Origin of the sequence: Enterobacter sp. 237C8 (assembly GCF_034106865.1) — a bacterium.
GTDB classification, from domain to species: Bacteria; Pseudomonadota; Gammaproteobacteria; order Enterobacterales; family Enterobacteriaceae; genus Enterobacter; species Enterobacter asburiae_B.
The window spans coordinates 57,672-113,684 of sequence record NZ_JAWNDF010000008.1 but is presented as its reverse complement, the minus strand read 5'-3'; the positions used below and the strand labels follow the sequence as shown (position 1 = coordinate 113,684).

Here is a 56,013-nt window from a genome sequence, read left to right as displayed (position 1 = left end):
AACTCGGTCGGCGCCATTAGCGCCACCTGTTTACCGTTAGCAATCGCGCGCAGGGCCGCCAGGGCGGCAACCAGCGTTTTACCGGAGCCCACGTCGCCCTGAACCAGGCGCATCATCGGCACGTCGAGCGCCATATCGCGTTCAATCTCGGCGGTGACGCGCGCCTGCGCGCCGGTGGGTTTAAACGGCAGCGAGGCCAGCAGCTTATCTTTGAGCGCATCGTTCTGGCTTAACGGCTGAGCGTGGAAACGCTGCGCGCCCGCGCGAAGCGCCAGCATGCTCAGGTTATGGGCCAGCAATTCCTCAAGGATAAGACGCTGTTGTGCGGGGTGTTTGCCGCTTTCTAAATCGCTGAGCTGCAGCGTTGGCGGCGGGCGATGCAGGGTGCGCAGCGCCTCGGGCAGGCTCATCATGCCCTGCGCCAGCTCGGGCGGCAGCAGCTCGGTAATGGCGCAGGTATCCAGCAGCTCCAGCGCCTGATCGGTGAGCTTGCGCAGCGTCGCCTGCTTGATGCCTTCGGTCGTCGGGTAAACCGGAGTGAGCGTCTCCTGCATTTCCGGCGTGCTGAGATCGCCCTGCACGCGGTACTCCGGGTGGATCATCTCTGCGCCGTATTTCCCGTGTTTGGCTTCGCCATAGGCCAGCACCCTGCGGCCCGTCGCCAGGCTGTTTTTCATCGCCGCGCTGAAGTTGAAAAAACGCATGGTGAGAATGCCGGTACCGTCGCTGATCTGGCAGGTCATCATCCGGCGTCCGCCGAAGGTGATGTTGCAGTTCAGGACTTCGCCTTCAACGGTGGCGTAAATGGCGGGAAGAAGATCGCCAATCTTGTAGAGCTGGGTGCGGTCTTCGTAACGCAGGGGGAGGTGAAGCAGGAGATCCTGAACGGTGTGCAGGCCAATTTTTGCCAGCTTATTACTTTGCGCCGCGCCCACGCCCGTCAGGCTGTTAAGCGGGATAGCATCCAGCAGGCGGCCTTTCATCGCTTACCCGGCGTACTGCATGGTGGCCCACCACTCGGCATCGGCTACAATTTCGCCCTGCGCGTTGACGTGGGGGTAAGGCAATTTTTTCTGCTTCGCAACGCGAGCCAGCACCGGATAACCACCTTCAAACAGCAGGCGCTGCTGCTCATCTTCCGGCAGCATGCTGTTGCTGCGCTCGTACATCCCGGCGTTCTGACGCTGGCGCTGCGCTTCATACAGAATGAGCGCGGACGCCACGGAGACGTTCAAAGACTGCACCATGCCGATCATCGGAATGATGATGTCACGATCCGCCAGATCCAGCGCTTCCCGGGAGATCCCGGTTTTCTCCTGACCCATCAAAATGCAGGTCGGGCGGGTGTAGTCGATCTCGCGGAAATCTACGGCTTTAGCGGACAGGTTAGTGGCGAGGATCTGCATCCCGCGCCCTTTCAGGTGCGATACGGCTTCGCCAATGGTGTGATGATTTTTGACAGACACCCAGCTGTTGCTGCCTGCCGCCGCCGAGACCGTATTGCGCATACGGCCGTCCGGCCAGACGGCGTGCACTTCATGCACACCGACGGCATCTGCGGTACGGACGATAGCAGAGACGTTATGAGGTTTATGCACCTGCTCCATGCAGACCGTCAGGTCAGGCTGACGCCTGGCGAGCATTTCGCAGATACGTGCATAACGTTGTGAATTCATAAACCTAGTTTCGGTTTCGGGTGACTTTAATCACGTCCGGCATGACGCGGATTTTGCGCATAATATTCGCCAGATGCACGCGGTCGCGGGCGGTCAGACGAATAAAGGCGCTGTACACGCGGCCATCTTTTTCTTCCGTATTCAGGCTCTGAATGTTGGATGAAGCCGTGTTGATCGCTGCCGTCAGGTTCGCCAGGGCACCCTGATGGTTGAACATATCCACCTTAATTTCGGTGATAAATTCCTGCGCGGTCTCTTTATCCCACTCGACCGCCATAAACTTCTCGGCTTCTTTCTGGTAGCCGCGAATGTTACGACAGGACTCGTGGTGGATAACCAGCCCTTTACCCGGGCTGACATGCGCAATAATCGGGTCGCCAGGAATTGGACGACAGCATTTTGCGAAGGTGATCAGCACCCCGTCTGCGCCTTTAATCGGCAGGTGTCCGTGGCTTTGCGTGGTTGCAGGCACCGCTGTCGTGTCGCCTTGCTGCAGATTCTTCGCCACCACCACGCTCATGGCGTTGCCGAGGCCAATCTCTGCCAGCAGGTCGTCAAGCGACGCAAGCTTCATGCGCTCCAGCTCACGCTGTACGTTCTCCTGCGGAATTTCAGCCAGCTTACGGCTACCGCCCAACGCGTGGTTGAGCAGGCGACGCCCCAGGCTGACGGAATCATCGCGCTTGAGGTTTTTCAGCAGCTGGCGAATTTTGGCGCGTGCCTTGGAGCTCACGACAAAGTTCAGCCAGGCCGCGTTCGGACGTGCGCCCGGCGCGGTAATAATTTCTACCGTCTGGCCGCTGGAGAGCGGCTGAGACAGCGGATAAGGCTGTCTGTCGACGCGCGCGCCGACGCAGGCATGCCCGATATCGGTGTGCACGGCGTAGGCGAAGTCGACCGGCGTTGCGCCCGCAGGCAGTTCGACAATGCGACCTTCTGGGGTGAAAACGTAAATCTCATCCGGGAAGAGATCGGATTTAACGCTCTCGATAAATTCAAACGAGCTACCCGCACTCTGCTGAAGCTCCAGCAGGCTTTGCATCCAGCGCTGGGCGCGGATTTGTGCGGTCGTGCTGCTTTCGCCACCGTGCTCTTTATACGCCCAGTGTGCGGCAACACCCATCTCTGCCATCTGGTCCATGTCTTCGGTGCGAATTTGCACCTCAACAGGTACGCCATGTGGCCCGATCATCGAGGTGTGCAAAGATTGATAGCCGTTCGCTTTTGGAATGGCGATGTAATCTTTCATGCGGCCCGGACGCGGTTTGTAGAGGCTGTGCATCTGCCCCAGCACGCGATAGCAGGTGTCCGAGTCGTGGACAATTACGCGGAAGGCGTAGATATCCATGATCGAGTGAAAACGCTGCTCTTTGAGCACCATTTTGCAGTAGATGGAGTACAAATGTTTTTCGCGACCGCTGACGCGGCACGGAATTCCCGCTTCCTGTAAGCGCCCTTCAATTTCCGAGAGGATTTTTTGAATCATCTCTTTACGGTTACCGCGTGCGGCTTTCACCACCTCTTTAATCACGCGATAGCGGTTCGGGTACAACGCTTCAAAACCCAACTCTTCCAGCTCGGTTTTAATGTGATGAATACCTAAACGGTGCGCCAGCGGACTGTAGATTTCGAGGGTTTCACGGGCAATGCGGCGACGTTTATCCGGGCGAAGTGAGCCCAGCGTGCGCATGTTGTGGGTACGGTCAGCGAGTTTGATGAGAATGACGCGGATATCCTGCACCATCGCCATAATCATCTTGCGGAAGTTTTCGGCTTGCGCCTCTTTCTTGTCGCGGAAATTCAGCTTATCAAGCTTAGAGACCCCTTCCACCAGTTCGGCAACGCTTTTGCCAAACAGCTGTTCCATGTCCTGATAAGTGGCAGGGGTATCTTCGATCACGTCATGCAGCAGAGCGGCCATCAGCGTTTCGTAGTCGAGTTTCATCTCGGCCAGAATACAGGCCACCGCTACCGGGTGCGTGATATAGGGTTCACCGCTTGAACGTGTCTGGCCCTCGTGAGCGTCACGTGCAACGAGATACGCCTGCTGAAGACGCTTAATCTGGTCTTCAGGCAGGTAGGTTTGAATCAGTTGATTCAGGCTTTCAAACAGATACAAGGGCGACCCGCAGGTTTAATTAACGACGACCTTCAGCAATAGCGGTTACGGCCTGCAGTTCTGCGGCTTCCTGCTCTTGCTGCTCCTGGCGCTCACGCACGTCGAGGATCTGGTTGTTGATCAGACCTTCTTCGATTTCGCGAAGTGCAATAACGGTGGTTTTATCGTTTTCTTCCGGTACCAGCGGATCTTTACCGCCTACCTGCATCTGACGAGCGCGACGCGCGGCGACCAGCACCAGGTCAAAACGGTTACCAATTTTCTCTACAGCGTCCTGAACAGTTACGCGTGCCATACTTAAAATGCTCCACAGGTGAAGAAATGACTGGGCATGATACTGAAAGTGGGTTCAGTCTGCCAACAGTTTGGTGATTAATGCGTCATGTCGCTGCTTCTGGCGGCTCATACGCAGACGTTCTGCACGAAGAATGGTTTTGAGATCGCTCAGTGCGGCATCAAAATCATCATTCACAATAAGGTAATCATATTCCGCGTAATGGCTCATTTCTGCAACAGCCTGTTCCATACGCTTTGCGATCACTTCTTCGCTGTCCTGACCGCGGCCACGCAGGCGGCGATCCAGCTCATCTTTCGATGGCGGTAAAATAAAGATACTGCGCGAATCAGGCATTTTCTTACGAATTTGCTGTGCGCCCTGCCAGTCGATATCCAGGAACACATTCACGCCCGTGGCCAGAACCTGCTCAATGGTTTCACGCGAGGTACCGTAGTAATTACCAAATACTTCAGCGTGTTCAAGAAACGCGTCTCTGCCGATCATCGCTCTGAATTCGTCGTGATCCACAAAGAAATAGTGTTCACCGTGCACTTCACCCGGACGCGGCGCTCGCGTGGTGTGAGAAACAGAAACCTGTGTGTCGTACAACGGTTGGGTTTTTAACAGTGCCTGAATAAGGCTGGATTTACCCGCGCCACTAGGGGCAGAAACAATATAAAGCGTGCCTTGAGCCATGAGAGTCTTTTGTATGTGTTAACGAAGAAGTCCTACATACGGGCTTATTATACACGTCGGCGCACCGTGACGTAGCCTTTGTCACACTTTTTCCCCTGGATTATTGAATTTTGCGTGCCGTTTTCAGGTTTTATCTGTGGTTTTCAGCAACCAAAAGAAACACCGGATAGCGTCTCGCATTGTGAAACGTTGTCGTTAGCGTTGTTTCAGGCATCCGGGTATACCTCCTGCAATGCAAAGGAGGGGTAGCGATGTGGCGATGGATAAGCGGGTTAATGCTGTTGTGGTGTGGCTATGGCGCGGCGGTGTGTCCGGTGTGGTCGCAGGCAAAAGCAGAAAAAGAGATGGTGTCGTTAAGCGCCCAAATCAAAGGCTGGGATGAGGCTTACTGGAAGCAGGGCGTGAGTGAGATCAGCGACGAGGCTTACGACCAACTTCACGGGCGGTTAACGCAGTGGCAGCGCTGTTTTGGCAGTGAGCCTTCAGAAGAGAAACTCCCGGCGCTGACGGGGAGTGTAAAACATCCCGTTGCCCACACGGGTGTGCATAAGGTGACCAGCAAAGAGGAGTTGAGACAGTGGATGCGTGTCCGACAGCATCTGTGGCTGCAGCCCAAAGTTGACGGTGTGGCGGTGACGCTGGTCTATCGCAACGGAAAGTTAGTCCAGGCCATCAGTCGCGGTGATGGCCTCAAAGGTGAAGACTGGACCGATAAGGTGCGTTTAATCCCGTCGGTTCCGCAAAAGCTCACCGGCGCGCTGGCGAATAGCGTCTTACAGGGCGAGCTTTACTGGTTACGCGACAACCACATTCAGAACCAGATGGGCGGAATGAACGCTCGCGCCAAGGTGGCGGGGGCGATGATGCGGCAAAAGGATAACGCGCTATTGAGCAAGATCGGCGTATTCATCTGGGCCTGGCCGGACGGACCGAAAGATATGCGGACATCTTTAGCTGAACTGTCTCAGGCCGGTTTTCCGTTGTCGGCACGGTACACGCTACCCGCCGATTCTGTCGATGCCGTTGAGAAGCAGCGCGCGGCCTGGCACGTGACCGCATTACCTTTTGCCACGGATGGCATTGTGGTGCGTTCGGAGGATGAACCTGCGGGCGAAGAGTGGTTACCGGGAGAAGGCCACTGGGTTGTCGCGTGGAAATATCCTCCCGCAGCCCAGGTCGCTGAGGTGAGCGATATTCATTTTTCCGTGGGGCGCACGGGCAAAATTTCCGTTGTAGCAGCGCTGGAACCCGTGCAACTGGATGATAAACAGGTGCAGCGGGTGAGTCTGGGCTCGGTTGGGCGCTGGCAGAATATGGATATTGCTCCAGGGGATCAGATACAGATCAGCCTGGCCGGGCAGGGTATCCCCCGGTTTGATAAGGTGCTCTGGCGCGGGACTGACAGACATAAACCAGAGCCACCGGCCTCACGCTATCATGCTCTTAGCTGTTTCTATGCTTCGCCGGAGTGTATGGAGCAGTTCTTTGCCCGGCTGACCTGGCTCAGTTCAAAGCAGGTACTTGATATTGAAGGATTAGGTGAGTCAGGCTGGCGGACCCTCTGGCAGGCACATCGTTTTGAACATCTCTTTTCATGGCTGTTATTAACGCAGGCGCAGCTGCAGGCTACACCGGGGTTTTCATCAGCACGCGGGCTGGCGCTCTGGCACCGATTTAATCTGGTGCGCGAGAAGCCGTTTATCCGCTGGCTCATGGCAATGGGTGTGCCATTGACCCAGGCTTCGCTGAAGGCGATGGGAGACATATCGTGGCAGAAGATGAGCGGGCGCAACGCAAAGGACTGGCAGACCCTGCCGGGAACGGGAGAGGAGAAAGCGCGACAAATCGTTAACTGGATTCACGCGCCTCAGATTGATGTGCTGGCGAAATGGCTCGCTGAACAGCACATCAACGGGTTCTGAAGCTAGTGGGCGCTGTGTTTGTAATGAAAAACGGGCAGCCCGAGCTTCAGACGCAGCGCCAGCATGCGGGCCGTAAAGCCAAACAGCAGCGTTGAGATGACCACCACATCATGGTTTGAAACGTAATGCTGCAGGGCGATATAGAGCACCGCTGCCGCAAAGGAGATGCCGGCATACAGCTCTTTTTGAAAGACCAGGGGGATGCGTTTGCAGAACATATCGCGCAGCACACCGCCGAATACGCCCGTGACCACGGCAGCAATGGTGGCGATAACCGGTCCTTCCCCCATATCGAGCGCGATTTGCGCACCGATTATCGAAAAGACGATCAGCCCCAGCGCATCAAGCACCAGGAACAGGCGGCGAAGATGGGGCATAACGGGCGCCACGATGGTGGTTAACACGGCGGCCGTCGCAACAATAATCACATACTCAGGGTGTTTAACCCAGCCGAGCGGGTAATGGCCAAGCAGAATATCGCGCACGGAACCGCCGCCCAGCGCGGTCGCCGTAGCAATAATGATCACGCCGAAGGTATCCATACGACGACGTCCGGCGGCAAGCGCGCCGGTCATGGCTTCTGCGGTGATGCCAATGAGATAAAGGATGTGAAGCAGCATATACCCTCCGGTGTGAACGCGGGGGAGGTTAGCGATTTGTGCGCAAGATCACGATTGAGATTTTCTAAGGCGAGCCAGTTTGCCCTATAAATTTTTATCAAGTTCTATAGAGAAAGCTTGATGAAAGGCGGTAAAGCGACAAAATTGGCGTTAAGATGGATTAGAAATAGTAATGGGTGGTGCTGTCGACACCACCCGAAAAGCATTACTCGATGTTCTGGATCTGCTCGCGCATCTGTTCAATCAGCACTTTCAGCTCAATCGCTGAATTCGTCACTTCTGCATTGATCGACTTAGACGCCAGGGTGTTCGACTCGCGGTTGAACTCCTGCATCATAAAGTCCAGACGGCGGCCCACAGCTTCTTTTTTCTTCAGAATGTTGTAGGTTTCTTTAACGTGCGCTTCCAGACGGTCCAGCTCTTCAGCGACATCGATACGCTGCGCCATCAGCACCAGTTCTTGTTCCAGACGGGTGTTTTCCAGCTGAACTTCCGCTTCTTCCAGTTTGGCGACAAGGCGCTCGCGCTGCCATTGCAGCACTTCTGGCATATGGGTGCGGACTTTCGCTACTTCGGTGCTCACGCCTTCAAGACGCTGCTCAATCATCGCTTTCAGCGCCTGGCCTTCGGTTTCGCGGGCAACGATAAAGTCGTCCAGCGTGCCGTCGAGAGCTGCCAGGATTTCAGCGGCAATGGCGTCCAGATCCTGCTCACCGGCGGCCATGACGCCAGGCCAGCGCAGAATATCAACCGGGTTGATTTCGCCTTCATCGCTCTGCATTTTGACCCAGTTCGCCGCATTCACGAGCTGTTTTGCCAGTTTTTCGTTGAGGATGAGCTCGCCCTGTGCGCTCGCATCAGGCTCAAAGCGAAGGTTACATTCAACTTTTCCGCGCGTCAGACGCGTACGGATACGTTCACGTACAACAGGCTCAAGGCTGCGGAACTGCTCCGGCATACGGAAATACGTTTCCAGGTAACGCTGGTTTACCGAGCGCATTTCCCATGTGGCGCTACCCCAGCTACCTTTGATTTCACGCCGGGCGTAGGCGGTCATACTGCGGATCATAGACATTCCCGTTTTTAAAGGAGAGATGGGGGGATTATAGCTTTCGGGGGCTTCTCAGGATAGGAATAAGCGTCCTTTATCCGTATAATGCGCAGCCACATTCGTTTCAAGCCGGAGAATCCATCATGCGTCCATCAGGTCGTAGCGCCAACCAGGTGCGTCCCGTCACCCTGACCCGTAACTATACAAAACACGCTGAAGGCTCCGTGCTGGTTGAGTTTGGTGACACTAAAGTGCTGTGCACCGCCTCCATCGAAGAAGGCGTTCCGCGCTTCCTGAAAGGTCAGGGCCAGGGGTGGATCACCGCAGAATACGGCATGCTGCCGCGTGCGACCCATACCCGTAATGCCCGTGAAGCGGCAAAGGGTAAGCAGGGCGGTCGTACCATGGAGATTCAGCGTCTGATCGCGCGTGCGCTGCGCGCCGCCGTTGACCTGAAAATCCTCGGCGAATTCACCATCACGCTGGACTGCGACGTGATTCAGGCTGACGGTGGCACGCGTACCGCGTCCATTACCGGTGCCTGCGTAGCGCTGGCCGATGCCCTGAACAAGCTGGTTGCTGCCGGTAAGCTGAAAACCAACCCAATGAAAGGCATGGTTGCGGCGGTTTCTGTCGGTATCGTTAACGGCGAAGCGCTTTGCGATCTGGAATACGTTGAAGATTCCGCAGCCGAAACCGACATGAACGTGGTGATGACCGAAGACGGTCGCATCATTGAGGTGCAGGGCACGGCGGAAGGCGAGCCGTTCACCCACGAAGAGCTTCTCTCCCTGCTGGCGTTGGCCCGAGGGGGAATCGAATCCATTGTAACGACGCAGAAAGCGGCGTTAGAAAATTGATTTTAAAGGCGACCAATGAGTCGCCTTTTTTTTGCCTGTAAGACAGAAAAACCAAAGGAGCGAATCCATGAAATCGTATCAGCGCCAGTTTATTGAGTTTGCGCTTAACAAGCAGGTACTTAAGTTTGGCGAATTTACGCTGAAATCCGGGCGTAAGAGTCCCTATTTCTTCAACGCCGGGCTGTTTAATACCGGGCGCGATCTGGCACTGTTAGGCCGTTTCTATGCCGAAGCGCTGGTGGATTCCGGGATTGATTTTGACCTGCTGTTTGGCCCGGCCTATAAAGGCATTCCGATTGCGACCACCACCGCGGTGGCGCTGGCGGAACACCATGACCGCGACGTGCCGTACTGCTTTAACCGCAAAGAAGCTAAAACCCATGGTGAAGGCGGGAATCTGGTCGGCAGCGCGCTGCAGGGCCGCGTCATGCTGGTCGATGACGTGATCACCGCGGGTACGGCAATCCGCGAATCGATGGAGATTATTCAGGCCAACGGTGCGACGCTTGCTGGCGTGCTGATTTCTCTGGATCGTCAGGAGCGTGGTCGCGGTGAAATTTCCGCTATTCAGGAAGTCGAACGCGATTACAGCTGCAAAGTGACGTCGATTATTACCCTGAAAGACCTGATTGCGTATCTGGAAGAGAAGCCTGAGATGGCGGACCATCTGGCGGCGGTACGTGCGTACCGGGAAGAGTTCGGGGTGTAATTAAATTGCCCGGTGGCGCTACGCTTACCGGGCTTACGGATTACTGCAACTGAGCAGCCACTAACGGCCAGCGGGCGTCAAAATCGTCCGTTGGACGGTATTTGAACTCGCTGCGCACAAAGCGGGAGAGCATCCCTTCACAAAACGCCAGAATCTGGCTCGCCAGCAGCGTTTCATCAATGGTGTAACCTTCGCCTTCACGCATTTTCTTTTCGCGTAGTACCTGGCGCAGCTGCGCTTCAATACGCTCGAAAAGCTGGTTAATGCGGCCCTGCAGTCTGTCCTGTTCAAACATCAGCGCGTGGCCGGTGAGGATGCGGGTTAAGCCCGGATTGCGTTCACCGAAGCCCAGGATTAACAGCACAATCAGACGCAGACGCGCGGTCGTGTCTTTTTCGTCTTTCAGAATCAGGTTGATGCGCGTGATCAGGCTGTCTTCAATAAACTCGATCAGACTGTCGAACATCCGGGTCTTGCTCGGGAAATGACGGTATAGCGCCGCCTCAGACACGCCTACAGAGGCGGCCAGTTTAGCGGTGGTGATGCGTTGACTGCCATCGCTGGATTCAAGCATCAGAGCCAGAGATTGAAGTATTTCTTCGCGACGATTCCTTTTCGCGGTTTGTTTTTCTGCCATGTTACAAAATACCCCTGAAAATAAGCACTTGCCAGGCTGGCATCCACACAGCGACCGCAAACGGGCGTTTGCGGTTTGTTATTGCATTATGACGCTGTGAGATACGTGTCTTTCGGGCCGTTATTTGCGCCCGGAATGGCCGAAGCCGCCTTCGCCACGGTCGGTGGCGTCAAAGTCTGCCACCAGGTTAAATTCTGCCTGTACCACCGGTACAAAGACCATCTGGGCGATACGTTCGCCAGGTTCAATGGTGAAGCTGTCCTGACCGCGGTTCCAGACGGAGACCATCAGCTGACCCTGGTAGTCGGAGTCGATCAGGCCGACCAGGTTACCCAGCACAACGCCGTGCTTATGGCCCAGACCAGAACGCGGCAGGATCACTGCTGCCAGAGACGGGTCAGCAATGTGAATCGCCAGGCCAGTTGGAACCAGGGTAGTGGCACCCGGAGCCAGTTCTACGGCGTCATCGAGACAGGCGCGCAGGTCAAGACCGGCAGAGCCGGAGGTGGCATAGGTTGGCAGCGGGAATTGCTCGCCAACACGCGGGTCCAGAATCTTAACGTCGATTTTTTTCATCATAACGGGTAACGATCTCGTCGAGTAATTGTTGGCCCAGGAGTTCCTTGCGCTCAAGCGGTAAGACTTTATCTCCATCCTGCCAGAAAAGGTGCAGTGCGTTGCTGTCGCTGTTAAATCCTTGTGTGGCCAGCGATACGTCGTTCGCGCAAATCAAATCGAGGTTTTTGCGGGTACGTTTTTGCCGGGCATATTCTTCCACATTATTCGTTTCTGCGGCAAACCCAACAACGTATGGACGATGGCTTTTTAGTGCGGCGACACCGGCGACAATGTCCGGGTTTTTCACCATTTTTAGTGTTAATTCATCGCCTTGCTTTTTAATTTTAGCCTCGGCGATCGTCTCGGCACGATAGTCTGCGACGGCCGCACAGCCGATAAAAATCTGCTGGCTTTGCGCATGTGCCTGCACGGCGGCTTCCATCTCCAGCGCGGTGGTCACGTCAATTCGTTTCACAAACGCAGGGGTAGGCAGCGATACCGGGCCGCTCACCAGCGTGACGTTCGCGCCACGCCTTGCGGCGGCGGCGGCAATCGCAAAGCCCATTTTGCCGGAGCTGTGGTTGGTGATGTAGCGCACCGGATCCAGCGGCTCGCGCGTGGGGCCCGCGGTAATCATGATGTTGAGATGTTGCAGATCGTTGACAGGCGAAAAATGGGCTGCGGCCATATCAACAATCGTCAGCGGATCAAGCATGCGACCCGGGCCAACGTCGCCGCAGGCCTGGCTGCCGCTGTCCGGACCCCAGATAAGCAGGCCGCGTGAGGCCAGCGTCTCAAGATTATGCTGGGTGGCCGCGTTACGGTACATCTGCTGGTTCATGGCAGGAACGACGGCAACAGGCGCAGGGGTGGCCAGACAAATGGTGGAGACCAGGTCGTTTGCCATACCGGCTGCCACCCGAGCGATTAAATCAGCCGTGGCGGGGGCGAGGATAACCAGGTCTGCCCATTTACCCAGCTCAATATGGCCCATCGCGGCTTCGGCGGCCGGATCGAGCAGGCTGTCAGATACCGGGTATCCTGAAACGGCCTGCAGGCTCAGGGGAGTGATAAAGGCTTTACCGCCTTCGGTTATCGCGACCCGCACGTCAGCTCCGCGCTCGCGCAGACGACGCACCAGCTCCGGCGCTTTATAAGCAGCAATGCCGCCGCTCACGCCAAGAACGATTTTTTTACCGGCCAGGCTCATCATGATTCTTTCCTGTTGGGTTTCACCAGAGAGCGGGCATTTTATCACAATCCCCAAAGCGGGGTGATTTTGTCCTTCGTCCACTTTGCGAGGCGCTACGCAAGAACGCAATGTGGCTGTCGAGCGACGGATTGGCCTGTGGCAGCATGAGGTTAAAAAGGGGAGAAAGAGCATGGAAGAAGAGGATGAGGAGCTGCTGCCGCGCGAAAAACTGCTGCGCTATGGCGTTAGCCTGTTAAAAGACGATGAACTGCTGGCGCTCTTTTTACGTACCGGAACGCCAGGAAAAACGGTATTTACGCTGGCAAAAGAGCTGATCGCACATTTCGGTTCGCTGTACGGTTTATTGACCGCCGATATGGCGCAGTTTAAGCACGTTGAGGGAATTGGCGTGGCGAAATATGCCCAGCTGAGGGGCATTGCTGAACTTGCCCGCCGTTTTTACAATGTCCGCATGGAGAAGGAAGATCCGATCCTGACGCCTGAAATGACGCGCGAATTCCTGCAAAGCCAGTTAACCGATATCGAACGCGAGATCTTTATGGTGATCTTTGTCGATAACAGAAATCGGGTGCTGAAACATAGCTGTCTCTTTGCGGGCACATTGAGTCACGTTGAGGTGCATCCGCGTGAAATTGTGCGGGAAGCGATAAAAGTGAATGCAGCGGGCGTGATCCTCGCGCATAATCACCCCTCTGGCTGTGCAGAACCGAGCAGAGCGGACAAAGAAATCACCGAACGCATTATCAAATGCTGTCAATTCATGGACATTCGTGTGCTGGACCATTTGATAATTGGCCGCGGTGAGTACATTTCTTTCGCAGAACATGGCTGGATTTAGGCTATTTCTCGCGATCCATCGGGATCTTTGTCTGTTCGGGACTTGAGCACACCGCCGAGTCAGCGTATACTACGCCACCTTTGAGAATCTCGGGTTTGGCATTTGGGCCTGGCAATCGAGAGTTCACTTAGAACTATGCGATGACCGGGCTGTAAAGCCTGACGAGGCGCCGATACCCCATACGAAGCTCGAGCTAATTTGATTTTTGGAGAATAGACATGTCCCGAGTCTGCCAAGTTACTGGCAAGCGTCCGGTGACCGGTAACAACCGTTCCCACGCACTGAACGCGACTAAACGCCGTTTCCTGCCGAACCTGCACTCTCACCGTTTCTGGGTTGAGAGCGAGAAGCGTTTTGTCACCCTGCGCGTATCTGCTAAAGGTATGCGTGTAATCGATAAGAAAGGCATCGATACAGTTCTGTCCGAACTGCGTGCCCGTGGCGAAAAGTACTAAGTACTTAAAGAGGAAATAAATCATGGCTAAAGGTATTCGCGAGAAAATCAAGCTGGTTTCTTCTGCTGGTACAGGTCACTTCTACACCACCACGAAGAACAAACGTACTAAGCCGGAAAAACTGGAACTGAAAAAATTCGATCCAGTTGTACGCCAGCACGTACTGTACAAAGAAGCTAAAATCAAATAATTTTAGTCTCCTTGTATCGAAAAACCCCGCAACTGCGGGGTTTTTTGCATTCTGCATCTCAACGGAGGAACCATGCCTGAATTACCTGAGGTAGAAACCAGCCGTCGCGGCATTGAGCCCCATCTGGTCGGCGCGACGATTCTTCATGCGGTGGTCCGCAATGGACGTCTGCGCTGGCCGGTGTCCGATGAGATCCATGCCCTGAGCGATAAACCCGTCCTTAGCGTACAGCGTCGCGCGAAATACCTGCTGCTGGAACTGCCCGACGGCTGGATTATTATCCACCTGGGGATGTCCGGGAGCCTGCGCATTCTTACCGAAGAACTGCCTGCGGAAAAGCACGACCACGTCGATCTGGTGATGAGCAACGGCAAAGTGCTCCGTTACACCGACCCACGGCGCTTTGGCGCGTGGCTGTGGACGAAGGAGCTGGAAGGGCATAACGTGCTGGCGCATCTGGGCCCGGAGCCGCTCTCAGACGCGTTTAACGCAGAATACCTCAAGGCGAAGTGTGCGAAGAAGAAAAGCCCGATTAAGCCCTGGCTGATGGATAACAAGCTGGTGGTCGGCGTGGGGAATATCTACGCCAGCGAATCGCTGTTTGCGGCGGGGATCCATCCCGATCGGCTGGCCTCTTCGCTGTCGGCGCAGGAGTGCGAGCTGCTGGTCCGGGTGATTAAAGCCGTATTACTTCGCTCGATTGAGCAGGGCGGGACAACGTTGAAGGACTTCCTGCAAAGTGACGGCAAGCCGGGCTATTTTGCCCAGGAGCTGCAGGTGTATGGCCGTAAAGGCGAACCGTGCAGAGTCTGCGGCACGCCAGTGATTGCCACGAAGCACGCCCAGCGCGCCACGTTCTACTGCCGTCAGTGCCAGAAATAAGGCTACTTTAGCTTTTCCATCAATGCCTGGTGGACGTTCGTCGGCAGGAAATGGGTGACATCGCCGTGATGACGCGCCACCTCTTTTACCAGCGTGGAAGAGATAAACGACCACTCTTTGGAGGGCATCAGGAACACGCTCTCCAGCTCCGGCATCAGGTGGCGGTTCATGTGCGCCAGCTGCATCTCATACTCGAAGTCTGCCACCGCGCGTAAACCACGGATAAGAATGTTTGCCTGCTGAGCGCGGGCGAAGTTAGCCATCAGGTCGCTAAACCCGACCACCTCAACATTCGGCAGGTGCGAAATGGCATCGGTGGCGAGCTGTACCCGCTCGTTGAGGTCAAACATCGGCTTTTTGCTGGGGCTGGCGGCAATGGCCAGGATCACCTTGTCGAACATGCACGCCGCACGGGTGATGATATCAAGATGACCGTTGGTGATCGGATCGAAGGTACCCGGATAAATCGCTTTTGTGCTCATGGCTCACGTTTTCTCTGAGTAGCCGCGGCAGAGCGCCCACAGCTCGGTGTATTTGTTGAAAGTATACTGGGCATTCACTACCGCGAGTAACCAGCCCTGCTTACCGTCCAGCACGCCACCACGCAGCAGCAGCGTTTTCAGGAACGCGCCCAGCGTGTGGGTGAAGATACCCGTCAGCGAGGCCTTCTTGCCGCGCTGGTGACGCTCCTGAGCCCATGCGGTGGCATAGTTGAGCTGTTTACGCTGGAAGCTCGCGAAATCACGACAGGTCAGGTGCAGCAAATCGCCCGTCAGGGGAATGACCTGGGCGCTATCGCAGCTCAGGGATTCATGCACCAGATTGTCGTTGTATTGATACCGCTCGCGCTCGTAGAGGCGCATCACGCGGTCAGGATACCAGCCGCTGTGGCGCATAAAACGGCCAAGGAAGTAGTTGCGGCGGGCAATGCTGTATACGGCGCCAGGCTGGGGCGAGGAAATCACCGCCTGAATGGCCTGCTGAAGCTCAGGCGTGATGCGTTCGTCGGTGTCGAGCATCAGGACATAATCACCTGTGGCATACCCCTGCGCGCGCTGGCGCTGGATGCCATAGCCCTGCCAGTCAGCGTCGACAAAGACTTTTGCGCCCGCTGCCCGGGCAACGTCCACCGTGTTGTCTGTACTTCCGGAGTCGAGAATGACTATCTCGTCAGCCCAGGCAACCGACGCCAGGCAATCCGGAAGCAGGTCGGCGGCGTTTTTGGCGATCATGACGACCGACAGGCGCGTTGACATCAGTGGCTCCGCTGGGGCAGATAAGGTTGCAGAAGCTGCAGCAGTCGGGTCAGCGCGCCCTGGTTCTGGTGCAGCACTTCGACGGCATGACGCCCGTACCACAGGCGATAATCTTCGTCAGTCAGAAGGGTCGATACCTCTTTAACCACCGAATCCGCATCGGTCACGGTAATTAAACCATCGGCCTGCTGTAATTTCGCGCAGATATCTTTGAAGTTAAACGTGTGTGGTCCCATCAGTACCGGAATGGCGTGGGCTGCCGGCTCCAGCGGGTTATGACCGCCGCGCTCGACCAGGCTGCCACCGACAAACGCGAGGTCAGCGATTCCGTACAGCAGCATCAGCTCGCCCATCGTATCGCCAATCACCACCTGGGTGCTGCCGGAAGGAATTTCACCGCTGCTGCGCAGCGTGAAGCTGAATCCGCCTTTCTGGACCATTTCACGGGCATCTTTAAAACGCTCCGGATGGCGAGGCACGAGGATCAGCAGTAAATCAGGGAATTTTTCCAGCAGCTTGCGGTGAGCCTGCAGAATGATCTCTTCTTCGCCATCATGAGTACTGGTGGCAATCCAGACCTGACGACGCGGGGCCCACTGGCGACGCAGCGTGATCGCACGGGCGGCGAGTTCCGGGGTAACGGAAATATCAAATTTCAGGCTGCCCGTTACCGCAAGCTGGTTGCGTTTCAGGCCCAGCGCGATAAAGCGTGCCGCATCCTCTTCGTTCTGCGCGGCAATCAGCGTAATTTTGCTCAGCAGGCGGCGCATAAACTTACCCAGCTTGCCGTAACCTTTCGCCGAGCGCTCTGAAAGGCGGGCGTTGGCAATGACCAGCGGGATTTTACGGGCATGCAGGGCGGAAATCATATTCGGCCACAGTTCGGTTTCCATCACGATCACCAGCTTCGGGCGAACGGTATTCAGGAAACGATTCATGGCGCAGGGCAGATCGTAAGGCAGATAGACGTGCTGCACGTCTTTACCGAAAGCGGATAACGCGCGCTCCGAGCCGGTTGGCGTCATCGTCGTGACGGTGATTGGCAGCGAAGGGTAGCGGTGACGCAGGGCGCGAACCAGCGGGATCGCCGCCAGCGTTTCACCGACAGAAACGGAATGCAGCAAAATACCGTCCGGTACGACTTTATTGCGGCAGAAGCCATAGCGTTCAGCCCAGCGTTTACGATACGCAGGCGCTTTCCGGCTACGAAGCAACAGTCTCAGCCACACCAGTGGCTGAATGATGTAGAGCAGAGCGGTATACAACAATTCCAAGCGATTATCCGTTTTTTTAGTTTCGGCGGGCAAATTCTAAGCATTTAGGCCAGGTAAAGCTATCTCTTATGCCAGATACCGTTTCAAACGGAAATAACGTCGACCCAGCCGCCAGCGCAGACGCGGACTTTTTGCACTTTTCCAGATGAGTTTCCAGATGCCTGTTTCGAAGAACTCTTTAATAATCATTGATTTCTTCTTCTCATCCTTCATGTTGTCGAAGGTGTGAATAATGCCCAGCCCCTCTTTGGCAATTTGCCAGTGGCATGCAGGGATCCCTTTAACTTTATCCGGGTAGCGCTGATTGATGGCATCGAGCATCTGCAGGATTTTCATGTAGTGACGCGCGGAACGAATCAGCGTGTCGTCATTGTCCGGCATATGGGACACCGATGCAGAGTGAATGTAGTAGTCGTAATAACGTTCACTGGTGTACTGAACCCGCTCTGCCGCGAGCAGCACTTCGGTGGTCCACGGAATATCCTGATGGCGCAGGCCGGGTTCGAAATGGAAATTGTGTTTACGGATAAAGTCGTGGCGATAGATGTTCAGCCAGGTGACGTGAAGGAATTTACGAGAGTCCAGCGCCATTTTTAACCACGCAGGGCCAGCCATGACCCCAGTCGAAGCCAGTTTGTCTTCAGGGAAGATCGGGCGCGAGGGTTTCTTGTTATTCTCCCAGACGTAGTTCCCGTTACAGGTGGCGACATCCAGATCCTGCGTGACGGCCATATCCAGCAGGCGCTGGTACATGCCGGGTTTAAAGACATCATCAATATCCGGGAAAGAGAGATATTGACCCGTCGCAACGGCCAGACCGGTGTTACGCGCGATGGATACGCCCTGGTTTTGCTGTTCTATGACCTGCAGCTGCGGCAGTTTTTCTCGCCAGTTTTCGACGATCTCCATCGAGCGGTCAGTAGAGCCGTCATTGACAATGATGACTTCCATGCTGTCGATGCGTTGATTGACAAGGCAGGTAAAGAACTGATCCAGGAAAGCTTCACCGTTATAAACGGCAACCACCACGCTTAACAATGGGGCTGAATTTTGCATAAGAAACCTGATTATTTTTGATTGTCGACCAGAGCAACATATTGCTGGCAAATGGCATTGATACCGAACGACGCGATGGTTGTATCGCCAACGACCGGCGGGGCGGTATAAATATCCGCCAGCGTTTTTGCCAGTGACTCGTCATTTAACTCTGCCAGCCCGCGCGCTAAAGCGCCGGTGAGGATTTCGGCAGGGCCTCCGGGGCAATTTGTACTGACCGGTGGCGTCTGGCAGATAATGGCTTCGACCAGCACATTACCAAAACCTTCGCAGTCAGAACTTAACACTAAAAGGCGTGCCCCTTTAATCCAGGGATAGGGATTGGACTCGAACGGGCGGAAAACCGTTTTGTTTTCAATACCCAGCTCGGCAGCAAGCTGCTTGAGTTTTTGAATTTGAACGTCAGATCCATTACCCATCATGACCAGCGTGGTGTCAATTTTACTCAGGGCGAACGCACGTAAGAGTCGGTCGTGGCGTTTGTGCTCATGGAAGCGGCCAACATGAATAATGTAATCCTTTCCCTGCATCTCGAAGGGCGCATCCGCCAGACGCTGAATTTCAGGAATATCGAAAGGATTATGGATAACCGCTTTGCGTCGAAGATTGAGCGCCAGCGTTTCGGAAAGATCTGTCAACACGGCGCCTGAGACGGCGACAACGTTGCGGTTTTCGTAGGTATGACGGATTTTAAGATGTTTAAACCAGCGCGAAAGTCCGCTGCGATGGCGAAGATAGGAAAACGAGAACATGCCGTGCACGCAGAACCAGACTTTATCACGTTCCAGCGCGCGGCAGTGCGACACAATGCGGTCGGTTTTGTGCAGGTGAGAGAACACCACATCAAATTTGCCGCTGCGCTCAGCTCGCTCAATCGCCTGATCCAGCAGTTGGGCGCGGCGTGGGATTTCCGTCAGCTTTCGCCACGGTTTTTTACATGTGTCCTGAACAACCCGATAATCGATGCCTTCCGGGATGGCGTAGTCGCACACTTTCCGCAGAGAGAATAGAGAGACCTGATGTCCCATTTCTATTAATCCACGGGAGAGTGTAAGAACCGTTTTTTCAGCTCCTCCACCGGGTAAACCATCAATAATCATTAGGATGCGCATTTTTAATCCAGTAATTTTTGATAAAGCGTAATAAGCTGACTTGATAGTTTTTCGGGAGTGGCGTCTTTTACACGTTCACGTGCCGCTCGTCCCATATTGTTATTTTTTTCCAGTGAAGGAATGGCGGCTACCGCTTCCTTCAATGTACTGATATCAAGTGCGTCACAATAAAATCCGTTCTGGCCTTGTTGAATAAACTCTGCACCACCGCAACTCTCTGAAGTAATGACGGGCAAGCCGCAGGCCATCGCTTCAAGAATGACGTTAGGAAAGGGATCATACAGCGTTGGCAACAGTAAACCATCGGATAGCTGATAAAAAGGCAGAGTTTCTTTTTGCACCCCCAGGAAACGGATTTGCCCCTCGCAGCCTAACGAACGGGCGAGGTCGCGATAACGACGCTCTGCTTTATCTTGCCCAACCACAATCAGCCAGGCTGATGTTCCAGCGATAGCGCGTATGGCGCTGGCTAATCCTTTTCGTTCAAACCCTGAGCCAACAAAACAGAACACAACGGCATCGGCTGGCAAACCAAATTGCTGGCGCAGCATCGCACGCTGTGCCTCCTGGGCCGGAACGAAGCGGCTGGAATCAATAGAATTATAAATCACATGAATTTTATTTGCGTCAATATCAAAGTCTTCAACGATTTCGCGTTTGATCATCTCCGCATTACAGATTACGGCTTTCAACTCAGGCGCCTGATACATTTCCCGTTCCGCACGCATCACGTAGCGGTGATAGCGGTCATACATCAGCATTTGCGCACGCCAGGCAGGTAAAATGCGCGCGCGCTGAAGCAGCCAGCGACGATGCACCCCATCACCCGCGCGATAGATATCACAACCCGGGATGCGCTCATGGCTTTGAACAATATCAAACTGCTGTTGCTGCCACAGCGCGCGCGCGGCCTGTGCAAATCCGCGCTCTCGACTGATGCGGCCCCATTTTGGAGGGTTGCAAATATGGATATGCCAGTCGTCTTGCTTCTCTCCCTGCCACTCACGCGTGATGACGTTGAGCTCAAGGTTCTGATTGCTCAGCGCGGTGAGAGCGCGCGAAACGAAGCGTTCCGCTCCGCCATCAGGGCGATACTTTTGTCGAACAATGGCCAGACGATGGTGTTTCATGACAGATATCTCCTTGCGGCGGAGACGACAGCATCAACGGGAATGGCGTCGAGATAGCGTTCTTTCGTTTTGGTATCAATGGCATCCGGATCGGGTAGAGGGCCGTAATCGCCGGCCCAGATGACTTCACCGTTGACTTGCCATGGAGACCAAAACGTGAGTTTAGAAGGGCCAAATAGCGCCACGCAGGGCGTTTGCAGCGCGGCGGCCATATGCATTGGAACGGAGTCAACGCCGATAAAAAGACGCGCATGATCGATAAGTGAGGCCAGCTGGCGCAACGTTAGCTGGCCCGCCAGCGAGACGACCCCCGTCTTTGGCGAGGCGGCGAGAATGCGATCGATCATCGCCAGCTCTTTTTTATCCGGCCCCGCGGTGAGCACAACCGTATGACCATCCTGCTGCAGTGCAGTAATGGTTTGCGCCATTTTGTCTTCGCTCCAGCATTTAAAGAACCAGCGGGACGTCGGCTGGATCACGATATAGCTGTCACCCACAGCCGTCTGCGTCAGCTTTTGGCGGGCATGATGCCAGTCTTCTGCGGTGTAAGCCATGGTGACAGCAGGCTGCGGCGCGACCTGTAATGGCGCCAGAATGGAAAGATTCTGTTCGACCGTATGCAGGGATTTGTGACCGTCGACAGAGACCAGATCGGTGTGACAAAAACGCCAGAATGCACTGTTGCGTTTGTTAAACGCGAATCCGAGGCGAACGGGTGCACCGATGAAGCGGGTGACGATAGCGCTACGCCATTGATCGGCAAGGTTAATCACCAGATGATAATGCTGATTTCTTAACGCACTCAGCAACTGCCACTCTTTTTGAAGATGCTTGAGCGTGCCAAGCTGTTTCCATTTACGATCGATTCCATAAATTGTACCGATCGCCGGATGCGCGGCGAGCATATCGCGCGTTTCTTCATACAGCAGGACATCAATCTGCGCCTGCGGCCATTTTTGACGTAGCGAATCAATGACGGGAGTGGTCAGCAACATGTCGCCATGATGGCGGAGTTTGATAAGTAAAATGCGCAAATCAGGTGTGTCAGGTAAGTTATTCATCATCATCTTATCGGCGTTGTACTGATGGCAATTCTAATAGACCTGATAGCGACTTGCACTCTTTCTCCATAATCTCAGTAATTTCCCTGGAAGGGTTTACTCATGCTTTGGAGAGTGCGTAACATAGCGCTAACTTTCCTGTCTTGCGGACTCATTATGAACAAACCAGCGTTTATCATCACAATTGATACTGAGGGCGATAATCTCTGGCAAAATCACCGCGTCATTAAAACGGAAAATGCGCGTTATCTGGCGCGTTTCCAGGCGCTTTGTGAGCGTTTCGGCTTTAAGCCCGTGTGGCTGACCAATTACGAGATGGCGATCGAACCCGTTTTCATCGAATTCGCCAGGGACGCAATCGCCCGCGGTCAGGGGGAGGTGGGAATGCACCTTCACGCATGGAATAGCCCGCCGGAGCACGATCTCACGGGCGATGACTGGCGATGGCAGCCTTATCTGGTTGAATTTTCGGATGAGGTGATGCGCGAAAAAGTGCTGTTCATGACCCGCCTGCTGGAAGAGACCTTCCAGACCAAAATGTTAAGCCACCGTGCCGGACGTTGGGCATTTGACAGTCGCTACGCAAAATTGCTCGTTGAACTGGGCTACCAGGTGGATTGCTCCGTGACGCCACGCGTGAACTGGCGCAATGCGAAAGGCGCCCCGCAGGGTAATGGCGGAACGGATTATCAGCATTTCCCCGACCACGCCTATTTCATGGATTTAGACAATATTTCCCGGGCAGGCAATAGCCCATTACTCGAAGTGCCGATGAGCATTCAGTATAAACACCCGGCGTGGTTGAACACGATCAAACAGGGTTACGACAGGCTTCGCGGTAAATACCGCTCACCCTCTGTGAACTGGCTAAGACCGTCCGGTGGGAATGCGGCGCAAATGATTCAGGTCGCACAGCAATGCCTGTCGCAGGGAAGTGAGTACGTGGAGTTTATGCTTCATTCGTCGGAATTTATGCCTGGCGGAAGCCCAACGTTTAAAGATGAGGCGGCGATTGAAGGGTTGTATCAGGATTTAGAAACGCTCTTTAGCTGGTTATCCGATAAGACGGTAGGGATGACGCTGGCGGAGTTTTATCAATACAAGAAAAAATAATGCCCGCCAGGCGGGCATTATCATTAGCGTTGCCTGGTTTGCGAAAAAGGGGTACTCAGCGCAAACACGGTGACAAAGAAGATTAAAGCCTCAGAACTCAACAGTATGACGTCAGTCAGGCCATAGAGTAATAAAAGAAGCATGGTCGTCAGCAGCAGGCCATTTCTGTTTTTAAGGGCGTAAACGATCATCGATATATAGAAAAACACTAATATCGCCAGCCCTGGGATCCCCTGCAGAGAATATTTTTCAATAAACTCATTGTGCAGATGCACCCTGATAAACTCGAGTGCAGCCGCGAGGTGTGGGTGCCCATTTTTCACATATTGCTGTGTCCATATTTCTCGGTCTTCAACTGACTGCCCTAAAGGATGGGCCAGCCCGTTTTGAATGCCAACACTCCACATAGAAAAACGTGCGCCGAGTGAGGTTGCATCATAGCCTTTCTGATAACTTTCAACTTCAGCTTGTGTTTGTTGTATCTTAGGTAAGATTAATGGCTTGTAGCTAACGATAACAATACCCGCCACAATACATAAGAAAATCAGCGTAGATTTAAGGTGGATTCTTCTGAAGTGATAAAGCGTGAGTACAATCGCCAGGAGTAGATATAACCCCATTGCGGCACGGGTGCCCGTTAGAAGAATGACGAAATAAGATATTAAGATGATGAGTCCTGCGGCTACATACAGTTTGATATTTTTCTCTAGATAAAGGCTGTATACAAACGCCAGTGACAATACAGAATAAACATAGGCCGACACGGTCGCACGGTTTATGGCCATCTCGATACGCCCCATACCCTGTGAAGCCTGCCATAAGCCATAGCCAGTGGCGAGTATAAACCCTGCACCAGAGGCGTATAGAAAATATTTCTGGAAGGATGCTTTATCAATATAAGACTTAAACCGGTCAAGATAAAAAATGAGAATACTTGCCAGAATTAATTTTTTACTTGCACCGAGATAATCGCTATAAACGTTCAGACCTTCGCTATGATATTCATACACCAGATACCAGCCAAGATTAAGCAGGCCAATCAATAAAATCGGCAATGCGATAGAAAAAGGACGCACTGTGATTTTTTTATATTCGCACGCCAAGCCGATAATGCTGGCATAAATCGCAATATAGAAAAACTCCCGCTGCTTACCTGAACTCAGCAGCGCCAGCGCAAGCGAAATAAGGCTTAAAATCAGCGTCAGCTGATAAAGCCGCAGTTTTACTTTTTCCATAATGCTTCAATGACCCTTTTTTTGTAGCTGAAACGTACATCTCTGGTAAAGAAGAAAGAGAGAGAATAAAGTGCATTGACCCGCTGTTTAACCAGTTTGAGTTGCAGGTCAGTCAGATACTGCCGGTGGTTTCTGTAGATATCAAACCAGTGACAATTAACAAGATGCTTAAAAGAACGAGGGAATGTTTCTTCCATTTGTAATGTGCAATCAACCAGCGTAGCGATTTTACTGGCGTCGAGACGGCTCGACAAACTGTCGTTACGTTTGATGTAATAATAATGTCCCTGACGCTGATAGACTATTTTACTCGATTGCATCAGCATGCCGGGAAACACGGCAAAATCTTCATAGCAGACCATCGAAGGAATCGGGTTATTCACATACAATTCCCGATGAATGAATTGCCCGATGAGATGTGCCTGAAAATCTTTGTGCTGCAGGAACCGCTTTATTGCCTCATGTTGTGACAAAGCAACAGGAGAGAACCCCTGCCAGTCGGCTGTCATTTTTTTGGTGTCGCGAATTTCCAGCAGGCGCGTCAGGAGCATATCAGGGCGCTCTGATTTGAGAAACGCCACCGCGTCCCTGATGCTGCCCGGTTTCATCCGGTCATCGCTATCCAGCATGGTAATGTATTCACCTGTGGCCAGCGAGAGGGCACTGTTTCGAACATGGCCTACGTTACGGTACTCGACGTATCGGGATTGCGCATTCGGAAGCATTGGCAGCCACGCTTCAATAATATCCTGCGTTGAGTCATTGGAACTGTCGTTAAAGATAATGATCTCTACATCATCCCCCGCACCCTCAATCGCGTTTTGCAGGCTTTCTAGCGTAGTGTGAAGCGTATCTTTGGCGTTATGCGCGGCAATAATGATGCTTAGAAAAGCCATAATAATTAGTTTCCCTGAGCACCAAAGGAGTATGCGTCTGTATTAATTGTGGGTAACTCGCAAATGAAGTGTTTGAGTTCACGTAGCGCTTCGTCTGTTACAGCGAAGAGTTCTTCCCGGCTCTGTGAGAAGTAATATCGTGTTTCAAAAACATATGAGCAAATGTTGACATCATTACCAATCAGCAATACGTTGCCCAGCGGACGCTGTTCATAGTGGCAACAAGGCCCGAACAGTAAGATTACCGGCACGCCGACCGCATCGGCAATGTAGACATTCCCCGAGTCAGACGCGATATAGCAATCCATTTTAGAAATGGCCCACGGCAGCTCTTCAAGCGAGATTTTGCCAATCAGGTTAATAAAGTTGGGCAGTTCACCATAAGCGCGGGTGATATCATCCATCCACGATTGTTCATTCGGGGCGCCAAACACATAAAATTCGCAGGGCAGGTCGGCGAGACGATCGGCAATTTGCTTCCAGATGACCGGCGGAACGGTTTTCGCTTTATTTCCCGCGGCTACGCTGATGCCAATGCGGATCACGCCGGGTTTATCGAGGATTGCCGGATAGGTCGCAGGTTTGAAAAGAGGCTTTGTGGCGTGCTTTGGCGAGTCTTGCCAGGTTAAGGTGCGATCGGCCAGTTTGAGATAGTTCGTGACTGAAAGAGTCTTCTTACCGTGTTCAACAGTACCGTCTGCCGTTGCATAGAAAATACCGTGATACCATCTGCGCGTGTAAGTGCTTAAAAACTGTTTGTTTTTAGCGTTACACACGGAGGCGAAAAAGAGGTTCACGCTATTGGGTTGCAGGAGATAGACATTGTCATAGCGGTTCATGATCCGGCAGGCAAAGACCAGCTTTCGCCACAGGTTACGCTTATGCTGCTCGATAAAAAAAATCTCATCGATCGTCTCATCATGCTTCGCCAGCGCACCCACGCTACGACTGATGAGCACGTCGCTTTTTTGCAGGTATGCCAGAAGGGGCGTTGCATTAACAAAATCGCCGATTTTTGCTGTCTGAATGACCAGGTTTTTACCTGTCTCTTTGCGGAACAGCTTCCGGATAAGCTTCACCGGAAAGAGTAAAATCAGCAGAAATACGTAACTCATGCGTTAGATATCCCTGTTGGAAAGCCAACGGCTGCCCTGTAAAAATGAAAAAATAGCATCTGCGCTGATATCCTTCGTTTGCTGGGTCGGGCTGACCATCTGATGCTGGTTTTTACCGTAACCCCCGATCAATCCGGGATCGGTCGGACCAAAAATCGTAATATTCGGACGATCCAGCGCCGCGGTTAAATGGCTTAAACCTGTATCAACGGAAACAACAGCATTCGCTCCCGCCAGCTGCGCGGCAACCTGCGCCAGCGTGAGTTTCGGTAATACCTCGACGTGTGAAAAACCTGCTGCCAGACGCCCTGCACGCTGCCGCTCATGTTCAGCGCCCCAGGGCAGTTTAATATGGATGCCGGTAGGTTGCATTAGTTCAATCAGGCTTCGCCAGTGCGTTTCCGGCCAGTGTTTATCGTCGCGCGTTGTGGCATGCAGGAAGACAAGATAAGGCTGCGCACAGGGATCTGTATTGCGCAAAAAGTGCTGCGCAATGGCGTAGTCGCCCTGGGTTTCCGGTTTCGCATAGCCCAGGCTTTTTGCAAACAGCTCGCGGGTACGTTCGACGGCATGCTGTTGCTTTGCGATGTGGTGGCGACGGTTATAGAACAGGCTCGCCAGCGGTTCGCGGGCGGTGTGCCAGTCCATGCCGTGCTTTACGCCGTGTGCCAGACGCGTCACCAGCGCGGCGCTTTTCACCAGCCCCTGGGCGTCGATGATGGCGTCGTAATGCTGTGCCCGCACCGCCTCACGGAAGGCTTTGCGTTCGGCTTTAATCGGCGCGGAGAACCACGCTTTGCGCCAGCGGCGGATCGCCACCGGGATCACGCGGTCAACCGCTTCATGCCAGGTGGGGATCTGCGCGAAGCCTTCTTCCACCACCCAGTCAAAACGAATGTCGGGAATGGCCCGCATGGCGTCCGTCAGTGACGGGAGCGTATGCAGAACATCGCCCATCGAAGAAGTTTTAACGATCAGTACCCGCATTCGTTATCCTTCTTCGCTCAACAGCAGTTCGTTAAGCTCTTCGAGAACGCGCTCTGGCGTAATGTCGATCAGGCTCTGATGGTAGCCTTCTGCGGCATCGCCCTTGCGTACTTTGTGATAGCCGGTGATCAGGCGGATGACGCGCGCTTTATGAGAAAGCGGGGGCGTGAAGTCCGGGCTACTTGGGCCATACAGCGCCACCAGCGGGCGGTTTAGCGCGGCGGCGACGTGCATCAGGCCCGAATCGTTGCTGACCACGGCCTCACAGGCGGCAATCAGAATAACAGCCTGTTCAAGCTGCGTTTCTCCCGCCAGGTTGCGGCACCAGGCCTGCTGTTCATTACTGAGCGTCGCGAGAATTTCGTTGCCTGCCTCGTGGTCCTTTGCCGAACCGAACAGAACAATCTGGTAGCCTTCGTCAATCAGCTGTTTCGCCAGCTCCGCATAGTGATAGTGCGGCCAGCGTTTTGCCGGGCCGAACTCGGCGCCGGGGCAGAAGCCAATCATCGGGCGTTCAGACGAAAGGCCAAACGCGCTGCAGGTCTGGGATTTTTCACCGTCGTTAACCTGAAGCTGTGGCCACAGCAGCGGCTGCGGCAGATCTTTCGCACTGCGCATCACGCCTTTGTCGTAGGCCAGCGCCACATAGCGCTCCACCATCAGCGGCCAGGCCTCTTTATCCAGCACCCGCGCATCGTTCAGCAGGCCGTAGCGCATTTCACCGCGCCAGCCGGTGCGATGTGGGATACCTGCAAAGAAAGGCACAAGGGCGGATTTAAAGGAGTTTGGCAGGACATACGCCCGATCGTAGCGCTTATCGCGCAGGCTATGGCCGAGCTTGCGGCGTTCGCCAATTTCCAGCGCCCCGTGGCCAAGCGGCATCGGGATCGCCTCGTTCACTTCCGGCATACGCGACAACAGCGGACGGCACCACGCGGGTGCCATCACGTCGATTATCGCCTGGGGATAACGCGCCTTGAGCGTGCGATAGAGACTTTGCGACATCATCATGTCGCCCACCCATGACGGGCCGATCACCAGAATCTTCATACTTATGCGTCGCGGTTCAGCCAGGCCATATATTCCGTTACGCCTTCGGCAACGGTCTTGAACGGCTTGTCGTAGCCTGCGGCGCGCAGGTTGGTCAGGTCAGCCTGGGTGAACGCCTGATAACGGCCTTTCAGCTTGTCAGGGAACGGAATGTACTCGATGCTGCCTTTTTTGTGATACGCCAGCGTTGCGTCAGCCACCGCCTGGAAGGACTCCGCGCGGCCGGTACCCAGGTTGAAGATGCCGGATACGCCGTTTTCCCAGAACCACAGGTTCACTGCGGCAACGTCGCCCACGTAAACGAAGTCGCGCTTAAAGCCGTCGCTGCCTTCGAACAGTTTCGGGCTTTCGCCGTTATTCAGCTGGGTGTTCAGGTGGAACGCCACGCTCGCCATGCTGCCTTTGTGGCCTTCGCGCGGTCCGTACACGTTGAAGTAACGGAAGCCGACGATCTGCGAGTTCGCTTCAGGCAGCACCTGACGCACGTACTCGTCGAACAGGAATTTGGAGTAACCGTAGACGTTCAGCGGCTGTTCATACTCGCGGGATTCGATAAAGTCCGAGGTGCGGCCGCCGTAGGTTGCCGCGGAGGAGGCATACAGGAACGGAATTTCACGCTCCAGGCAGTAGTGCAGGAGCTCTTTGGAGTACTGATAGTTATTGTCCATCATGTACTTGCCGTCCCACTCGGTGGTGGAAGAACACGCACCTTCGTGGAAGATGGCTTCGATCTCGCCGAACTCTTCGCCTGCCATAATCTGGATAAGGAAGTCTTCTTTATCCATGTAGTCAGCGATGTTCAGATCCACCAGGTTGACGAACTTGGTGCCGTCTTTCAGGTTGTCAACCACCAGGATGTCGGTGATGCCTTTGTCATTGAGAGCCTTAACAATATTGCTGCCGATAAAGCCCGCGCCGCCGGTAACGATGATCATAACTGTAACCTTTGAAGTGTGGAGCCCGGGGACAATCCCGGACGCTAATGTCTCTATCATATCATTAGTATGGCTGCCCTTCAGCCATTCACCTTCACAGCGCAGGGGTACGCGTGATTTATGCTGCAAAAACGACAAGAGATGACGTGTCATCTCGTCATGAACTATAGGTTTGGGTAATATGTCCCGAAATTTGCCGAGTCTGGAGAATTGCAATGCGTGGTGATTTTTACAAACAGTTAAACAGCGACCTCGACACCGCACGTGCGGAAGGGTTGTTCAAGGAAGAGCGTATTATCACGTCTGCCCAGCAGGCGGACATCACCGTTGCCGACGGCAGCCATGTGATCAACTTTTGTGCGAACAACTACTTAGGTCTTGCGAATCACCCTGAGCTGATTGCCGCTGCAAAAAACGGCATGGACACCCACGGTTTCGGCATGGCCTCCGTACGCTTTATCTGCGGTACGCAGGACAGCCACAAGCAGCTTGAGCAAAAGCTGGCGAGCTTCCTCGGAATGGAAGACGCGATTCTGTACTCCTCCTGCTTCGACGCTAACGGCGGTCTGTTTGAGACCCTGCTTGGCGCAGAAGATGCGATTATCTCCGACGCCCTGAACCACGCCTCCATCATAGACGGCGTACGCCTGTGTAAAGCGAAGCGTTTCCGCTACGCCAACAACGACATGGTCGAGCTGGAAGCGCGCCTGAAAGAGGCCCGTGAAGCGGGTGCTCGCCACGTGCTGATCGCCACCGACGGCGTATTCTCCATGGACGGCGTGATCGCCAACCTGAAGGGCGTGTGCGACCTGGCGGATAAATACGACGCGCTGGTGATGGTCGATGACTCACACGCGGTCGGCTTTGTCGGCGAAAACGGCCGCGGTTCCCACGAATACTGTGACGTGATGGGCCGCGTGGATATCATCACCGGTACGCTGGGCAAAGCGCTCGGCGGCGCGTCCGGCGGCTATACCGCCGCGCGTAAAGAGGTGGTCGAGTGGCTGCGCCAGCGCTCCCGCCCGTATCTGTTCTCCAACTCCCTGGCGCCGGCCATTGTTGCCGCCTCCATCAAGGTACTGGAGATGGTGGAGTCCGGCGCTGAGCTGCGCGACCGCCTGTGGTCCAACGCCCGTCTGTTCCGTGAAAAAATGAGCGCCGCAGGGTTTACCCTGGCCGGTGCTGACCACGCGATCATTCCGGTGATGCTGGGCGATGCGGTCGTCGCGCAGCAATTTGCCCGCGAACTGCAGAAAGAAGGGATTTACGTCACCGGGTTCTTCTTCCCGGTGGTGCCAAAAGGTCAGGCGCGTATCCGCACCCAGATGTCTGCGGCGCATACACCTAAACAAATTGAACGTGCGGTGGAAGCCTTTACCCGCATCGGCAAACAGCTGGGCGTAATTGCCTGAGGACGTGTGATGAAAGCGTTATCCAAACTGAAAGCGGAAGAAGGGATTTGGATGACCGACGTGCCGGAGCCGGAAGTCGGTCATAACGATCTGCTGATCAAAATTCGTAAAACCGCCATCTGCGGTACTGACGTTCACATCTACAACTGGGATCAGTGGTCGCAGAAAACCATTCCGGTACCGATGGTTGTCGGTCACGAATATGTCGGTGAAGTGGTGGGTATCGGCCAGGAAGTGAAAGGCTTCCAAATTGGCGATCGCGTCTCCGGTGAAGGCCATATTACCTGCGGCCACTGCCGTAACTGCCGCGGCGGACGTACGCACCTGTGCCGTAATACCATTGGCGTGGGCGTAAACCGCCCGGGCTGCTTCGCGGAATACCTGGTGATCCCGGCGTTTAACGCGTTCAAAATCCCGGACAATATCTCTGACGACCTGGCCTCCATCTTCGACCCGTTCGGCAACGCGGTGCACACGGCGCTCTCCTTCGACCTGGTCGGTGAAGATGTGCTGGTCTCCGGCGCGGGCCCAATCGGCATTATGGCCGCTGCGGTGGCGAAGCACGTGGGCGCGCGCAACGTTGTGATCACCGACGTGAACGAATACCGTCTGTCGCTGGCCCGCAAAATGGGCGTCACCCGTGCGGTAGATGTCTCGAAAGAGAGCCTGACCGACGTGATGGAAGAGCTGGGCATGACCGAAGGCTTTGACGTGGGTCTGGAGATGTCCGGTGCGCCACCGGCGTTCCGCACCATGCTCGATACCATGAACCACGGTGGCCGTATCGCGATGCTGGGTATTCCGCCGTCAGACATGTCTATCGACTGGAACAAAGTCATCTTCAAGGGGCTGTTCATCAAGGGCATCTATGGCCGCGAGATGTTCGAGACCTGGTACAAGATGGCGGCGCTGATCCAGTCCGGTCTGGATCTGTCCCCGATTATTACTCACCGTTTCTCCATCGATGAGTTCCAGCAGGGCTTCGACGCGATGCGTTCCGGCCAGTCAGGAAAAGTGATCCTGAGCTGGGATAAGTAATCAAAAAGGGGCCTCAGGCCCCTTATTTTATTGCTTCTTTTTCTCTTCGTCCGTCAGGTAACGCACCTTGCGGGTGTAGTCCTGACCTTTGAACAGCAGTTTGTTATCCGGCGATTCAAGATACTTCTGCCATTCAGAGAGAGGGAAGCCGCCGTGCGCGCCAATCACCTCTTTCGGTACAACGGCTTCCTGACCGCCGATTTTTTTCGAGACCGGCCAGTTCATCCAGTCCCCCAGGTTAACCGTTTTTAAATCCAGCATGTCCAGCAGCGCGGCGAGCGGCAGCTGATCGGTCGGCGGCTGCGTGTCGTCCATCAGCTCCCAGGTATCCTGGAACAGCGTCAGCCACAGCGGGCAGATACGGCGCCAGGTTTTTTTGGTTGCCGCAAGAAACGCGCCGTTAACGTGATCGACCAGATACGGGCGCACCGTCTCTTTGTAATACGCCGGCACTTTCTCCGCTGGCGCACCGTCCAGCTTGGCAATCATTTTGCCCTGACGGAAGCTGGAGTAAATGTGCATGTCGGCCATGTTGATCTCGGGCATCTTGAGCAGGTTGAGATCGGAATCGATCATCAATACCCCTTCACCGCGAGCCTGCAGCGGGGCGTTAAGCTTCACCAGACGGCTGAGGTAGATCTGCTTATAGCGGTAACTTTCCTCACGTACGGGAAGGTTAAGCGTCACGACGCGGGTTTTAGGCGGCAGTACCCCAAAGGCGGATTCAGGCTGATCGCTGACGATGACGATTTCGCTTACCCCGGTGGCATAACGTTCCGCGAAGGTGGCAGAGAGTAATGCTTCTTCGACGAAATCTGCGCCGGTACACGGAATCACAATAGAATCCACCGCAGCAAGCGCGCCCGTCACGGGCAGAGAGCTGTAAGGAATGTTGTGTCGCCCGGTGATATGACGATAGCGAGCATTAAGAAATTTAAACATAGTTATCTCGTTTGGTTAGTGCGCGCCAAGCACGGCTTCGACACCGCTGACATAGTTTTCGATGGCATAGGTATGACAGACGTTCTGGTATGCAGCTGCCGCCAGTCGAGCCCGCAGATCCGCGTCTGCCCAGATATTGTCCAGATGCTGTGCAAGCTGTGAAACATCGCTCCAGGGGAAGAGCAGCCCTGTCGAATCATGGTCAATCAATTCCGCCGTGCCGGTCACCTGAGAGCCAATCACGGGGATATTGAGAAGCATCGCTTCCAGCACCACGCGCGGCAGCCCTTCGCTTTTTGAGGCCAGAATAAAGGCGTCAAACGTAGCGAGGTAATCAAATGGGGTATTCTGAAAACCGGTGAAGATGACGTGGTTTTCAATTCCCAGCGCTCGGGCCTGTTCCGCTAAAGCGCGGCGTTCGGCACCTTCACCGACCAGCACCATTTTCCATTTCGCCTCGGGATGCTTCTGGCTGAACTGTGCCAGCGCCTCCAGCGTGTGGTGGTTGGCTTTGCGAGGGATTAACGACCCGATACTGCCGAACACAAACGTGTCGTCATCAATGTTCAGGCGCTGGCGCATCGCGCGTCGGTCAGGTAAAGGCTGGTGGATGTCGATGGCATTATTGACTGTCGTACACAGTTCGGGCCGGACGCCATGCTGAAGCAACACGCGTTCAACGCCGTGCGAGACGGCGATGATTTTTGTGGCATGGGCATTAACCAGCTTTACCAGCGGCGGGGTCAAAACGGGCTCAATGCGGCAGTGCTGGATCAACCGCGCCTGCAGGTTCGCCGCCGCCAGATAGCCTTCCTCGTTTGAGCCCGGCTGGTTATTCATATAGAGCGTATCGAAACCGCCCTGCGTGAAAAGGGTCTCGATTTTGCTGACGTTAGGCCTGATGCGCCACATGATATCCACGTGACGCGTCAATGCCTTGCGGGCGCTGCGTGAGAAAAACAGCAGGCTACGTCCCGCTTCCTTCAACAATTTGGCCCAGACCGGCTGCGGACGTTGAGGGATCACGATGAGCGGGATGCCGATGCCGTTGAGCACCTGGCCAATCGTCTCACCTTCAGCACGACTATAATCACTGTAAAAACAACAGGTAATATCGAATTTATCGCGATTGATTCGCTTCAGGAGCTCAAGCATACTGTTGGTGCCTCCCCCCCATTCTTTACCCGTATCCAGGAGGAGAATTTTACTTTTGTGCGGCATGTCTGAATCCGTGTGCTACCCTTCATCTGACTGCATTATAAAGAATCTGTTGAAATAAAATAGATTTTTCTATTTTATTGCTCTTCAGAATTAGACAACATTTCAAGCGTGCTTATTTGAAAAGTGTGATTCAGGACTTTAATCGTCTCTACTCATTTATATAGTATTAATAATATTAATTTAGGCTGCTATTGAGAGTGGGTAAATGTTTAAAATAACGGTCTGCTTATTAACGTTTAATTCTGAAAGATTATTGCACGATGTTATCCCGCCTCTTTTGAAAATAGCGGATGAAATTGTCGTGGTCGATTCTGGCAGTACGGACAAAACACGATATATTTGTGAAAGCTTTGGACTGCAACCCGTCTATAAAAAATTTGGCTGGCATGGCGAGCAGATGAACTATGCCATATCCTTAGCCAGCAATGACTGGGTCCTGTGCATCGACAGCGACGAAATTCTTGACCAGGAAACGGTTAATGCCGTTTTAACGTTAAAAGCAGGCGATGAGCCAGACCCCGGAATGGCATGGCGAATATGTCGCCACTGGTTTGTTCTGGGTGAAGAAGTCCGGACGATTTATCCAGTTTCATCCCCTGATTATCCTGTGCGTCTTTTTAATCGTAAACAGTCCCGGTTTAATAACAGGCCGGTAGACGATCAGGTCGAAGGTTTTCTCCGTTGTGAACGTATTCCGGGTTATGTAAAACATGATACGTTTCCCACGCTGCATGAGCTTTTTAACAAATTAAATTGTTATACAACCCGCCTGGTTCAACATCAAAAAATACGGCCCTCTATAGGGCGCGGCGTAATCAGCGCCATCGGGGCTTTTTTCAAATGGTATCTGTTTAGCGGCGCCTGGCGTAAGGGCAAAGTGGGGGTGGCGACGGGACTGTATGCCACAGCCTATAGCTTTTTGAAGTATTTCAAATCCTGGTATCAGCATCAGGAAAAAAAAGAGTCCGTTGCTAACGAGCAGACGGACTCTCAGATTGCGAAATAAGCGTCAGGCTTTCTTACCCCATCCCTGCCACTGCTGCTGGACGTATTTCACCAGGGTACTGTTACTGATGCTGTCTCCGATGACGGAGAAGAAGCGGGTCGCATAGACCGGTTCAAGCGGTTGCTTCGGTACACAGCGCTTCACGCCGCGGAACGGATTACGCGGCGCTGTTGGGACGGGCTGCGCAGAATTTGGTGTAGAGGTATCTACCTGCGGCTCGTTCAGCAGATCGCTCGGACGCACCAGCGTGATATCGGCAGGCAAGGTCGGCAGCATCTGCTGCAGGACGCGAACGGTAGACGGGTGCGGGTGACCGATGGCGATGGCTGAGCCATTGCGGCGGGCCAGTTGTACCGCGCGATTAAACTGCATGCGGATATCGGCTTCGTTCTGGGTATCATCCAGGAACACCTTGCGCTTAATCACCTTTACGCCCGTTCCCTGAGCGGCACGCATCGCCTGGCTGTTGCCGATGGTCATGCTGTCGAGGAAGTAGAGATTGTAACGCTCCAGCGCCTGCATCACTTTGAGCATCCCGTACAGGCTTGATGTCATCGCGCTGCCCATATGGTTGTTCAGCCCTACGGCATACGGCACTTTGTTGTAGGCGTCGCGGATGATGCGCTCGATCTCCTCGCTGCTCATGTCCGGGCGCAGGGTGTCTTTTTCCAGCGGCTGCTTGCTGAGCGGGGCCATCGGCAGGTGGATCAGCACCTGATGACCGCTGTTATGGGCTTTGGTCGCCATCTCACGCGCGTGGGGCGCATTTGGAAGGACGGCGACAGAAATGGCCGACGGCATCGCCAGCACCTGATTTTCATAGTGTGGACGATAACCGAAGTCATCAATCACGATAGCGAGTTTACCTGCGTATACTGGTGCAGCCAGCGCCAGCGCGCTGACGACGGAGAAAACCATTCGACGAAATTGAAGCAAAACTTATCTTCCCAACCACGGCTGTGGATTGACCGCCTGACCCTGGCGACGAATTTCGAAATAGAGTGACGGGCGGCCCTGACCGCCACTGCTGCCCACAAGGGCGATGGGTTGGCCTGCGCGCACCTGCGTGCCGACGCTGACCAGCGCGCTCTGGTTGTAGCCGTAAAGGCTCATGTCACCTTTACCGTGTTCGACCACCACCACCAGTCCGTAACCCTGCAGCCAGTCGGCCAGAATCACGCGGCCATCGGCAATGGCTTTTACTTCGCTACCTTCAGACGCACCGATAACTATTCCTTTCCAACGTAGCTCACCCTGCAGCTGTTCGCCATAGCGATGCAGAATTGAACCGCGAACGGGCCAGAAAGCCTGACCGCGAGGAGAGCCCAAACCGCCGGTACGCGACATCAGGGAACGTTCGCTCTCGCTTGGTTTGTAGGTAGTGCCTTTGCGGGACGCTTCCTGCTGCTTATCGCGAACGGCCTGCGCCTCGCGAGCCTCTTTTTCGGCGCGCGCTTTCGCCGCCGCTTCCGCACGGGCGATGCTGTTACGCAGTTTTGATTCGTTGGCGCGCATTTCGCTAAGCTGGCTCTGACCTTCCTGAATGGAGGATTCAAGGCCGGAAAGGGTTTTCTTACGCTCGTTGCGCGCCTGCTCAAGCTTCGCCTGCTGGGCCTGCTGATCGTAGAGCAGAGTTTGTTGCTGGCTCTGTTTCTCTTCCAGCTCGGCTTTTTGCGTGGAGACCTCTTCGCGCGTCTGCTTCAGCTGCGCGATCGTCTCCTGACGCGCCTGGTTGAGATAGCCAAAGTAGGCCTGCAGGCGCTGGCCGCGCTGGCTCTCTTCGCCGCTGAGGATCAGCTGGAGTCCGGTATGTTCACCCTGGCGGAATGCGGCATCAAGCTGTGCGGCAAGATTACGCTCCTGCGCGTCACGCTGGCGCTCGAGTTTGGCAATCGACGCGTTCATCTCGTCGATCTGTTTATTCAACTGGGCGAGGGTGTTTTGTGTTTCACGGAGTTTACGCGTGGCGGCGGAGATCGCCTCTTCCTGCTGCTTGAGCTGGGCGAGCAGGGCGGAGCGCTGCTGCTGCTGCTGGCGTACCGCACGCTCTTTGGCGGCGATATCGGCCTGAATGGATTTCAGCTGGTCGCGGTCATCCGCGTGGGCGGATGCGGCGCACAGCAATACGCCAGCGCTGAGTGCGCTGGCGTAAAACAGAGGTCTGACTGATAACCTAAGCGGCTTCACGACCCATGTGATTGAAAAAATCGCCTTTCCCCTCATGGGGAGCGATTATTCCACGATGAACAGCGGCTTACCAGTCATCTCTTCAGGGATCGGCATACCCATCAGCGACAGCATGGTTGGCGCGATGTCAGAAAGCTTGCCGCCTTCCACTGCTTTCAGTGATTTATCACCCACATAAATCAGCGGAACAGGCAGGTTGGTATGGGCCGTGTGGGCCTGGCCGGTCGCCGGGTCGCGCATCTGTTCAGCGTTACCGTGGTCAGCGGTGATCAGCAGCTGACCGCCAACGGATTCAACCGCTTTCGCTACCTGCTCAACGCAGTGGTCCAGCGCTTCAACCGCTTTCACTGCCGCTTCCATCACCCCGGTATGCCCAACCATGTCGCCGTTCGGGTAGTTACAGATGATGGTGTCGTACTTACCGCTCTTGATGGCCGCAACCAGTTTTTCCGTCAATTCGGCAGAGCTCATTTCTGGCTGCAGATCGTAGGTAGCGACTTTCGGAGAGTTGATCAGAATGCGGTCTTCGCCTTTGAACGGCTCTTCAACGCCGCCGTTAAAGAAGAAGGTCACGTGCGCGTATTTTTCAGTTTCGGAAATACGCAGCTGCGTTTTGTCGTTCTTAGCCATCCACTCGCCAAAGGTATTTGCCAGAGATGCTGGCGGATACGCGCAAGGCGCTTTGATGTCTGCCGCGTATTCGGTCAGCTGGATGAAATCGAGGTTTACCACTTTCTTACGGGCAAAACCGTCGAAGTCGCTGTTGACGAACGCACGGGTGATTTCACGCGCGCGGTCAGCGCGGAAGTTCATGAAGATCAGCTCGTCGCCATCTTCCATGGCGGCGTCGGCCTGGCCTTCAGCACGAATCACGGACGCTTTCACGAATTCGTCGTTTTCATCACGTGCATAGGCCGCTTCCAGCGCCTCAACGGCGGTCGCAAACTGGAATTCACCTTTTGCCAGGGTCATCAGATCATAGGCCTGTTCAACGCGATCCCAGCGGTTGTCGCGGTCCATAGCGTAGTAACGGCCAATGATGGACGCTACGCGGCCTTTACCCAGCGCGGCGAATTTCTCTTCGAAGGCTTGCAGAGAGCCTTTTGCGCTACGTGGTGGCGTATCGCGACCGTCCAGGAAGGCGTGCAGATAGATTTTTTCTGCACCGCGCTCGGCGGCCAGTTCAACCATCGCCATGATGTGATCTTCGTGGCTGTGAACGCCGCCAGCAGAGAGCAGGCCCATGATGTGTACGGCCTTGCCAGCGGCAACGGCTTTATCGACCGCGCCAGACAGCGTTGGGTTGGAGAAGAAGGTGCGTTCTTTAATTTCAACGTCCAGACGCGTCAGATCCTGATACACAATACGCCCGGCGCCCAGGTTTACGTGACCGACTTCGGAGTTGCCCATCTGGCGGTCCGGCAGACCCACTTCCAGGCCAGACGCGTCAATCAGCGTATGCGGACGTTTCGCCCACAGGGCATCCATGACCGGAGTTTTGGCGTTGAAAATAGCGTTATCCTGGCTATCTTCACGGTAGCCATAGCCATCCAGAATCACCAGTACCATAGGTTTTTTAGAAACCGACATTGCGACAACCTCATGCTCAAGAGTCAAAATTTGCGTAATTTTACTACAGCTGAATCGATCAAATAGCCGCAGAAGATCAAAGAAAGCGCAGGGGCAAGATGTTCACCAGACCATTTTGAGGCATTTTTTTAGGTGGCATGCCGCAGAAAATGGATTAGGTTATGGTCGCTGGCTGTATTTGCCAGAACGCACAGGTATACTCCTGTCCTGGTTTTTTTTATCACTTAGTCGGGAGTAGTTACCCTCCATGCAAGAAATTATGCAATTCGTTAGCCGCCATCCGGTTCTGAGCATCGCGTGGATTGGCCTGCTGGCTGCTGTGCTGTTCACCACATTTAAGAGCCTGACGTCTAAAATTAAGGTTATCACCCGTGGTGAAGCGACGCGTCTGATCAACAAAGAAGATGCCGTCGTGGTCGATCTGCGTCAGCGTGACGATTTCCGTAAAGGTCACATTGCGGGCGCAATCAACCTGCTGCCAGCTGAAATCAAAGCGAACAACGTCGGTGAGCTTGAGAAACACAAAGCCCAGCCGATTATCGTTGTCGATGCGACCGGCATGCAGGCACAGGAATCTGCCAGCGCGCTTCATAAAGCAGGCTTCGAAAACGTAACGGTGCTGAAAGAAGGTATTTCCGGCTGGAGCGGGGAAAATCTTCCTTTGGTACGCGGTAAATAAGGAGTTCAGTCATGGCCAATATTGAGATCTATACCAAAGCGACGTGCCCGTTCTGTCATCGTGCGAAAGCGCTGCTGAACAGCAAAGGCGTCACGTTCCAGGAACTGCCGATCGACGGTGACGCGATTAAACGCGAAGAGATGATCAAACGTAGTGGTCGCACGACGGTTCCGCAGATTTTTATTGATGCGCAGCACATTGGCGGCTGTGATGACTTGTATGCGCTCGACGCCCGTGGTGGACTCGATCCGCTGCTGAGCTAAGAGACTTTAGGACAATTAAAAAGGGTATTTCCATGTCAGAACAAAATAACACCGAGATGACTTTCCAGATCCAGCGTATCTACACCAAGGACGTCTCTTTCGAAGCGCCAAATGCGCCACATGTTTTCCAGAAAGATTGGCAGCCAGAGGTTAAACTTGATCTGGATACCGCATCTACCCAACTGGCAGATGACGTGTATGAAGTCGTGCTGCGTGTGACCGTTACCGCGTCTCTGGGTGAAGAAACTGCATTCCTGTGTGAAGTTCAGCAGGGCGGCATCTTCTCTATCGGCGGTATCGAAGGCAACCAGATGGCGCATTGCCTGGGTGCGTACTGCCCGAACATTCTGTTCCCGTATGCGCGTGAATGCATCACCAGCCTGGTTTCTCGCGGTACATTCCCGCAACTGAACCTTGCGCCAGTTAACTTTGATGCGCTGTTCATGAACTATCTGCAGCAGCAAGCTGGCGAAGGTGCTGAACAACATCAGGATGCCTGATGAGCACTGTTAATGCGTCAATGACTGTGATCGGTGCCGGCTCATACGGCACCGCTCTTGCCATCACGCTGGCAAGAAATGGTCACGAAGTGGTTCTCTGGGGCCACGATCCAAAACATATCGCAACGCTGCAACGCGACCGTTGTAACGTGGCGTTTCTTCCGGACGTTCCGTTCCCCGACTCCCTGCACCTTGAAAGCGACCTTGCGACCGCGCTGGCGGCCAGCCGCAACATTCTGATTGTGGTTCCGAGCCATGTATTTGGCGACGTGCTCCGTCAGATTAAGCCGCTGATGCGCCCGGATGCACGCATTGTCTGGGCGACAAAAGGACTGGAAGCCGAAACCGGACGCCTGCTGCAGGACGTTGCCCGTGAAGCGCTGGGTGATGAGATCCCGCTGGCGGTCATCTCCGGCCCGACCTTTGCCAAAGAGCTGGCCGCTGGCCTGCCGACGGCGATTTCGCTGGCCTCCACCGATCAGGCCTTCTCCGACGATCTTCAACAGCTGCTGCACTGCGGCAAGAGCTTCCGCGTCTACAGCAACCCCGATTTTATCGGCGTGCAGCTGGGCGGTGCGGTGAAGAACGTGATTGCGATTGGTGCCGGAATGTCAGACGGCATTGGTTTTGGTGCCAATGCGCGTACGGCGCTGATCACCCGAGGACTGACCGAAATGTCCCGCCTGGGCGAAGCGCTGGGTGCCGATCCGGCCACCTTTATGGGGATGGCTGGCCTGGGCGACCTGGTGCTGACCTGTACCGATAACCAGTCTCGTAACCGCCGTTTTGGCATGATGCTCGGACAGGGCAGCGATGTTAAAGGCGCGCAGGAGAAGATTGGTCAGGTGGTTGAAGGCTACCGCAATACCAAGGAAGTCCGCGAGTTGGCGCACCGTTTCGGTGTCGAAATGCCAATAACCGAGGAAATTTATCAGGTATTGTATTGCGGAAAAAATGCGCGCGAGGCAGCATTGACCTTATTAGGTCGTGCGCGCAAGGACGAGCGCAGCAGTAACTAGTCGGAACCGTTGTCACCTGAATGACCCAGCCAGCGCAGAACTGGCTGGTCATTAACTATCGTCTGGAGTAAGCAATGCCGTGTGAAGAACTGGATATCGTCTGGAACAATATTAAAGCCGAAGCCCGGGCGCTGGCCGACTGCGAGCCTATGCTGGCCAGTTTCTACCACGCGACGCTACTCAAGCACGAAAATCTCGGCAGCGCGCTGAGCTATATGCTCGCCAACAAGCTGGCTTCCTCGATCATGCCAGCTATCGCCATTCGTGAAGTGGTGGAAGAGGCTTACGCGGCAGACCCGGAAATGATCGCCTCTGCCGCCTGCGATATCCAGGCCGTGCGCACGCGTGACCCGGCGGTCGATAAATATTCTACGCCGCTGCTGTACCTGAAAGGCTTCCACGCGCTGCAGGCTTACCGCATCGGCCACTGGCTGTGGAATGAAGGCCGCCGCGCGCTGGCGATCTTCCTGCAAAACCAGGTTTCCGTGACGTTCCAGGTCGATATTCACCCGGCGGCAAAGATTGGCCGCGGGATCATGCTCGACCACGCCACCGGGATTGTCGTCGGGGAAACGGCGGTCATTGAAGATGACGTCTCGATCCTGCAGTCGGTTACCCTGGGCGGTACCGGTAAAACCAGCGGCGATCGCCATCCGAAAATCCGTGAAGGGGTGATGATTGGCGCGGGTGCCAAAATCCTTGGCAATATCGAAGTCGGGCGCGGCGCGAAGATCGGCGCAGGCTCCGTGGTGCTCCAGCCCGTGCCGCCGCATACCACCGCCGCTGGCGTACCGGCGCGCATCGTCGGTAAACCAGACAGCGATAAGCCGTCCATGGACATGGATCAGCACTTCAACGGCATTCACCATACGTTCGAGTATGGTGACGGCATTTAACTTCTGAGAATGGCGCCCGGATACCCCAGCTGGCGCCATGCTTCATACACCACCACCGACACCGCGTTCGACAGGTTCATGCTGCGGCTGTCCGGCATCATCGGAATACGGATTTTCTGCTCAGCGGGCAGGGCATCCAGGATCTTGGCCGGCAGGCCGCGGGTTTCCGGGCCAAACATCAGATAGTCACCTGCCTGATAGTTCACGGCGCTATGCGCTGGCGTGCCTTTGGTGGTCAGGGCGAACATGCGCTGCGGCTTTTCGGCTTCCAGAAACGCGGCGTAATCGTGATGGCGAACGACGGCGGTAAATTCATGATAATCCAGCCCTGCGCGACGCAGACGTTTGTCGTCCCACGTAAAGCCCATCGGCTCAATGATATGCAGACGAAAACCGGTGTTGGCACACAGGCGGATGATATTGCCGGTATTTGGCGGAATTTCTGGTTCGAATAAAACGATGTTAAGCATGCTGCCCCCTTAATTGCGGGGGCAGAATAGCAGAAAAGAGAGGAACTACGCGACGCCGGGTTCCTGCGAGCGGCTGTAGAGCATTTTGTAGACGGTTGCCGCAGCGGCCACCAGAGCGGGAACGCTGAGGATCATTAAAATACGGTCTGCCTGCCACTGCATAGCGAGAAGCTGGGCGCTGGTCATGGTTCCCGCCACGCCGCCAAAGCGGCCGATCCCCTGCATCCAGGCGATGCCCGTCGCGCGGCACTCGGTAGGGTAAAAGGTGGCGGCCAGGGTTTGCATGCCCGATTGCGCGCCGTTCATCGCGATCCCCATCAGGAAAATCAGCCCACCAAACAGAGCGATATGGTTATGCTCAATACCCAGTAAAAGAATAAGGCCCATTGTCAGCACGAAACCACACGCGACAACTTTATGCGCTTCCCAGCGGTCCATCATCCAGCCCGCGAGCAGAATGCCTGCGGTGCCGCCGAAGGTGAACAGCGAGGTGAGCCAGGCGGATTCCACCAGAGCATAGCCCATCCCCTGCATCAGCGTCGGCATCCAGCTTAGCAGGACGTAGTAAATCACCAGCCCCATAAAATAGGTCACCCACAGCATCAGGGTGCCGGGCAGCCAGGGCATGGAAAAGAGCTGCGACACGCTCCCTTTTTTAGAGGCGACTTTCTCCTCCGCCAGGAAAAATCCCGTGACGCTATCCAGCGTGCTGCGGGCGAACCGGCTGGCAATACGGCGGACCTGCATGACGTCCTTCCCGCGCTGCACCAGAAACTTCACGGACTCCGGTAAAAACAGCGCCAGCAGCAGCGTTAAAATCAGCGGCGCAATCGCCCCGGTCAGCAGCACGCTTCGCCAGCCGTGATGGGGGATAAGCCAGGAAGAGATCGCGCCGCCGCCCGCTGCACCCAGAGGGAAGCCGCAGTACATGGTATTAATCGCCATGGCGCGACAGCGCTGGGGGGCAAACTCCGAGATCAGCGTGATGGCGTTAGGCATTGCGGCGCCGAGGCCCAGGCCCGTCAGAAAGCGCCACAGCGTCAGGGTATTCAGACTTTGCGCCCAGGCCGTCCCCAGGCTCGCAAGGCCGAAGAACAGGCACGAAAAGACCAGCACGCGCTTGCGCCCCATCCGGTCCGATACCGGACCGGCAATCAGCGCGCCCAGCGATAGCCCCAGCAGCGCCGCGCTCAGCACCGGCCCCAGATCCTGTTTGTGTATCCCCCATTCTGCCGACAGCGTAGGCGCGATGTAACCCATCGCCGCCGTATCAAAACCATCGATCGCCAGAACCAGAAAGCCCAGCACAATGAGCAGCCAGTGAAACCCTGAAAAGGAACTCTCATCAATCACCTGCTGAATATCCACCTTACCTGAATACGCCATACGCTCCACTCCAATCTGATGTTGTTTTTGTGTTCTTGTATTTGCTTGTCTATACAATTGCGGACGGCAGGGGGATGTCAAATTTTCTTATCCAATATGTTATCTGGATGTTATTTTGGCGTAAAAAAGCGCCCGAGGGGAAAATCGGGCGCGTGAGAAAGGGGGATTAACCGGAGAAGGTCAGGCCGCGTTTCCCTGAGCAAGTGGCGCCAGCGCCGCCGGTAATTTATTTAACTCCCGCACCAGAGAATCTCTGCTGATTTCACCGATCGTTTTCGCTCCTGTCAGCGTCATAGCCACCTTCATCTCTTTTTCGATCAGGTTGAGCAGATTCTCCACCCCTGCCTGGCCCGCCGTCGCCAGCGCATACAGATACGCGCGCCCCAGCAGCACGCTGTCGGCGCCCAACGCAATCATTCGCACCACGTCCAGCCCGTTGCGGATGCCGCTGTCGGCCAGGATCGCAATATCGCCTTTCACCGCATCGGCGATGGCCGGCAGGGCGCGTGCGGAAGAGAGCACACCGTCAAGCTGGCGTCCGCCGTGGTTAGATACCACAATCCCGTCTGCGCCAAAGCGTACCGCGTCGCGGGCATCTTCCGGATCGAGGATCCCTTTGATCACCATCGGGCCGTCCCAGAACTCGCGGATCCACTCCAGGTCTTTCCACGAGATCGACGGATCGAAGTTGTTCGCCAGCCAGCCGATGTAATCTTCCAGCCCGGTCGGTTTACCGAGGTATGCCGAGATATTGCCCAGATCGTGCGGACGACCGTTCAGGCCGACATCCCACGCCCACTGCGGGTGAGTAACCGCCTGCCAGTAGCGGCGGAGCGCGGCATTCGGGCCGCTCATGCCGGAGTGGGCATCACGATAGCGTGCCCCGGGGGTCGGCATATCGACGGTAAAGACCAGCGTGGAGCAGCCCGCCGCTTTGGCTCGCTCGAGCGCGTTGCGCATAAACCCGCGATCGCGCAGGACGTACAGCTGGAACCACATTGGGCGCTTGATGGTCGGTGCTACCTCTTCAATCGGGCAGACGGACACGGTGGAGAGGGTAAACGGAATGCCTTTGGCATCCGCCGCAGCGGCAGCCTGCACTTCGCCGCGGCGGGCATACATGCCGCATAAGCCCACAGGCGCGAGCGCCACGGGCATGGAGAGCGTTTCGTTGAACAGCTTCGTCTCAAGGCTCAGGTCAGACATATTCTTCAGCACGCGCTGGCGCAGAGCCACCTCCGACAGATCTTCCACGTTGCGGCGCAGGGTGTATTCGGCATACGCCCCGCCGTCAATGTAGTGGAACAGGAACGGGGGCAAAATGCGCTGCGCCGCGGCGCGATAGTCACTGGCTGCTGAAATAATCATGCTTTGTTCTCCCTGGAAATATCACTGTCGCCAGGCAGACGGGTAATACGCGCCTGTCGGGCCTGGTCTTCATCGAATCGTTTAATGGTGGTGTGCACGAAACCGAGATGCGCCATCATCGCTTTGCGTGCGGCCTCGGCATCACCGGCCAGAATGGCGTTGAGCACCGCCTCGTGCTGTTCTGTGAGCTGGGCAAAAACCGGCGGAACCAGATACATGCGCTGGCGGCTCTGCTTCACGGAGGATTGCAGCAGGTCGAAGAACCCGCGCATGGTCTGAAGCAGCACCACGTTGTGCGACGCCTCGGCAATCGCCAGGTGAAAACGGACGTCCGCCTGGGAGGCGATGTCCGGGTCGCTGCTTTGCGTGGCCTCAAAGCAGGCGATGAGTTTCTCTTTGTCGGCGTCGGTTGCCCGCATGGCCGCGTGCCAGGCGGTACTGGTTTCGATGGCGTGACGCGCTTCAAGGATGTCGAAGCTGTAGTCCGGGTCGTTCTCCATCAGCGTCTTCAGGGGCTGCACGATGTTTTGCTCGGACCAGTCGTCATGCTGCCAGCGCACAAAGGTGCCGCCGCCGCGACGGCTCACCAGCACGCCTTCGCTGACCAGCGTCGCCAGCGCCTCGCGCAGTGAGTTGCGCGACACGCCAAGCTGGGCGGCGAGCTGGCGTTCGGCGGGCAGCTTCATGCCCGCTTCAAGCTGTTGTTCTTCAATCAGCGCCCGCACGCGAGAGGCAATCTCGTCGGACAGGCGTCTGGGCATCACTATCATGGGATCATCCAGGTTAAGACATAGGCCTGCAGGGTGGTGATCACCCCGACCATGCAGGTGAATATCAGGCTGTGTTTCACGGTAAAGCGGAACAGATCCGACTCTTTACCGACCAGTCCCACCGCCGCACAGGCAATGGCGATGGATTGTGGAGAGATCATTTTCCCGGTCACGCCGCCGGTGGTATTCGCGGCCACCAGCAGGACATCCGACACGCCAATCTGCTGGGCCGCCGTTGCCTGCAGCGCGGCAAACAGGGCGTTAGACGAGGTATCGGAACCGGTCAGGAATACCCCCAGCCAGCCGAGGAACGGCGAGAAGAAGGTGAAGGCGTGGCTGGTATGGGCCAGCGCCAGCGCCAGCGTCGATGACAGGCCGGAGTAGTTCGAGATAAACGCGAACGCCAGCACCATGCCGATGGAGTAAATCGGCAGCATCAGCTCTTTAACGGTCGCGGCAAAGGTCTGCACCGCGGCCGCAGGCTTCATGCGCAGCCACACCACGGAAAGGATCGCGGCAAACAGGATGGCGGTACCGGTGGCGGAGAACCAGTCGAATTTATAGACCGCGGCATACGGCGTAGCGGCGTGCACCACCGGCGGCATACGGGCGACCATCTTGTCGAGGAACGGTACGGAGATGTTAATCACCATGTCGTACAGCGCGCCGCCCGGGGCGAACAGGGCTTTAAACGGCGGGATGCTCCACAGGGTGACCGTTGCGGTCAGGAACAGGAACGGCGACCAGGCGCGGATCACCTGTCCTGCCGTATAGCCCGTACGGGCCAGGGTTTGATCAACCTGCGAGGCGCCCATGTCGGCGAAGCGGAAAATACGCACCGGCTGCCAGCGCTTCAGGAACAGCGTCAGACAGACCAGCGACACCAGCGAAGAGATGATGTCCGGCAGCTCCGGGCCGAGGAAGTTCGAGCTGAGGTACTGAGCGATAGCGAACGAACCGCCCGCCACCATCACCGCAGGCCAGGTCTCCTTCACGCCGCGCCAGCCGTCCATAATCGCCATGATCCAGAACAGGACGATAATGGTCAGGAAGGGCAGCTGGCGGCCAACCATCTGTCCGATCTCGAAGCTGTCCAGCCCGGTGACCTGTCCGGCCACCAGAATCGGAATACCCATCGCGCCAAACGCAACCGGCGCGGTGTTCACAATCAGGCACAGGCCAGCGGCATAGAGCGGGTTAAAGCCCAGACCGACCAGCAGCGCGGCGGTGATCGCCACCGGTGCGCCAAAGCCTGCCGCACCTTCCAGAAACGCCCCGAAGGAGAAGCCGACAATCAGCATCTGCAGGCGCTGGTCCGGCGTGATGGAAAGAATCGACGAGCGGATTATGTCGAACTGCCCGGTTTTCACCGAGATTTTATAGACAAACACCGCCGCGATGATGATCCACGCAATTGGCCACAGGCCGTAGAAGAAACCGTAGACGACGGAGGCCAGCGCGCGATCCACCGGCATTTTATAGAAGAACAGCGCCACCATCAGGGCGATAGCAACGGTATACGTCGCGGCGAGGTAGCCCTTCAGCTTGAGCTTAATCAGCGCAAAGAAGAAGAACAGAATCGGAAGCGATGCGATCAGGCTCGACAGCCAGATATTTCCGGCCGGGTCGTAGTTTTGTTGCCAGAGGCTCATGCAGGTCTCCTGGGGACCAGACAGCCTGCGCTGCGGGTGAGTCTCCGCTCAACTCTGCGTCACAGGTTGTGTAAAAGTGGTCCTGCCAATGTTGTGTTGTAGGGTGAATGACAATGAATGGTTAACCAAATGTTATGGTCAGGCAATGAGTTTGTGAGCGGAAATAATGGAATTGTGAACCGGGGAAGAAAGAAAAGGGGGATTGGTTGGGCCAATTTGAAGCGGGGTGGGGCCTGATGCCCTCACCCCGCCCCTCTCCCACAGGGAGAGGGGGAAGTATCAGAACGCGGTCTTACAAAAACCCGTCATCTCTTTCAGGCCCATTTCGCGGCCAAGCTCGGTCATCGGGTGTACCACCACCAGACCACGGACGCTTTTTTTCAGCTTGCCCATGTCGGCCTGTTCTTTTTTGGTGATCGCGCGGCGGTGCGGCATGTCCATCAGCTTCTGCGCTTCTTTGCTCAGCTTCTGGCCTTTCACTTCGCGCAGACGCTCGATTTCTGTTTCCAGCGTGGCGGCTTCTTTTTCCAGCTCGGCGTACTTCTCGGCGGAATCGACCAGTGACAGGCCAGCCATCTGGTGGCGGATCAGATCCAGGCGGTCGCTCAGGCGTTTAATTTCGTTCTTTTCGACTTCTTTCATGACAAATAACTCTGAAAACGGGGAATTTACAGGGAAGGATACACCAATGTGAGCAGGCTTACTTCTGAAACGCTTTTTTTAAGCTGATTCGGGAAATCAGCTCAGTCAGGGAGAGCACCATCGTGGAGCGGACAACCTGTTGATAACGCAGCTTTTGCATCGCGTATAGCTCAGGGTCGCTGTTATCAAAATGCGGAGCAGGGGGGAGCGCGCTGACGCAGTGCAGCTCGCCGAAGGGCCCCAGGATCTCATCATCGGTAAAGGTGTACTCGTTACCGTCATGATTGAGCTCTTCGCGCAGCGCCATTAACAGCTCCGCATCTTCATACTCTTGTCGGTTGAGCACGCCAAGACCATAAATCAGCTTTAGACGCACGGATAAATCGCCCAGCGGTCCGTCTCCGTCCAGTAACGGTTCTACAGCATACTTTACCGCGTAGTCGTCTTTGCGAAACACCTGAAGCACCAGGATATTCACCGCCTCGGTTAACAGCTCGACGGCGGCAATCAGGAAACTTCGTACGGTTTTGCCAGCATTCAGACGCTCAAGCACACGATTTTCAAAGGCCTGGGTTTGTTCCATTATTGCCTGCATATCTGACAATCTATTATTTGGGCGCAGGTTAATCTGCGCCGCACTGTGCATCATTTGGTTGCGTTGTATGCGTTAACCGCCTCCACAACCACGTCGCTGTTGGCGTCCAGACCGGAAATCTGCGCCAGCGCAGCCTGCGCGCCTTTGTCATCAATCAGCTGAGCCAGTTCCTGCGCCTGTGGGTCCTGCTCGCTGCGATAGTGCATCGCGGCGGCAATCCCTTTCACCAGGTTGGCGTGCGGCAGGCCGTATTCCAGCGTGCCCAGCAGCGGCTTAATCAGACGGTCGCCCGCGCTCAGTTTGCGCAGAGGCTGACGGCCCACGCGCTCAACGTCATCTTTCAGATACGGATTTTCAAAGCGACCGAGGATTTTCTGGATGTATGCTGCGTGTTTATCAGCATCAAAACCGTAGCGTTTGATCAGCACCGCGCCGCTCTCTTCCATTGCCCCTTTTACCACCGCGCGGATCTTCTCATCGAGGATCGCGTCACGAATGGTCTGATGACCGGCCAATTTTCCGAGGTACGCGGTTATAGCATGCCCGGTGTTCAGCGTGAAGAGTTTGCGTTCGACAAATGCCATCAGGTTATCGGTTAATTCCATTCCCGGAATGGTCGGCAGGGCGCCTTTAAACTGGGTTTTATCCACGATCCACTCGCTGAAGGTTTCCACGGTCACTTCCAGCGGGTCGTTGGTGGCGGATTCAGACGGCGGAACGATGCGATCCACGGCGGAATCCACAAACCCGACGTGCGCTTCAACCCAGGCTTTGTCTTCGTCGGCTACAGCGTTGAGCACGTGGCCTTTCAGCTGCGTGGTGCCGCGCACCATGTTTTCGCAGGCGATGATGTTCAGCGGAGCGTCGATGCCCTGCGCTTTACGTTTTGCCAGGCCTTTCGCAACCGCAGGGGCGATGCGCTCAAGGACGACCGGACCCACGGCCGTGGTGACCAGATCGACGCTGGCGATCAGGTCGATAACGTCTTCCCCGATGCTGCTGACCGCGTTGACGCCGGATACTGTCTCAACCTGCTCGTTTTCACCGACTACATGGACCTGATAGCTATGACGCGCATTCAGGGCATCCAGGACCACCTGATTCACATCGGCGAATGTCAGCGTAATGCCCGCGTCTGCCAGCAGTTTACCGATAAAACCACGACCGATGTTACCTGCGCCAAAATGTAATGCTTTCATAGTGTTAACCTTCATCAATGTTTTTACCCGAGAGGGCTGGGGTGAGGAACTTTTCCCCTCACCCTAGCCCTCTCCCCAGAGGGGAGAGGGAAGAGGACTTATTTGTTAAGAAGTGCCAGGACTTCTTCCACGCTGGTGGTGCTGGCCAGACGCGCAATGACAGATTCATCATCCAGCGCGTTGGTCAGGCTGGTAATCACCTGAATGTGCTCGTTGTTGCGAGCGGCGATACCAATCACCAGACGGGCGATGTCGTCTTCTTCTTCACCGAAGCGCACGCCCTGCGGATACTGACAGAATACGACGCCGGTTTTCAGGACGCGATCTTTCGCTTCAACCGTACCGTGCGGAACCGCGATGGATTCGCCCAGGTAGGTTGGCGTCAGTTTTTCGCGTTCCAGCATTGCGTCGACATATTCAGGCTGAACGTAGCCGCCTTTCACCAGCTGCTCGCCGGCAAAGCGAATCGCTTCTTCTTTGGTTGCTGCTGTGCGACCGAGGAAGATGTTTTCCGCACCCAGTTTGAACAGGTGGGCGTTGCTTTCGTCAAAGCTGTCCTGCAGGCTTGAGCGCACTTTCACTTCGTTGTCTTCGTGACGCTGCGCCGCAACCAGACGTTCGGTCAGGCTGGTGTACAGGCCGCTGTCGAGGAAGTTGGTCAGCGAGATGTGCTGTGCCTGCGGCACCTGGCGCATGGCGCGTTCGGTCAGGTCGCGGTGCGTGATGACCAGGTCAACGTCCGGCGGCAGGCTGTTAATGGCGCTGTTGGTGACGGAGATGTTGGTCAGGCCCGCATCCTGCACTTTCTTACGCAGCACGCCTGCACCCATTGCGCTGGAACCCATACCGGCGTCACAGGCTACGATGATTTTACGCACGTGGCTCAGGTCGTTAGACACATCGCCAGCCGCCAGCGGGGTTGCGCCTTTGGATTCGGCTTTCATGTCGTGCATACGACGGGTCGCCGCTTCAATATCGTCGTCTTCTTTCACTTTGCTGGTTTTCAGCAGGATAGAAGAGACCACGAAGGAGACGGCCATGGCCGCACAGATGGCCGCGATGTTAGCGAAATACGCTCCTTTTGGCGTCATCGCCAGCACCGCCAGGATAGACCCCGGAGAAGCTGGAGACACCAGACCGCCGCCCAGCACGCTCAGGGTGAACACGCCGGTCATACCGCCAAGGATAACGGCCAGGATCAGGCGTGGGTTCATCAGCACGTACGGGAAGTAAATTTCGTGGATACCGCCCAGGAAGTGAATGATTGCCGCACCGCCAGCAGACTGCTTAGCGCTGCCGCGACCAAAGAACATGTACGCCAGCAGTACGCCCATACCCGGACCCGGGTTGGCTTCAATCAGGAAGAAGATAGACTTGCCGAGATCGTGAGACTGCTGAATACCCAGCGGCGAGAAGATACCGTGGTTGATGGCGTTGTTCAGGAACAGGATTTTCGCCGGTTCAACGAAGATAGACGCCAGCGGCAGCATGTCGTGCGCCACCATAAAGTTAACGCCTGCCGCCAGAATTTTGGACAGCACTTCAACCGCAGGGCCAATGCCGAGGAACGCCAGAATCGCGAGGATCATCCCGATGATGCCCGCAGAGAAGTTGTTCACCAGCATTTCGAAGCCGGATTTGATCTTACCATCAACCCAGACGTCGAATTTCTTAATCGCCCAGCCGCCCAGAGGACCGGCAATCATTGCACCGAGGAACATCGGCATATCCGCACCGACGATAACACCCATGGTCGTGATGGCACCCACTACGCCACCACGGTCACCGCCCACCAGACGACCACCGGTGAAACCGATGAGCAGCGGCAGGAGATAGGTAATCATTGGGCCAACAAGTTTCGCCAGCGTTTCGTTAGGCAACCACCCTGTCGGAATGAACAATGCAGTGATGATACCCCACGCGATAAACGCGCCGATATTTGGCATCACCATGTTGCTGAGGAAACGACCAAAGCTTTGAACTTTGATCTTGAAATCGGATGACATAAAACACCCCTTCTTCTGTTTACGCTTAGGCTTGCGGCCCGAGGTTTATTGTTAATGAGGCGGCAGAGGTAGCCGGGCCCTGTTCTGATGCTGTGAAATCTGGCACTGAATCGTTCAACTGTCCAGACAGTGAAAATTTGTGTGACGCATATCACGTAAAGGTAGGGGGTGTGGATGTCAATGAGGTGATCTTAGTCACAAAAAAGGTGGGCAAAAAAAATACGACGGCGAGAAATGCGGCAAAAACCACCCTTTTATGTGATGGTTGTCACGATTTGGTTTTGTGGGTTTGTTTCTGGATTGTGACTGATTTCACAAAATATTTTTATGCAGATTTCTCCGGCTGCGATCGGCGGCAAACTCTGCTTAGCGATTCGGCGTCAGGATGGCATAGCGCGACACGTTAAGCTAAAAAACCACTTTTGAAGTGTGGTATGGCGAAAAGTTAAAACGTGGATTACGCTCATATTGTAAGGTTAAGTATATTATTATTCAGGATATATTTTGACACGCTTATAAACTTGCATGGAGATATTATAAAAAACGATACTCCCCGGCTCTGAAATAACCAGTATACCTTCTGTATTTCAAAATAAATTAATTAGGTTGCGTACTGTTTTATTAATTAAATGAGTTGACGTTGTTTAAGTGAGGAGAATATGTTTCTCAACTATTTTGCGCTGGGCGTATTGATTTTTGTATTTCTGGTTCTTTTTTATGGAATCATCGCCATCCATGACATTCCTTATAATATGGCCAAAAAGCGAAACCATCCGCATGCCGATGCGATTCACACGGCAGGCTGGATTAGCCTGTTTACGCTCCATGCCATCTGGCCGTTCCTGTGGATATGGGCCACGCTGTACCGTGAAGATCGCGGCTGGGGGATGCAAAACCACATCACCAAGCCTGATGAGGTTCCGGGCATGGATGCGCTGGCCAAACGCGTGGCCGAATTAGAACAAAAGCTGGCCGCGGTACAGCCCGCCGCTGATAAGAACACGCTGGAGCGCTAATCATGGATCTGTTAATTATTTTGACCTATGTGGCATTTGCCTGGGTGATTTTTAAAATATTCCGTATTCCGGTAAACCAGTGGACGCTTGCCACCGCGACATTAGGCGGGGTGTTTATTGTTGCCGGGCTTATTCTGTTAATGAACTATAACCATCCGTACACCTTTACGGCGCAAAAGGCGGTTATTTCTATTCCAATTACGCCGCAGGTTACCGGGGTGGTCAGTGAAGTGACCGATAAAAATAACCAGCTTATTAAAAAAGGCGAAGTGTTATTTAAACTGGATCCGGGCCGCTACCAGGCGCGCGTCGACAGACTCCAGGCCGACCTGGTGACCGCAACGCACAATATCGACAATCTGAAAGCGCAGCTTTCGGAAGCGGTCGCCAATACCACCCGCGTGTCGGCTGAACGCGATCGTCTGTTTAAAGATTATCAGCGCTACCTGAAAGGCAGCCAGGCAAAAGTGAATCCGTTTTCTGAAAGCGATATCGACAACGCGCGGCAAAATTATCTCGCACAGGATGCGATGGTGAAAGGCTCCGTTGCCGAACAGACGCAGATTCAAAGCCAGCTGGACAGCATGGTGAACGGCGAGCAGTCGCAGATTGCCTCCTTACGCGCGCAGCTTGCTGAAGCCAAATACAACCTGGATCAGACCGTGGTCCGTGCGCCAAGCGATGGCTACATCACCCAGGTGCTGATCCGTCCGGGGACGTACGCCGCCGCGCTGCCGCTGCGTCCGGTGATGGTCTTTATTCCTGAACAGAAGCGTCAGATCGTGGCCCAGTTCCGTCAGAACTCGCTGCTGCGTCTGAAGCCGGGCGATGAAGCGGAAGTGGTGTTTAACGCGCTGCCGGGCCAGGTGTTTACCGGTAAACTCACCAGTATTCTGCCGGTGGTGCCGGGAGGCTCCTATCAGGCGCAGGGTGCGCTGCAGTCGCTGACGGTGGTGCCGGGAACGGACGGCGTGTTGGGTACGATTGAGCTGGATCCGAATGCGGAAGTCGATGCGCTGCCAGACGGTATCTATGCCCAGGTGGCGGTCTACTCGGACCATTTCGCCCACGTCTCGGTGATGCGTAAAGTATTGCTGCGCATGACCAGCTGGATGCACTACCTCTATCTCGATCACTAATCCTTCCAGGGCAGGAATGCGACACGCATACCTGCCCTTTTTTCATCGCTTGATCCATACTGACTTTTTTCCGGCATCCAGGATCAGGCAATGAAACTCATCGGTAGCTACACCAGTCCCTTCGTGCGAAAAATCTCGATTCTCCTTCTGGAGAAAGGGATTGAATTTGAATTCATCAATGAACAGCCCTACAACGCTGAAAACGGCGTCGCGCAGTACAACCCGCTGGGGAAAGTCCCGGCGCTGGTGACGGACGAGGGCGAATACTGGTTCGATTCCCCGATTATTGCGGAGTATATCGAGCTGCTGGGCGTTGCCCCGGCAATGCTGCCGGCTGACCCAAAAGCGGCGCTGGCGCTGAAGCAAATTGAAGCCCTGGCCGATGGCATTATGGATGCGGCGTTAACCTCCGTGCGTGAACAGGCCAGGCCCGCCGCCCAGCAGTCGGAAACGGAACTGTTACGCCAGCGGGAAAAAATCAGCCGCAGCCTGGACAGGTGCGAACAGCTTATCCGGGAGGGAAAGATTCAAACCGACAGCCTGAACCTGGCAACTATCGCTATCGCCTGCGCCATCGGCTATCTCAACTTCCGCCGGGTTTCCCCTGGCTGGTGCGTCGACCGTCCGCTGCTGGTGAAACTGGCAGACACGCTTTTTAGCCGCGAGAGCTTTGCCCGTACCGAACCGCCAAAGGCTTGATGCGGGTTATAACACTTCGGCGTCGGAGGCGGTACAATCCCTCCACATGTTAACTCCCTCTCCCGTCGGGAGGGGGGAAGATATTTACTCGCCAGGCGCTTTCATGACTACTCATCATTCGCTGTACAGCCAGATCCCCGCTACCGACCGCCTCCTTCGCGAGCCCCGCATTCATGCTGCCGTTGAGCGCTTCGGCCATACCGCGACGGTGGAGATGTTACGCCTGCTTCAGGACGAAGCCCGATGCGCTATTCAGGCAGAAAACGCCTTGCCCGACTGGTGCGCGGCGTGGGAGCAGGAAGTTGAGCACCGGCTGGATGAGAAAGCGCAAAGCGCATTACGCCCGGTGATTAACCTGACCGGTACCGTGCTGCATACCAACCTGGGCCGCGCGCAGCAGGCGGAAGAGGCGGTGGCTGCGGTTGTGCAGGCCATGCGGGCGCCCGTGACGCTGGAGTACGATCTGGACGGCGCCGGACGCGGGCATCGTGACCGGGCGCTGGCGGACCTGCTGTGCCAGCTGACCGGCGCGGAAGATGCCTGCATTGTGAATAACAACGCCGCAGCGGTGCTGCTGATGCTGGCGGCGACTGCCAGCGGCAAAGAGGTGGTGGTTTCCCGCGGCGAGCTGGTGGAGATTGGCGGGGCGTTTCGTATTCCGGACGTGATGCGCCAGGCGGGCTGCACGCTGCATGAAGTGGGCACTACTAACCGTACCCATGCGAAAGATTATCGCGCGGCGGTGAATGAAAATACCGCCCTGCTGATGAAGGTCCACACCAGCAATTACCATATTGAAGGCTTCACCAAAACGGTTGAAGAGGCAGAGCTGGCGGCGATTGGCCGCGAACTGAATATTCCGGTGATTGCCGATCTCGGCAGCGGCTCGCTGGTGGATCTGAGCCTTTACGGGCTGCCGAGAGAGCCGATGCCGCAAGAGATGATTGCCGCAGGCGTTAGCCTGGTCAGCTTTTCCGGCGACAAGCTGCTGGGCGGGCCGCAGGCCGGGATTATCGTCGGCAAGCGCGAGCTGATTGCGAAGCTGCAGCAGCATCCGCTCAAGCGCGCCCTGCGAGCCGATAAAATGACGCTTGCCGCGCTGGAGGCGACGCTGCGGCTCTATCTCCATCCGGAGAAACTGGCCGACCGCCTGCCCACGCTGCGTCTGTTAACCCGCGATGCCGCCTCGATTCGCGCCCAGGCCGAATTACTGCTGCCGCGCATTGCCCCGCACTACCCCGATTTTGACGTTCGCATTGAACCCTGCCAGTCGCAGATTGGCAGCGGTTCGCTGCCGGTGGACAGGCTGCCGAGTGAAGCGCTCACGTTCACCCCGCGTGACGGGCGCGGCAGCCACCTTGAAGCCCTGTCGGCGCGCTGGCGTGGCCTGCCTGC

At 55.2% G+C, this 56,013-nt stretch carries 57 protein-coding genes (2 of these 57 running past the window's edge); 20 read left to right on the top strand and 37 right to left on the bottom strand.

Features of this window, described 5'->3' with window-relative positions; translation table 11 throughout:
- The 5 genes in view from recG to gmk are tightly spaced (at most 54 nt apart) and all read right to left on the bottom strand, a layout consistent with a single transcriptional unit that may run on beyond the window.
- On the bottom strand, positions 1–983 hold the beginning of the coding sequence (gene recG, locus USF70_RS18190; RefSeq protein WP_320735886.1) for an ATP-dependent DNA helicase RecG. It extends 1,099 nt beyond the left edge of the window; only the first 983 of its 2,082 coding nucleotides appear in the window; its start codon is at positions 981–983; its stop codon lies off the left edge, out of view.
- 3 nt (positions 984–986) lie between these two features.
- Complete coding sequence (gene trmH, locus USF70_RS18185; RefSeq protein WP_193138764.1) at positions 987–1,676, bottom strand: tRNA (guanosine(18)-2'-O)-methyltransferase TrmH; 690 nt, start codon at positions 1,674–1,676, stop codon at positions 987–989.
- A 4-nt stretch (positions 1,677–1,680) separates the two neighbouring features.
- Positions 1,681–3,795, bottom strand: coding sequence for a bifunctional GTP diphosphokinase/guanosine-3',5'-bis pyrophosphate 3'-pyrophosphohydrolase (spoT, locus tag USF70_RS18180; RefSeq protein WP_023309883.1), 2,115 nt, complete (start codon positions 3,793–3,795; stop codon positions 1,681–1,683).
- Positions 3,796–3,814: 19 nt separating this feature from the next.
- Positions 3,815–4,090: a DNA-directed RNA polymerase subunit omega gene (gene rpoZ, locus USF70_RS18175; RefSeq protein WP_000135058.1), complete on the bottom strand. Its 276-nt coding sequence runs from the start codon at positions 4,088–4,090 to the stop codon at positions 3,815–3,817.
- Between the two features lie 54 nt (positions 4,091–4,144).
- On the bottom strand, positions 4,145–4,768 hold the full coding sequence (gene gmk / locus USF70_RS18170) for a guanylate kinase (protein WP_010426438.1): 624 nt from the start codon (positions 4,766–4,768) through the stop codon (positions 4,145–4,147).
- 251 nt (positions 4,769–5,019) lie between these two features.
- On the opposite strand from gmk, the gene ligB reads away from it, so the two are divergent.
- Positions 5,020–6,690 carry an NAD-dependent DNA ligase LigB gene (ligB, locus tag USF70_RS18165; RefSeq protein ID WP_320735885.1) on the top strand — a complete coding sequence of 557 codons (1,671 nt, stop codon included), beginning with the start codon at positions 5,020–5,022 and terminating at the stop codon, positions 6,688–6,690.
- A 2-nt stretch (positions 6,691–6,692) separates the two neighbouring features.
- Here ligB and USF70_RS18160 read toward each other — a convergent pair whose 3' ends face one another.
- Together USF70_RS18160 and USF70_RS18155 are read right to left on the bottom strand one after the other, a co-directional pair.
- Complete coding sequence (locus USF70_RS18160) at positions 6,693–7,310, bottom strand: trimeric intracellular cation channel family protein (protein WP_023334014.1); 618 nt, start codon at positions 7,308–7,310, stop codon at positions 6,693–6,695.
- A 205-nt stretch (positions 7,311–7,515) separates the two neighbouring features.
- A complete protein-coding gene (locus USF70_RS18155; protein ID WP_023309886.1) occupies positions 7,516–8,379 on the bottom strand; it encodes a YicC/YloC family endoribonuclease in 864 nt (287 codons plus the stop codon).
- Positions 8,380–8,504: 125 nt separating this feature from the next.
- Between USF70_RS18155 and rph the strand changes: the two genes are divergently transcribed.
- The gene (gene rph / locus USF70_RS18150; protein WP_010426431.1) at positions 8,505–9,221 is read left to right on the top strand and encodes a ribonuclease PH; all 717 of its coding nucleotides are present in this window, start codon (positions 8,505–8,507) and stop codon (positions 9,219–9,221) included.
- 67 nt (positions 9,222–9,288) lie between these two features.
- The gene (gene pyrE, locus USF70_RS18145) at positions 9,289–9,930 is read left to right on the top strand and encodes an orotate phosphoribosyltransferase (protein ID WP_010426430.1); all 642 of its coding nucleotides are present in this window, start codon (positions 9,289–9,291) and stop codon (positions 9,928–9,930) included.
- A gap of 40 nt (positions 9,931–9,970) precedes the next feature.
- Here the strand turns inward: pyrE and slmA are convergent, their stop codons facing one another.
- From slmA to coaBC, 3 genes are all read right to left on the bottom strand, one after another.
- Entirely contained in the window at positions 9,971–10,567 is a 597-nt protein-coding gene (gene slmA, locus USF70_RS18140; RefSeq protein WP_010426428.1) for a nucleoid occlusion factor SlmA, read from the bottom strand.
- Positions 10,568–10,687: 120 nt separating this feature from the next.
- Positions 10,688–11,146, bottom strand: a complete 459-nt coding sequence (gene dut / locus USF70_RS18135) for a dUTP diphosphatase (protein WP_008502691.1) — start codon at positions 11,144–11,146, stop codon at positions 10,688–10,690.
- Positions 11,124–12,335 carry a bifunctional phosphopantothenoylcysteine decarboxylase/phosphopantothenate--cysteine ligase CoaBC gene (coaBC, locus tag USF70_RS18130; RefSeq protein ID WP_087823747.1) on the bottom strand — a complete coding sequence of 404 codons (1,212 nt, stop codon included), beginning with the start codon at positions 12,333–12,335 and terminating at the stop codon, positions 11,124–11,126. Before coaBC ends, dut begins: the two co-directional genes overlap by 23 nt.
- A 172-nt stretch (positions 12,336–12,507) precedes the next feature.
- On the opposite strand from coaBC, the gene radC reads away from it, so the two are divergent.
- The 4 genes from radC to mutM all read left to right on the top strand — a co-directional run bounded on the left by radC (position 12,508) and on the right by mutM (position 14,703).
- On the top strand, positions 12,508–13,176 hold the full coding sequence (gene radC / locus USF70_RS18125; protein ID WP_047059700.1) for a RadC family protein: 669 nt from the start codon (positions 12,508–12,510) through the stop codon (positions 13,174–13,176).
- 218 nt (positions 13,177–13,394) lie between these two features.
- Positions 13,395–13,631, top strand: coding sequence for a 50S ribosomal protein L28 (gene rpmB, locus USF70_RS18120; protein ID WP_002436699.1), 237 nt, complete (start codon positions 13,395–13,397; stop codon positions 13,629–13,631).
- Between the two features lie 22 nt (positions 13,632–13,653).
- Positions 13,654–13,821, top strand: a complete 168-nt coding sequence (gene rpmG, locus USF70_RS18115; RefSeq protein ID WP_003024094.1) for a 50S ribosomal protein L33 — start codon at positions 13,654–13,656, stop codon at positions 13,819–13,821.
- 72 nt (positions 13,822–13,893) lie between these two features.
- On the top strand, positions 13,894–14,703 hold the full coding sequence (mutM, locus tag USF70_RS18110; protein WP_023309890.1) for a bifunctional DNA-formamidopyrimidine glycosylase/DNA-(apurinic or apyrimidinic site) lyase: 810 nt from the start codon (positions 13,894–13,896) through the stop codon (positions 14,701–14,703).
- Positions 14,704–14,705: 2 nt separating this feature from the next.
- Here the strand turns inward: mutM and coaD are convergent, their stop codons facing one another.
- From coaD to rfaQ, 7 genes are all read right to left on the bottom strand, one after another.
- Positions 14,706–15,185, bottom strand: a complete 480-nt coding sequence (gene coaD / locus USF70_RS18105; protein ID WP_023334018.1) for a pantetheine-phosphate adenylyltransferase — start codon at positions 15,183–15,185, stop codon at positions 14,706–14,708.
- Positions 15,186–15,188: 3 nt separating this feature from the next.
- Entirely contained in the window at positions 15,189–15,959 is a 771-nt protein-coding gene (locus tag USF70_RS18100; protein ID WP_045887674.1) for a glycosyltransferase family 2 protein, read from the bottom strand.
- Positions 15,959–17,233: a lipid IV(A) 3-deoxy-D-manno-octulosonic acid transferase gene (gene waaA / locus USF70_RS18095; protein ID WP_032661923.1), complete on the bottom strand. Its 1,275-nt coding sequence runs from the start codon at positions 17,231–17,233 to the stop codon at positions 15,959–15,961. Before waaA ends, USF70_RS18100 begins: the two co-directional genes overlap by 1 nt.
- 66 nt (positions 17,234–17,299) lie before the next feature.
- Positions 17,300–18,289 carry a glycosyltransferase gene (locus USF70_RS18090; protein ID WP_033147042.1) on the bottom strand — a complete coding sequence of 330 codons (990 nt, stop codon included), beginning with the start codon at positions 18,287–18,289 and terminating at the stop codon, positions 17,300–17,302.
- An 11-nt stretch (positions 18,290–18,300) separates the two neighbouring features.
- Entirely contained in the window at positions 18,301–19,401 is a 1,101-nt protein-coding gene (locus tag USF70_RS18085) for a glycosyltransferase (protein ID WP_033147041.1), read from the bottom strand.
- A gap of 2 nt (positions 19,402–19,403) precedes the next feature.
- Positions 19,404–20,531, bottom strand: a complete 1,128-nt coding sequence (locus USF70_RS18080) for a glycosyltransferase family 4 protein (RefSeq protein ID WP_320735884.1) — start codon at positions 20,529–20,531, stop codon at positions 19,404–19,406.
- Positions 20,528–21,598: a putative lipopolysaccharide heptosyltransferase III gene (rfaQ, locus tag USF70_RS18075; protein WP_320735883.1), complete on the bottom strand. Its 1,071-nt coding sequence runs from the start codon at positions 21,596–21,598 to the stop codon at positions 20,528–20,530. Before rfaQ ends, USF70_RS18080 begins: the two co-directional genes overlap by 4 nt.
- 150 nt (positions 21,599–21,748) lie before the next feature.
- On the opposite strand from rfaQ, the gene USF70_RS18070 reads away from it, so the two are divergent.
- A complete protein-coding gene (locus USF70_RS18070; RefSeq protein WP_087823693.1) occupies positions 21,749–22,705 on the top strand; it encodes a polysaccharide deacetylase family protein in 957 nt (318 codons plus the stop codon).
- A gap of 23 nt (positions 22,706–22,728) precedes the next feature.
- Here the strand turns inward: USF70_RS18070 and USF70_RS18065 are convergent, their stop codons facing one another.
- Genes USF70_RS18065 through rfaD form a run of 6 tightly spaced genes read right to left on the bottom strand, consistent with a single transcriptional unit; the run spans position 22,729 to position 28,923 of the window.
- Positions 22,729–23,940, bottom strand: a complete 1,212-nt coding sequence (locus tag USF70_RS18065) for an O-antigen ligase family protein (RefSeq protein WP_219940381.1) — start codon at positions 23,938–23,940, stop codon at positions 22,729–22,731.
- Complete coding sequence (locus tag USF70_RS18060) at positions 23,928–24,836, bottom strand: glycosyltransferase family 2 protein (RefSeq protein WP_320735882.1); 909 nt, start codon at positions 24,834–24,836, stop codon at positions 23,928–23,930. Before USF70_RS18060 ends, USF70_RS18065 begins: the two co-directional genes overlap by 13 nt.
- Before the next feature lie 5 nt (positions 24,837–24,841).
- Positions 24,842–25,951 carry a glycosyltransferase family 9 protein gene (locus USF70_RS18055; protein WP_320735881.1) on the bottom strand — a complete coding sequence of 370 codons (1,110 nt, stop codon included), beginning with the start codon at positions 25,949–25,951 and terminating at the stop codon, positions 24,842–24,844.
- Between the two features lie 3 nt (positions 25,952–25,954).
- Entirely contained in the window at positions 25,955–26,938 is a 984-nt protein-coding gene (gene rfaC / locus USF70_RS18050) for a lipopolysaccharide heptosyltransferase RfaC (protein WP_320735880.1), read from the bottom strand.
- A gap of 3 nt (positions 26,939–26,941) precedes the next feature.
- Positions 26,942–27,988: an ADP-heptose--LPS heptosyltransferase RfaF gene (gene rfaF / locus USF70_RS18045; protein ID WP_033147034.1), complete on the bottom strand. Its 1,047-nt coding sequence runs from the start codon at positions 27,986–27,988 to the stop codon at positions 26,942–26,944.
- 2 nt (positions 27,989–27,990) lie between these two features.
- Complete coding sequence (rfaD, locus tag USF70_RS18040) at positions 27,991–28,923, bottom strand: ADP-glyceromanno-heptose 6-epimerase (protein WP_013094908.1); 933 nt, start codon at positions 28,921–28,923, stop codon at positions 27,991–27,993.
- A gap of 215 nt (positions 28,924–29,138) precedes the next feature.
- On the opposite strand from rfaD, the gene kbl reads away from it, so the two are divergent.
- Positions 29,139–30,335 carry a glycine C-acetyltransferase gene (gene kbl / locus USF70_RS18035; protein ID WP_320735879.1) on the top strand — a complete coding sequence of 399 codons (1,197 nt, stop codon included), beginning with the start codon at positions 29,139–29,141 and terminating at the stop codon, positions 30,333–30,335.
- A gap of 9 nt (positions 30,336–30,344) precedes the next feature.
- Complete coding sequence (gene tdh / locus USF70_RS18030) at positions 30,345–31,373, top strand: L-threonine 3-dehydrogenase (protein WP_023309906.1); 1,029 nt, start codon at positions 30,345–30,347, stop codon at positions 31,371–31,373.
- A 27-nt stretch (positions 31,374–31,400) separates the two neighbouring features.
- On the opposite strand, the gene USF70_RS18025 is transcribed toward tdh, so the two are convergent.
- Positions 31,401–32,315, bottom strand: coding sequence for a hypothetical protein (locus USF70_RS18025; RefSeq protein ID WP_217072009.1), 915 nt, complete (start codon positions 32,313–32,315; stop codon positions 31,401–31,403).
- A 15-nt stretch (positions 32,316–32,330) separates the two neighbouring features.
- Positions 32,331–33,536, bottom strand: coding sequence for a glycosyltransferase (locus USF70_RS18020; RefSeq protein WP_064673805.1), 1,206 nt, complete (start codon positions 33,534–33,536; stop codon positions 32,331–32,333).
- A gap of 205 nt (positions 33,537–33,741) precedes the next feature.
- On the opposite strand from USF70_RS18020, the gene USF70_RS18015 reads away from it, so the two are divergent.
- Positions 33,742–34,542: a glycosyltransferase family 2 protein gene (locus USF70_RS18015; RefSeq protein ID WP_320735878.1), complete on the top strand. Its 801-nt coding sequence runs from the start codon at positions 33,742–33,744 to the stop codon at positions 34,540–34,542.
- A gap of 3 nt (positions 34,543–34,545) precedes the next feature.
- On the opposite strand, the gene USF70_RS18010 is transcribed toward USF70_RS18015, so the two are convergent.
- Genes USF70_RS18010 through gpmM form a run of 3 tightly spaced genes read right to left on the bottom strand, consistent with a single transcriptional unit; the run spans position 34,546 to position 38,319 of the window.
- Positions 34,546–35,478, bottom strand: a complete 933-nt coding sequence (locus USF70_RS18010) for a divergent polysaccharide deacetylase family protein (RefSeq protein WP_047059721.1) — start codon at positions 35,476–35,478, stop codon at positions 34,546–34,548.
- A gap of 3 nt (positions 35,479–35,481) precedes the next feature.
- Positions 35,482–36,741: a murein hydrolase activator EnvC gene (gene envC, locus USF70_RS18005; RefSeq protein WP_229231479.1), complete on the bottom strand. Its 1,260-nt coding sequence runs from the start codon at positions 36,739–36,741 to the stop codon at positions 35,482–35,484.
- Between the two features lie 33 nt (positions 36,742–36,774).
- Complete coding sequence (gene gpmM / locus USF70_RS18000; RefSeq protein ID WP_320735877.1) at positions 36,775–38,319, bottom strand: 2,3-bisphosphoglycerate-independent phosphoglycerate mutase; 1,545 nt, start codon at positions 38,317–38,319, stop codon at positions 36,775–36,777.
- Between the two features lie 247 nt (positions 38,320–38,566).
- Here gpmM and USF70_RS17995 point away from each other — a divergent pair, with 247 nt between their 5' ends.
- From USF70_RS17995 to cysE, 5 genes are all read left to right on the top strand, one after another.
- Entirely contained in the window at positions 38,567–38,998 is a 432-nt protein-coding gene (locus USF70_RS17995; RefSeq protein ID WP_023309913.1) for a rhodanese-like domain-containing protein, read from the top strand.
- Positions 38,999–39,009: 11 nt separating this feature from the next.
- Entirely contained in the window at positions 39,010–39,261 is a 252-nt protein-coding gene (gene grxC, locus USF70_RS17990) for a glutaredoxin 3 (protein ID WP_023309914.1), read from the top strand.
- A 32-nt stretch (positions 39,262–39,293) separates the two neighbouring features.
- On the top strand, positions 39,294–39,761 hold the full coding sequence (gene secB / locus USF70_RS17985; RefSeq protein WP_003860835.1) for a protein-export chaperone SecB: 468 nt from the start codon (positions 39,294–39,296) through the stop codon (positions 39,759–39,761).
- Positions 39,761–40,780, top strand: a complete 1,020-nt coding sequence (gene gpsA / locus USF70_RS17980) for an NAD(P)H-dependent glycerol-3-phosphate dehydrogenase (protein ID WP_023309915.1) — start codon at positions 39,761–39,763, stop codon at positions 40,778–40,780. The genes secB and gpsA overlap by 1 nt, the downstream gene beginning before the upstream one ends.
- Positions 40,781–40,854: 74 nt before the next feature.
- Positions 40,855–41,676 carry a serine O-acetyltransferase gene (cysE, locus tag USF70_RS17975; RefSeq protein ID WP_008502718.1) on the top strand — a complete coding sequence of 274 codons (822 nt, stop codon included), beginning with the start codon at positions 40,855–40,857 and terminating at the stop codon, positions 41,674–41,676.
- Here cysE and trmL read toward each other — a convergent pair.
- The 9 genes from trmL to USF70_RS17930 all read right to left on the bottom strand — a co-directional run bounded on the left by trmL (position 41,673) and on the right by USF70_RS17930 (position 51,764).
- Complete coding sequence (gene trmL, locus USF70_RS17970) at positions 41,673–42,146, bottom strand: tRNA (uridine(34)/cytosine(34)/5-carboxymethylaminomethyluridine(34)-2'-O)-methyltransferase TrmL (protein WP_320735876.1); 474 nt, start codon at positions 42,144–42,146, stop codon at positions 41,673–41,675. The two genes, cysE and trmL, sit on opposite strands and share 4 nt — an antisense overlap.
- Positions 42,147–42,191: 45 nt before the next feature.
- Positions 42,192–43,532: an aromatic acid/H+ symport family MFS transporter gene (locus USF70_RS17965; protein WP_320735875.1), complete on the bottom strand. Its 1,341-nt coding sequence runs from the start codon at positions 43,530–43,532 to the stop codon at positions 42,192–42,194.
- Between the two features lie 180 nt (positions 43,533–43,712).
- Positions 43,713–44,900, bottom strand: coding sequence for an FMN-dependent L-lactate dehydrogenase LldD (gene lldD / locus USF70_RS17960; protein WP_210867572.1), 1,188 nt, complete (start codon positions 44,898–44,900; stop codon positions 43,713–43,715).
- Positions 44,897–45,670: a transcriptional regulator LldR gene (gene lldR / locus USF70_RS17955; protein WP_023294814.1), complete on the bottom strand. Its 774-nt coding sequence runs from the start codon at positions 45,668–45,670 to the stop codon at positions 44,897–44,899. Before lldR ends, lldD begins: the two co-directional genes overlap by 4 nt.
- Entirely contained in the window at positions 45,667–47,322 is a 1,656-nt protein-coding gene (lldP, locus tag USF70_RS17950) for an L-lactate permease (RefSeq protein WP_023309919.1), read from the bottom strand. Before lldP ends, lldR begins: the two co-directional genes overlap by 4 nt.
- A gap of 279 nt (positions 47,323–47,601) precedes the next feature.
- Entirely contained in the window at positions 47,602–47,964 is a 363-nt protein-coding gene (locus USF70_RS17945; protein WP_063145475.1) for a YibL family ribosome-associated protein, read from the bottom strand.
- Positions 47,965–48,022: 58 nt separating this feature from the next.
- Complete coding sequence (gene mtlR / locus USF70_RS17940) at positions 48,023–48,613, bottom strand: mannitol operon repressor MtlR (RefSeq protein ID WP_320735874.1); 591 nt, start codon at positions 48,611–48,613, stop codon at positions 48,023–48,025.
- On the bottom strand, positions 48,610–49,758 hold the full coding sequence (gene mtlD / locus USF70_RS17935) for a mannitol-1-phosphate 5-dehydrogenase (RefSeq protein ID WP_032665121.1): 1,149 nt from the start codon (positions 49,756–49,758) through the stop codon (positions 48,610–48,612). Before mtlD ends, mtlR begins: the two co-directional genes overlap by 4 nt.
- Positions 49,759–49,856: 98 nt before the next feature.
- On the bottom strand, positions 49,857–51,764 hold the full coding sequence (locus USF70_RS17930) for a PTS mannitol transporter subunit IICBA (protein WP_023309922.1): 1,908 nt from the start codon (positions 51,762–51,764) through the stop codon (positions 49,857–49,859).
- A 659-nt stretch (positions 51,765–52,423) separates the two neighbouring features.
- Between USF70_RS17930 and USF70_RS17925 the strand changes: the two genes are divergently transcribed.
- From USF70_RS17925 to selA, 4 genes are all read left to right on the top strand, one after another.
- A complete protein-coding gene (locus tag USF70_RS17925; RefSeq protein WP_023334046.1) occupies positions 52,424–52,780 on the top strand; it encodes a DUF3302 domain-containing protein in 357 nt (118 codons plus the stop codon).
- Positions 52,781–52,782: 2 nt separating this feature from the next.
- Positions 52,783–53,919 carry an HlyD family secretion protein gene (locus tag USF70_RS17920; RefSeq protein ID WP_033147023.1) on the top strand — a complete coding sequence of 379 codons (1,137 nt, stop codon included), beginning with the start codon at positions 52,783–52,785 and terminating at the stop codon, positions 53,917–53,919.
- A gap of 90 nt (positions 53,920–54,009) precedes the next feature.
- A complete protein-coding gene (locus USF70_RS17915; protein ID WP_047059729.1) occupies positions 54,010–54,618 on the top strand; it encodes a glutathione S-transferase in 609 nt (202 codons plus the stop codon).
- A gap of 103 nt (positions 54,619–54,721) precedes the next feature.
- Positions 54,722–56,013 carry the 5' portion of an L-seryl-tRNA(Sec) selenium transferase gene (gene selA, locus USF70_RS17910; protein WP_064673799.1) on the top strand. 94 nt of this gene lie beyond the right edge of the window, so 1,292 of the gene's 1,386 nt are visible here — the first part of the coding sequence; it begins with the start codon at positions 54,722–54,724; the stop codon falls past the right edge of the window.

Bases quoted from the DNA above. Each gene is read 5' to 3' on its own strand.
- USF70_RS18025 (WP_217072009.1), bottom strand. From the start codon at position 32,315: ATGTTTAAATTTCTTAATGCTCGCTATCGTCATATCACCGGGCGACAC.
- tdh (WP_023309906.1), top strand. From the start codon at position 30,345: ATGAAAGCGTTATCCAAACTGAAAGCGGAAGAAGGGATTTGGATGACC.
- USF70_RS17965 (WP_320735875.1), bottom strand. From the start codon at position 43,532: ATGGCGTATTCAGGTAAGGTGGATATTCAGCAGGTGATTGATGAGAGT.
- rpmG (WP_003024094.1), top strand. From the start codon at position 13,654: ATGGCTAAAGGTATTCGCGAGAAAATCAAGCTGGTTTCTTCTGCTGGT.
- dut (WP_008502691.1), bottom strand. From the start codon at position 11,146: ATGATGAAAAAAATCGACGTTAAGATTCTGGACCCGCGTGTTGGCGAG.
- lldP (WP_023309919.1), bottom strand. From the start codon at position 47,322: ATGAGCCTCTGGCAACAAAACTACGACCCGGCCGGAAATATCTGGCTG.
- grxC (WP_023309914.1), top strand. From the start codon at position 39,010: ATGGCCAATATTGAGATCTATACCAAAGCGACGTGCCCGTTCTGTCAT.
- USF70_RS17925 (WP_023334046.1), top strand. From the start codon at position 52,424: ATGTTTCTCAACTATTTTGCGCTGGGCGTATTGATTTTTGTATTTCTG.
- lldD (WP_210867572.1), bottom strand. From the start codon at position 44,900: ATGATTATTTCAGCAGCCAGTGACTATCGCGCCGCGGCGCAGCGCATT.
- USF70_RS18055 (WP_320735881.1), bottom strand. From the start codon at position 25,951: ATGAGTTACGTATTTCTGCTGATTTTACTCTTTCCGGTGAAGCTTATC.
- USF70_RS18065 (WP_219940381.1), bottom strand. From the start codon at position 23,940: ATGGAAAAAGTAAAACTGCGGCTTTATCAGCTGACGCTGATTTTAAGC.
- mtlR (WP_320735874.1), bottom strand. From the start codon at position 48,613: ATGATGCACAGTGCGGCGCAGATTAACCTGCGCCCAAATAATAGATTG.
- kbl (WP_320735879.1), top strand. From the start codon at position 29,139: ATGCGTGGTGATTTTTACAAACAGTTAAACAGCGACCTCGACACCGCA.
- USF70_RS18100 (WP_045887674.1), bottom strand. From the start codon at position 15,959: ATGTCAACGCGCCTGTCGGTCGTCATGATCGCCAAAAACGCCGCCGAC.
- USF70_RS18060 (WP_320735882.1), bottom strand. From the start codon at position 24,836: ATGGCTTTTCTAAGCATCATTATTGCCGCGCATAACGCCAAAGATACG.
- rpoZ (WP_000135058.1), bottom strand. From the start codon at position 4,090: ATGGCACGCGTAACTGTTCAGGACGCTGTAGAGAAAATTGGTAACCGT.
- rfaC (WP_320735880.1), bottom strand. From the start codon at position 26,938: ATGCGGGTACTGATCGTTAAAACTTCTTCGATGGGCGATGTTCTGCAT.
- coaD (WP_023334018.1), bottom strand. From the start codon at position 15,185: ATGAGCACAAAAGCGATTTATCCGGGTACCTTCGATCCGATCACCAAC.
- USF70_RS18080 (WP_320735884.1), bottom strand. From the start codon at position 20,531: ATGAAACACCATCGTCTGGCCATTGTTCGACAAAAGTATCGCCCTGAT.
- mutM (WP_023309890.1), top strand. From the start codon at position 13,894: ATGCCTGAATTACCTGAGGTAGAAACCAGCCGTCGCGGCATTGAGCCC.
- rph (WP_010426431.1), top strand. From the start codon at position 8,505: ATGCGTCCATCAGGTCGTAGCGCCAACCAGGTGCGTCCCGTCACCCTG.
- USF70_RS18015 (WP_320735878.1), top strand. From the start codon at position 33,742: ATGTTTAAAATAACGGTCTGCTTATTAACGTTTAATTCTGAAAGATTA.
- radC (WP_047059700.1), top strand. From the start codon at position 12,508: ATGGAAGAAGAGGATGAGGAGCTGCTGCCGCGCGAAAAACTGCTGCGC.
- USF70_RS17995 (WP_023309913.1), top strand. From the start codon at position 38,567: ATGCAAGAAATTATGCAATTCGTTAGCCGCCATCCGGTTCTGAGCATC.
- ligB (WP_320735885.1), top strand. From the start codon at position 5,020: ATGTGGCGATGGATAAGCGGGTTAATGCTGTTGTGGTGTGGCTATGGC.
- gpmM (WP_320735877.1), bottom strand. From the start codon at position 38,319: ATGTCGGTTTCTAAAAAACCTATGGTACTGGTGATTCTGGATGGCTAT.
- gpsA (WP_023309915.1), top strand. From the start codon at position 39,761: ATGAGCACTGTTAATGCGTCAATGACTGTGATCGGTGCCGGCTCATAC.
- USF70_RS18160 (WP_023334014.1), bottom strand. From the start codon at position 7,310: ATGCTGCTTCACATCCTTTATCTCATTGGCATCACCGCAGAAGCCATG.
- gmk (WP_010426438.1), bottom strand. From the start codon at position 4,768: ATGGCTCAAGGCACGCTTTATATTGTTTCTGCCCCTAGTGGCGCGGGT.
- lldR (WP_023294814.1), bottom strand. From the start codon at position 45,670: ATGATAGTGATGCCCAGACGCCTGTCCGACGAGATTGCCTCTCGCGTG.
- cysE (WP_008502718.1), top strand. From the start codon at position 40,855: ATGCCGTGTGAAGAACTGGATATCGTCTGGAACAATATTAAAGCCGAA.
- USF70_RS18155 (WP_023309886.1), bottom strand. From the start codon at position 8,379: ATGATCCGCAGTATGACCGCCTACGCCCGGCGTGAAATCAAAGGTAGC.
- rfaQ (WP_320735883.1), bottom strand. From the start codon at position 21,598: ATGATGATGAATAACTTACCTGACACACCTGATTTGCGCATTTTACTT.
- trmL (WP_320735876.1), bottom strand. From the start codon at position 42,146: ATGCTTAACATCGTTTTATTCGAACCAGAAATTCCGCCAAATACCGGC.
- trmH (WP_193138764.1), bottom strand. From the start codon at position 1,676: ATGAATTCACAACGTTATGCACGTATCTGCGAAATGCTCGCCAGGCGT.
- mtlD (WP_032665121.1), bottom strand. From the start codon at position 49,758: ATGAAAGCATTACATTTTGGCGCAGGTAACATCGGTCGTGGTTTTATC.
- rfaD (WP_013094908.1), bottom strand. From the start codon at position 28,923: ATGATCATCGTTACCGGCGGCGCGGGCTTTATCGGCAGCAATATTGTT.
- USF70_RS17945 (WP_063145475.1), bottom strand. From the start codon at position 47,964: ATGAAAGAAGTCGAAAAGAACGAAATTAAACGCCTGAGCGACCGCCTG.
- USF70_RS18085 (WP_033147041.1), bottom strand. From the start codon at position 19,401: ATGCGCATCCTAATGATTATTGATGGTTTACCCGGTGGAGGAGCTGAA.
- USF70_RS18020 (WP_064673805.1), bottom strand. From the start codon at position 33,536: ATGCCGCACAAAAGTAAAATTCTCCTCCTGGATACGGGTAAAGAATGG.
- USF70_RS17920 (WP_033147023.1), top strand. From the start codon at position 52,783: ATGGATCTGTTAATTATTTTGACCTATGTGGCATTTGCCTGGGTGATT.
- slmA (WP_010426428.1), bottom strand. From the start codon at position 10,567: ATGGCAGAAAAACAAACCGCGAAAAGGAATCGTCGCGAAGAAATACTT.
- USF70_RS17930 (WP_023309922.1), bottom strand. From the start codon at position 51,764: ATGTCATCCGATTTCAAGATCAAAGTTCAAAGCTTTGGTCGTTTCCTC.
- USF70_RS17915 (WP_047059729.1), top strand. From the start codon at position 54,010: ATGAAACTCATCGGTAGCTACACCAGTCCCTTCGTGCGAAAAATCTCG.
- USF70_RS18090 (WP_033147042.1), bottom strand. From the start codon at position 18,289: ATGCAAAATTCAGCCCCATTGTTAAGCGTGGTGGTTGCCGTTTATAAC.
- secB (WP_003860835.1), top strand. From the start codon at position 39,294: ATGTCAGAACAAAATAACACCGAGATGACTTTCCAGATCCAGCGTATC.
- rpmB (WP_002436699.1), top strand. From the start codon at position 13,395: ATGTCCCGAGTCTGCCAAGTTACTGGCAAGCGTCCGGTGACCGGTAAC.
- rfaF (WP_033147034.1), bottom strand. From the start codon at position 27,988: ATGAAGATTCTGGTGATCGGCCCGTCATGGGTGGGCGACATGATGATG.
- pyrE (WP_010426430.1), top strand. From the start codon at position 9,289: ATGAAATCGTATCAGCGCCAGTTTATTGAGTTTGCGCTTAACAAGCAG.
- coaBC (WP_087823747.1), bottom strand. From the start codon at position 12,335: ATGAGCCTGGCCGGTAAAAAAATCGTTCTTGGCGTGAGCGGCGGCATT.
- USF70_RS18070 (WP_087823693.1), top strand. From the start codon at position 21,749: ATGAACAAACCAGCGTTTATCATCACAATTGATACTGAGGGCGATAAT.